The sequence below is a fragment of the Thermosynechococcus sp. PKX95 genome (assembly GCF_031583295.1).
Lineage (GTDB): Bacteria > Cyanobacteriota > Cyanobacteriia > Thermosynechococcales > Thermosynechococcaceae > Thermosynechococcus.
Map to the genome: position 1 here is coordinate 748,821 of NZ_CP134171.1, position 57,671 is coordinate 806,491.

Consider the following 57,671-nt stretch of genomic DNA (forward strand, 5'->3'; position numbering starts at 1 on the left):
GACTTATCGCTGCGCGAATCCCGCAAAAGTTAATAAAGTCATGAATCCCTGACTTTTGCTGCTTTTATTTTCTCTGAAGCGAATCTTAATAGAACCTTAATTTTCCCCTAACTTTCCCCAAAAATTCCCCAATTTTCCCAAGGTTTTCCACAGATTGGGGCAAAGTTTTCCACAGGCCTTGACGGTGTGATCGGATTTCAAGGCATTTCTGGGGATAACTGCTGCTGGAGCCTTGGGGAAAACGCAAGGAGCGTCAAAAGTCCGGAAACGCTGATTCTGTCGTGGATTGCGATCGCCAAGATCGGTGAAAACAAGGATTGACAGACCCTAGGACAACCCAGACAATGGAGTTCCACGGATAGAGATTCACTTGCTCTGAAACCTTGTGAATGTAGGGCTAAATCCCGCTCTGAGTCAGGGGTCTGGGGATTTGGTCAGAACTTTTATGGGAGTTTTCCACAGGTTTACCCAGGGCGAGCTGATGGCGCCTGCAATTTTGTCTTGGTTTTATTGAGGTAACTCACGGTATGAACGCTCAAGCCACGATTAGTATTCTTGCCGAGATTCCAGAGGAGCTACACGAGACCCTGAAATACTACCTCGAGCGGCATCCCGATTGGGATCAGGATCGCGTCTTTGTGGCCGCACTGTCCCTCTTTTTGCTGCAAAATGGAGAATGCGATCGCCGCACAGCACGGGTCTATCTCGACTCGTTGTTCAAGCGATCCTAAACACGTTGGAGGGTAGCAAAACGGGTGAGTGAGGTAGATGTCGCAATTGTAGGTGGTGGCCTCAGTGGCCTGAGTCTGGCTTGGCGGTTGCAGCAAAGCGCCCCCCAGTACAGTGTGGTTGTCCTAGAGGCCAGCGATCGCCTTGGGGGGAATATTACGACACAAGCAGCGGAGGGCTTTGTCTGGGAACTGGGTCCCAATAGCTTTGCACCGACCCCTGCCCTGTTACAACTCATTGCTGAGCTGGGCTTGCAGTCGGAACTCATTCGGGGCGATCGCCACCTACCGCGCTACATCTACTGGCGGGGACACCTCTACCCCCTAGAACCCACCCGTCCCCTTGCCTTGGCTACTTCAAATCTGCTCAGCCCTTGGGGAAAAGTGCGGGCAGCCCTTGGTGCCTTGGGGTTTGTGCCCCCCTATCTGGGCAGTGGCGATGAATCAGTTCATTCATTTTTCCGTCGCCATTTGGGGCAAGAGGTGGCTGAACGGCTGGTGGCGCCCTTTGTCTCTGGGGTTTATGCGGGTGATCCACAACAACTGAGTGCCGCTGCTGCTTTTCGTCGTATTGCCCAACTGGAAAAACTGGGTGGCAGTCTCATTGCCGGTGCCCTGCGCCTACGGCGTCAACAAGCCCCTAAACCGAAGCCGCCTACGGGTGTGCAGATGCGACCGGGGGAACTTGGCTCCTTTAAGGAAGGCTTGGCTGTGCTACCTCGGGCGATCGCCCAACAATTGAAGGCACCGATTCACCTGCAAACCCCGGTTCAGGAAATTACCCCAGAATCCAAGGGTGGCTACCTGCTGCGCAGTGGTGAGCAAACGTGGCACGCCCGCAGTGTGGTCTTGGCAACGCCCGCCTATCAAACTGCAGAGTTGGTAGCGCCTTTTCAGCCAGCGATCGCCCGTGTTTTGGCTACCATCCCCTATCCCACCGTGGCCTGTGTGGTCTTGGCCTACCCCGCTGGACTCGGGCGCAGTGTCCGCCCCGGCTTTGGGGTACTCATTCCTCGCGGTCAGGGCATCCGCACCCTTGGCACCATTTGGTCGTCCTGTCTCTTTCCCCAACGCACTCCCGCCGGTTGGCAAGTCTTTACGAGTTTTATTGGCGGTGCCACGGATCCTGATTTGGCAAGCCTCAGCGAAGAAACCATTGTCCAGCAGGTGCAGCAGGATTTGAGCCGCCTCCTTGATTTACCCGCAGCCAAGGCACGCTTACTCGGTATGAAGGTTTGGCGACGGGCGATTCCCCAATATATTGTCGGCTACCCTGAGCAGTGGCAGCAGGTGACCCATGCCCTCAGTCAAACCCCCGGCCTTTTCCTGTGTAGTAACTATGCTGAGGGTGTCGCCTTGGGCGATCGTGTTGAACATGGCAATCGAACCGCTGCTGCTGTTGCTGCCTACCTTTCAGGAGGCCAGCCCTAGGGATGTCGCTGTCGGACTATATGAATGCGGCTCTTGAGCGGGCTATCTATCACTTCAATGCAGAGGATGGCCTGATTTACGGTGAAATTCCAGACCTTGAGGGGGTCAAGGCCCATGGCAAGACAGTGCTTGAATGCCGCGAGCATCTCTCCGAACTCTTAGAGGATTGGATCTACTTCCATGTCTCGCGGGGCATTGCCGTACCCATGATTAACGGCATTGAAGTTCCCGTACGGGAGATTTTTTGAACCTCACCCTCTTTGGGTACGGCTGATCTATAGAAAAGGACTGTATTCTCAATAGGCCAGCGATCGCTCCCCTGTAACATAAACGAGCAAACATAGCCTAAGATTATCGGTAAGGTTAACGAAGCGATACATCCGCTCTACTAAGGAGGACATAACCCTATGGCACTCGTACCCATGCGCTTGCTGCTCGATCACGCAGCCGAAAATGGTTACGGCATTCCCGCCTTCAACGTCAACAACATGGAGCAAATCCAAGCCATCATGCAGGCGGCCCATGAAACCGACAGTCCCGTGATTTTGCAAGCATCGCGGGGTGCCCGTAAATATGCTGGGGAAAACTTCCTGCGTCACCTGATTTTGGCTGCGGTGGAAACCTACCCCCACATCCCCATTGTGATGCACCAAGACCATGGTAACGAGCCTGCCACCTGCTACTCCGCCATTCGCAACGGCTTTACCAGTGTGATGATGGATGGCTCCCTTGAAGCGGATGCCAAAACTCCCGCCAGCTATGAGTACAACGTGGCCGTCACCAGCGAAGTGGTAAAAGTCGCGCACTCCATTGGTGTTTCCGTGGAAGGGGAACTCGGCTGCCTTGGTTCTTTGGAAACCGGTAAAGGGGAAGCCGAAGATGGTCATGGGTTTGAAGGTGCCCTCGATCACTCAATGCTGCTCACTGACCCCGATCAAGCTGTGGACTTCGTGGAGCGTACCCAAGTGGATGCCCTTGCAGTGGCCATTGGTACCAGCCACGGTGCCTATAAATTTAGCCGCAAACCCACGGGTGAAATCCTCGCCATCAGCCGCGTGGAAGAAATCCACCGTCGTTTGCCCAACACCCACTTGGTGATGCACGGTTCTAGCTCAGTGCCCCAAGAATTAATTGACATCATCAACCAGTACGGTGGCACAATTCCTGAAACCTACGGCGTGCCTGTGGAAGAGATCCAAAAAGGCATCAAAAGCGGTGTCCGCAAAGTGAACATTGACACCGACAACCGCTTGGCCATTACCGCTGCGGTGCGTGAAGCTCTCGCCTTGGCACCCAAGGAATTTGACCCCCGTCACTTCCTCAAGCCCTCCATTAAATACATGCAAAAAGTGTGTGCTGAACGCTATCAGCAATTTGGTACCGCCGGCAATGCCAGCAAAATTAAGCAACTCAGCCTTGATGACTATGCTGCCAAATATGCCAAAGGTGAACTGAAACAAGTGACTCAGAAAACCGTGGTGGTCTAGGCACTCTGCGATCGCTGAGCAACGATAAGTAACGTGATAGAGGGTGGCTACGGTCACCCTTTTTGATTTGAATAAAAAATAATAGCTCTATAGTTTTATTCAGCTTTACTCAACGGGCTTGGAGGGACTCGAACCCCCGACCTGCTGATCCGTAGTCAGCCGCTCTAATCCACTAAGCTACAAGCCCAAGTCAGGAACACTATCCTAGCATGAATTCCCAGAGAGATCAAAGGGGCGACAGGAAATTTGCGCGCGGGTGTGTCATAGTCGGGAGCGGAGACCCTTGACTCAAACGGATAGATGCTGAAGAAACTCCACCGCTGGTTCTTGACCACTCCCCATCTGCCGCGATCGCTTGTGGCTTTTGGTCTGAGTCTGGCTGCCCTTGCCCTCTTGGATAGCAGTGCTAATCTTGTCCTCGCTCATCTAAAAGCAACTGCCCCAAGGTTCTTTGCTGGCTTGGTTGCTGGTACCTTTGATACTGGCTTTGCCCCAGAGGTGTGGCTCTCGGTCATCGGCCTCACCCTCGGTACGTTAATCATTGTGATTTCCATTGCGGCGCAAAATATCCCCAAAATTACTGAACTGTACATGCAGGACTGGACGAGCCTGATCTATGTCTGGTGTCTGGTTTTGGGGGGTGCCCATATCTTCTACATCAAGGTTTTGCAGGACTTGGGACGGCATCCTGTCGGCAGCATCCTGTTGAATTTATACGGCCTCTTGCCCTTGGCAATTTTGACGGCCCTCCCCTACATCTTCTACATTCTCAAGTCCATCCAGCCAGAAAGTGTGGCTCAGCAAATTTACCGCCGCCAGTATCACTACATGAGTCAACTGGGCATTGTTCTCAAGGATGGGGTGTCCTATCAACCGCAGTTTTTGCGCCGTAGTCAGGCTCACCTGATCGCGGGATTGAACCAATTGGATGATTTGCTGGCCTATGTGGCGTTTCGGGGAGCGCAGGCCGAGATTATTGGTGCAGTCAGTGAACTGCTTCAGCACTACATCAGTTGCAAGCCCGACTACCCAGCCTATTTCTTTCGCCTCAGCGGTGCGGTGATGGGGGATATTGCCTTCAAGACGATGTTTGACCAATTTAGCCAGATTGAAGAGAACCATACCTTCTATGAGCAAAAGTGTTTTCGGCTCCTCGGCAATGCCTATGTGCGCTTTTTGGAGGAGGAGCAGTTTCCTCTCGCGTCGCTGTGTGGCTCTGAGATGTGCGCGATCGCCCACCGCATTCTCAGTATGGGGGATGACATTTTGCTGGACCTAATCATTATTCGCTTTAATACAATGATGCGCTTTGCCATTAAACACGGCAGTCGTCACAACGAGGCACGCAATCTCTATAACTTGGCCTTTCACTATCGGCGGTTTATTGAGAGTCTGGTGCATTACCAGCGCCCCCAGCTCACCCAAAAGTGTGTGAATTATCTACGTGCCTACGGGAATGAAGTCTATGAGTTAGCACAGAATAGTCCTGCACTGTATTTCATTGTTGATGTCTTTGCCGCTGAGCTAAAGAAGGTCTTAATCTTGGTGAACGAGCAGCAGTGGGAGGAGCGACTGCAACTGGAACTCTTGGAGGAAATGCTTCGCCTAGATAATCCACCGGAACTGCGTCAACCCCAAAATGGCGATCGCCCCTATGGCAAAAGTACAGGGGTTCGCCTCCTACAAATGGGACTCGCCCTCTTTTACTTGGCACGGCAGCAACCTCAGTTTGCGCAGCGGATTGTTGAGGATATGGTGGAGGATGCAGCGGTTCTCGGCTTGGCGGGGTTTAAGCGTCTCTTTCAGCAAAATTGCGATCGCCTGCGCCAGGCTCAGCCCAAGTTTTGGGAGGACACCGATCGCGGCAATGCCAATTTGTACTACTCAGAACACACCGAGCAACTGCCTGCCCTACAGACCCTTGTGGATCGCGCTTGTCACGCTCTGGAGATGACTCAGTCGTCCTAAAGCATGGTATAGTAATAAGTCTGAGGGCGAGTGGCGAAATGGTAGACGCACTACACTCAAAATGTAGCGGGAATTCCCCATGTCAGTTCGAGTCTGACCTCGCCCATTGATTCAACCCCCGCCAAAGACTTGGATATTGGCAAAGGCACACACCGGTGAAGCGTGACCGACACGAATGGCTTGATTGGGTTCGCCTTTACCACAAAACGGTGTACCAAAAATACCGAAGGTGGAGGCATCTCCCACCGCAATGAGGCTATGCCAAAATTCAGGGGTGGTACCGCGATAGTTGGGATTGCGCAGTGTGCGGGTCAGGCGGCCATTTTCAATGCGCTTGGCATATTCACAGCCAAACTGAAATTTGAGACGGTAGTCATCGATTGACCAAGAGCGATTGGACTCCATGTACACCCCCGACTCAATGTTGCCAATGATCTCGGCAAAGGACTGTGTCCCTGGCTCAATATTCAGGTTCGCCATCCGGTCAATGGGGGGACGATTCCAAGAACAGGCACGGGCATTGGCAACACCAGGGACACCCGCTCGCTGCTGACTTTCAAGGCTGCCCAGACCGCGCAGGAGGCGTCCTTCCTTGATGAGATAGATGCGTTCAGCCGCCACCCCCAAATCATCAAAGGCATAGCTGGCCAGTTCACCGGCAACGGTCGGATCAAACGTGACGTTCAAGAGGGGGGAGCCGTACTGCCGCTGCCCAAAGTCCTCAAGGCGAATAAAGCTGCTGCCGGCATAGTTGCGCTCATCCCCCAAAATGCGGTCTAGCTCTAGGGGATGACCAATGCTCTCGTGGATTTGCAGCATCATTTGATCGGGGGCGAGTACCAGTGTTGTCGTTGTTTCTGGGCACTCTTGGGCACTGAGGAGTTCAACGGCCTGCTCGCCAATGTGGCGGGCGCGATCGCTCAATTGATCAGTCGTCAGCCATTCCAGACCCCCTTGATAACAGCGGGCTAACCAACCATGATCGGTTCGCTGCTGCACTACCCCTGCCCCCTGAGCCGTGGCGCTCATATCGGTGAGCACTTGATAAAATTGCTGTTCAATTTGACTGCCATCACTGGTCAACCACTGAGTGGTGGTCTCTACAGTTTGCACAAAGGCACGGGTTTGCACAATGTCGTCACTAACCTTGAGCCAATGGCAAAGGTCTTGGAGTAAGTGATTCAATTCAGCGGCTGAAAGTTGGTCAAAAGGTTGCCGCTGGGGCGATCGATAGTGTCCCTTGCCCTTGCCCCGTGCCGCTGGCGTAAAGTTAAAGACTCGCCAATGGGCAGCGGTTTTCGCCTGTTGATAGGCCTGCTGAATCGCCCGATGGATAGCACTGGGTTGCAAATTTGGGGTTGCTGTATAGGCAAATTGACCATCGACGAGCACCTCAACCATGACACCCCGCTGGCGCGATCGCTGGTTCACCTCGGGGTAGCCATCCCGAGCACTGCGAGTCGTGACAATCTCCTCAACATAACGCAGCCCAAGCCAATCAAGGGGTAAATTCACCTGATTCAAAAGGGCGGTGAAATTCTTCGGTGTCGTCATGGCAGCGTGCTAATCTGAGGCATGGTAAAGTTTGAATTCTTTTCCATGCTAACGGCTTTTACTGCGGGGCTGGCCCTCATCACGATTTCTGAGCTGGGAGACAAGACCTTCTTTATTGCCATGATTTTGGCGACCCGTCACAGCAAGCGGTGGGTCTTCCTAGGGTCATGGGCGGCTTTAATTGTGATGACACTGCTTTCAGTGGCCGTGGGCAAGGTCTTTCAACTTTTACCGCGAGAGTTCACCTTCTATGCGGCGATTTTGCTCTTCACTGTTTTTGGTCTCAAGATGCTAATTCAAGGCTGGCGAATGGGGGATAGCCCCTGTGAGGATGAGTGTGAAGCGGCAGTGGAAACCGTTGAAAAGGCGGAAGCCAATCTCAGCCGTTGGGGCAGTAACCCTGCTTGGGCGACTTTTGTGGAGGCCTTTAGTCTCACCTTCATTGCTGAATGGGGCGATCGCACCCAAATTGCAACGATTACCCTTGCTGCCGCGAGCCATGCCCTAGGGGTTGCCCTCGGCGCGATTCTTGGTCACGGCATTTGTGTGGCGATCGCGGTTCTAGGCGGCGGCCTGATGGCTGGACGCATCTCCGAACGGACATTGACCTTGGGCGGTGGTGCCCTATTTTTAATCTTCGCGATTGTTACCGCCTTGCAAGGGATGCCAAGGGCTTCTTGAGCCGCTTCTGAATCTAGAACTCCAATTGGTTATAGGAGGCGGCCAGAGGTGGCAAACTCCTGCACCGCAGCGCGCATAAAGTCTTCAAGGGAGCGTACCCCGGCTTGATCCTCGAACACCTTCGGCAGATTGTTTTGGATTTTTTCGCGGATAAATTGGCGATACTCAGCACTTTGACCCAGTTCAATGGCTTTTTGAATATAGGCAGAAACATCTGGTGCAATTAATTCCGGTAGCTCTAGGAGTGTGAGAATACCAGCGGTATGCCGCCCCCGCATAAAGCGTCCTGGTGTGGTCACCGTAGGGACTTGGGCATAGTAGAGGGCTTCAAGGGTAGAATTCCCCCCTGACCATTCAAGGCTGTCTAGGAAAACATCGAGACAATGCAGCATTGAGGTAAAACCATAGAAGTTTAAGGGTCGGCAGAAGAAGCAGTACGCCCTATAGTCAAGGTTTTTGGCAGCAAAAGCTCGTTCTAGACGTCCTTCAAACCGCTGGCGGCTGTTTTTGGTCATAAGGTGGCTTATAAAGACAAATTGGCAATTCCCCACTGCTGCGGCAATTTCGGGATAGATGTCGTCAAACTGGGGGAGATACTTGAAGACACTTTGCAGGCAACCGTAGATAACGGCATCGCTTTTGAGGCCGAATTCCTCCCGCGTAATGGGCGATCGCGGGTCGGGGGGCAGCGGACTAAAGGCAATTCCCAGATTTTTTAGCCTAATCAGTTTTTCTAGGTAATACGTTTCGCCATCAGGTGGTTCCATCAACTCACTACTGAGGAAATAATCAATTGTCGGCAGCCCAGAGGTGTCGGGATGCCCCCAAGACATACATTGAATCGGCGCTAATTTCAGAGCGGCAATCTTGCTCAGTTCCAGATCCATGCCCAGTTCGGGGAAAATCACTAGATGTAATTGATCGGCACGAATCTGCTCAAACCATTCTGCAGGTGATTTGGTGCCCATGACAAAGCGATGGCAGTAGGTTTTTGCTTGCTCCGTACAGCGATCGCCATCATCTCGCACGTAGTAGCCATAAAGCTGAAATTGTGCTTTATCAAGATGTTTAAGCCAGCCGTGGAGCAGCAACTTCCAAACCGTATGCCCACGAAAGTGCCCTGAAACAAACCCAATCCGTAGAGGTTCATTGGCCTTCACTGGTGGCATTGGGGGGCGTTCTTTGGCGGCTGGAATCACACTGGTCATGATTTCGTAGATCATCTGCCCATACTGTTGTTGGACATCGCGGGTTTCTTTCCCTTGATAGGGCAGTAAAAATGTATTCACATTCCCCAGCCACTTCGAGAGATATTGTTTCTTATCTAAAGAGAAACTCTGAAACGTTTGATAGAACTCGGCAACGGATTCTCTGATTTTTTGACGGCAATCCTGTAGCTCTTCTACATCTTTATAAACGTAAATCAAGTACCTCGTACACTTGAGAAAGTCAATGCCAATTTGCCAGTCAGGTCTCAGTTCAATCGCTTTTTCGTAGGCTGCTAGTGCCTGTTGTAAATCACTATCAACACCACTGATCATGCCCAACAGGTACCAACATCTTGCCATGGTAGGATCCATTGCTAAGGCATGGTTGAGGGCTGAGATCACTGCTTGATACTCATTCATCCTCCACTTATCAATCGCCAGTTTTTCCCACCCCTTGGCAAAGGCAAGGTGGCCTTTTTGTTGAGTCGTTCTTGCAATGAACTCTTCGATACACCCCATAACCTGAAACTTAGCAATCCCGACGGTATAAGCGCATGTATTTGAGGATAATCTCCCGTGCCTTCGGGCGTAAATCCCGCTTCAGTTGCGGATTTTCATCCACGCAATTCACCGCTTGCCAGACTTGACACCAACTGACATCAAAGAGGGTTTGTGCTTCCACAAGGCCGCGTACCATCGCGATCGCATAGCTTTCGGGGTCACGTTCCTGTGCCATATTGAGAAAAGACATCCCCCGCTGTGGTTGAAAGTAGTTGTCCATTGCTGTGAGATACCCTAGGGCCATTAACTCATCGGCGGTAAGGCTTTCCAGCGGGATATTTTCAGGGGTCGTACCCTGTCTTAGGGCAAGATAGGCGCGGTAGGCTTGACCATTGGCTTTGCCGTTGAAATCCCAGCCGAGGGCATTGATCAGGGCAGCTTTGTGATCTGTGGAAACCTGCGGCGAAGAGAGCCACTCCGACATTTTCAGATCAAGGCGGCCACTGCGCTGGGCTCGCATCACCATGGGCACATCGGTATAGGCTTCGTAGAAGGGGGTGGAGGTCAAGGGCGAATCTGCTCGCCCACTGTACTGAAGGCAGACCACCGTTGTCAAAGCAAGGGCAGTCGCTAAAAGAGGAGATTTCATGGACTTGGCCTCCAAAGAGTTATTGGGTTTGCAGTTGCGATAGACCCGCCCCCGGATAGTAGGTGCCTAAAATTTGCAGGTAGTTGTAGCCGCGCTTGCCCAGTTCATAGGCACCCGTCTGACTCATTCCACGCCCGCCAAAAACATCGCGCACAATGTCGTCGGTTGCTGCATACATCGAAACCATCACTCGTCCACTTTTGGTGAGGACAATGCCCCGCGTGGCTTGGACTGCCGCTTGAGTGGTGTTCCACTCGGTTTCAATCCCACGATACACCTGCCAACGCTCGTCGTTCCCCAGATCAAAAAAGCGGCTGGCGGGTTGAAACATTTGGGCAAGGGCATAGGAACGGGCAGCGATCGCTTGGGCTTTGAGGGTTTCCATTGGCCAGTCGGGATAGACCTCTGAACCCACCACACTCACGAGGTATTGTTCCAAGTCCACTTGATTGACGGCTGTAACCGTGTTTCCCTGAGCAATGAGGCGCACCACACCGCGATACCATTTACCGGCAACAAACGCAAGTTGATTGCTGGGGCGAATCCAGAGGGAGGGGGCAAGGGGTTGGCCATTCCAGAGCAAAAAGCCATCGCGGGCTGTGACCACGACCCCTTGGGAAGGGGTAAGCTGCGTCATCACTTGCTGTTGATCATTGGTGACAGCGGTAGCTACGGCGGTGCCAACGGTCAGTTGACTTTGATCGCGGGCGATCGCCACCCGCACTTGAGGGGCAGGACCTTGGCTCGGAGGCACGGGTTGCAGGGCAGGAGGGGGCACTGTGGGCAAGATTGCCTTGGCGTGGGTAGAGGCAGCCGCTGGTGGTTGGGGGACTTTGTTGGGGACAGTTGCTAATAGGGGATCGCGGCCATCCAAAATCGGCCGAGGCAGAGGTCGTTCAAGTTGAATTGGGTCAGGTAAAGGAATTGGCTCTGAAAGAGCAATCGGTGTCGGGGATAGGTTCCGCAAAAACCAGAACCCTAGGCCGGCACTGGCGATCGTGGCCATCGTAAAGGAAATGAGCAAGGGTGAGTGTCCTCGCTTTGTCCCTTGGAACAGAACCCAGCCCATTCAGGTGTCATCTCCACTAGCACCTTGCCTATTGTATAGGGGAGTACGGAATTTGCCATGCAACATTTGCTGGTTTAGGGCAGAGAGGAGGCTGCTACCCGTTGTAGCCATTGCTCCACCCTATCCCCATAAACAGCTAAGCTATACTCCTGTTCCGCCTGCTGCCGACAGGCCGCCCGATCAATTTGATCAATCTTGCCAATGGCAGCAATTAAGGCCTCGACAGAATCCGGGGTAATGAGAAACCCGGTTTGACCATCACGGACAATTTCACTCGGCCCACCGCGATCGTAGGCAATGACGGGAACGCCACAGGCAAGGCTTTCGATGACAACGTTGCCAAAAGCTTCGACCCAGCGGGAGGTCAGCAACAAAGCGCGACAGCGCCGCAGCTGTGCTTGCATTTCCCGTGTTGACAAAAAGCCCAGATATTCAATGGGGGCGTTGGGGTAATCTGCTTGAATGCGCTGCCAATAGTCTATATCTTGCAGTTGCCCCATGATTTTCAAAGGGGTACGGGTGACATTGACGGCAGCGACAGCATCTTCGAGTCCCTTTTCAGGAGCAATGCGCCCCAGCCAGCACAGGGCATCCTCTGGCTCTGCACAAAAGTCATAGAGGGACAGATCCAGACCACTGCCCAAACACACGCAGCGATCGCCAAAAGGGAAGGTGGCGGCTTGGGTACGGGTATAGACACTAATGGTTTCCGGATAGTCATCAATGACACGGGCGATCGCCTGATCCATGACATCGGAAACTGAGGCCATGCTCACCAGATGCCCCACAGGACGGCTGAGAAAAGGCGTCAGGTAAAAGGGCAGCCAGTCGTAGGCAAAGTTGACAATGACATCAAATTCCTGTTGAAGCTGCCGCACCCGTGCCCACATATTGGCTAACACACTATTGGGGGGCAGTGTAATCGGTTGATCGCGGGTTTGATGCTGCGCTGGCACTTGAAGGGCACCCGCTACTGGTTCAATGGTTGCCGTTACTGGCAAGTGGGAACCCTCGGGGGCAAGGATGTGAATGGTATGCTGGCGATCGCCCAAGGCCTGAGCCATATTGAGGATCGTCAATTCAACACCGCCCCCTTTTCCTGTACCCAGAGGGCCAACCGAAGTGGAAACAAAAAGCAGCTTCAGAGGTCAACTCCTAGCGCAGAGCCTCAGCACCCGCCACCACTTCGAGAATCTCTTGGGTAATGGCAGCTTGACGCGCTTTGTTGTAGGAGAGGGTGAGGGTTCCAATCAGCGCTTGAGCATTATCGCTCGCGTTATTCATTGCCGTCATCCGCGCTGCCAATTCCGAGGCGGCGGCCTCTTGCAGTGCCCGTAGTAACTGGTTATTCAAGTACAGGGGCAGCAGGGCATCGAGAATTTGCACCGGATCCTGCTCAAAAATCATATCGGAGGGCAAAGCGGGCAAGGTTGAGGTGACTTTCTCGCGGTTAACTTCCAGATGCGAACCCCGCGTCGTCAGCCGAAAAATCTCATCATCGGGCGCCTCTAGCCCTTGGGGATCGAGGGGGAGCAGGGTTTGGACAACGGGCTTTGAACTAATGAGGGAGACAAACTTGGTGTAGATGAGTTCCACCCGATCCACCGTTTCCGAAAGAAAGAGGGAGAGCAGTTCACTGGCAATTTGACCCGCTTCACTGGCGGAGGGGATTTGCTCTAGGCCAGAGTACACGGCATCAATGGGATAATTACGGCGCTGGAAGTATTGGGCTGCCTTGCGACCAACAATCACCAGAATATACTTGACGCCCTCGGCTTCGAGTTCTTGGGTACGCTCCTTGGCACGGCGAATAACGTTGGTATTGTAACCGCCGCACAGCCCGCGATCGCCCGTCACCACCAGCAGCGCCACCGTCTTCACAGGACGCTTGGCCAATAGCGGTAAATTGGCATCCTCAAAGCGTAGTCGGGTTTGCAAGCCATAGAGCACCTGAGCTAAGCGATCGGCAAAGGGACGGCTCGCCATGACCTGCTCTTGGGCACGGCGAACTTTTGCTGCCGCCACGAGGCGCATAGCTTCGGTAATTTTGCGGGTATCTTTAATCGTTTTGATGCGATCGCGAATAGCTTTGAGATTGGGCACGGTAATCTAAACTCCTAAGCAAAGCGTCCCTGCCCTAAGATTTTAGCCCAGAGGGGGATCGCCTAAGCAGTCTTTTCACTTGACCCACCCCTACCAACCAGCGTTGTAATCACAGGAACTGCCAAAGCGGCGACAGGGGGAATGATGCGGCCAATGGGCTGCGGCAGATTTAAGCTGACGCTCAAAGCAGAAACCACCGTTGCCGCAATGCCACTGATCCAAAGCACGGTGTCACGCCGCCACCGTTGTCGCTTCAGGCGGTGATTTTCCTGGGCAGCAAGGGTGAGTTCAGTGGGGACAACGGTTGAGGATTGGTTGCGCAGCACCTCTAAATCGTGCTGCAGACCGAGCAGTTCATTTTGCGCTTGGGCAAGTTCCTCTTGCAGGCGATCGCGCTCCCTTTCCACTTGGGTGAGTTGCCGCGTTATCTCCGCCAGTTGTTGGGCAAGGCCGGCGTCTGGGGGATTACCGAGAAGGGCGGTATCCTCCAAAGAAGCGGGGGGTGAAGCAGCCAATACCGCCTGAAGTTGCTGTTCGAGAGCTGTTTTTTCTGTTTGCAGCGAGGCAAGTTGATCTTGAAGTTCTTGAATTTGTGAGACTTGGAATTGCAGGGTTGCCACTTGACTTTGCAGTTCCTGAATCTGGGAGGCTTGCAGTTGCAGTGTCACCAGTTGCTGCTGAAGTTCGTCTTGCTGAATGAGCGCCTGTGCCAGTTCCTGTTCAAGATTTTGCCGCAGGCCGCTCAAGGTGGCATTTTCTTCTTGGAGGCGGACAAGGTCTTGGCTCAGTTGATCTCGCTGCTGTTGAACGTTTTCCAGTTCTGCGGTGAGCTGCCTAATTTGCTCCTGTAGGGCTTGGTTTTGGGCGATCGCCCGCTGTTCTGCAGTCAGGGTGAGTGACTCCAATTCAGCCGTCAGGGAGTTGAGATCAATATCCTGTGCAGGAGGCTCGTCCAACTCACCCAAATCAGTAATGATGTTTTCTAGGAGATCGTCGGGTTGGTTGCTAGGGGGTTCTGGACTGGCCATGATCCTGATACCTGCGCGCGTGCTAAGAATTGCTCCAATTATAGCGATCGCCGTCCCTATCCTCTAGGCTAGAAGGCGTTCTTCAGTTCTCGAATGAAACTCCATGCTCAAACGCGAACTAGGACTGTGGGGCGCCATTTTAACGGGTCTAGGCTCAATGATTGGTACGGGGCTGTTTGTCAGTTTAGGCATTGCCACCGACCTCGCTGGCCCTTGGGTGTTGATAGCCTTGATCCTTGCCGCGGCGATCGCGCTGTGTAATGGCCTCAGTAGTGCCCAATTGGCGGCCTCCCATCCTGTGAGTGGGGGCACCTACGAGTATGGGTATCGCTATCTTTCTCCCCCTTTGGGCTTTACAGCGGGGTGGATGTTTTTACTGGCCAAATCGGCTTCTGCAGCCACTGCTGCCCTTGGCTGTATGGCTTATCTCTTCCAATGGCTCGGCCTAGAGGACAATAGCGGGCGCTGGCAAATCATGGCTGCTCTGGGGCTACTGGCGGTCTTGACCTGTGTGGTGCTTTTGGGCATCCGGCGATCGGCGCAAGTGAATCTGGGGATTCTCCTAGTCACGTTCACCAGTTTGTTGCTCTTTGTCGGCATTGGCCACGTCCAACAACAGGGAGGGCTACTTTGGTCGGCAGCATCGCAACCACTCTCGCTCAAGAATCTTCTCCAAGCAACGGCACTGCTCTTTGTCGCCTATGCCGGCTATGCCCGTATTGCTGTGCTGGCGGAGGAGGTCAAGACTCCTCGGCGAACCATTCCACGAGCCATTGCCCTAGCCATTGGTATTGTTGTCCTGCTCTACTTCAGTGTTGTCTTGATTGTTCTGGGGAGTCATGGCTCTGGAAAGTTGACTACGGCTGCCTCTTTAGAGATTGTCGCCAGTGAATTGGGTGTCTCTTGGCTGCCGCCTCTGATTACGCTGGGGGCGATCGCGGCCATGGTCGGGATTCTGCTCAATCTGTTGCTCGGCCTCTCCCGTGTGGTGTTGGCAATGGCGCGGCGGCGAGATTTACCGGCAATTTTGGCTCAGATTCCAGCCCAAGGAAAACAACCTGTTGCTGCCGTTCTTGCGGTGAGTGGGGGGATTGCCCTCTTGATCCTGATTGGCAATGTAAAAACTACGTGGTCTTTTAGTGCCTTTAGCGTGCTGATTTACTACGCCATTACCAACCTTGCCACACTGCAACTGAAGGAGCCACAATTTCCCCGCTGGCTTGCGGTTGCAGGTTTAATCGGTTGTCTAGGGCTGGCTTTTTGGGTCGAAGTCCAAGTGTGGCTGTCGGGGTGTGGTCTCATTCTTCTTGGACTTGCTTGGCACTACTGGGTGCGGAGGGCAAAGGCCGTTTGAAAGTCTTGCCGGGTCATCGGTTGCGTCACCTCTAGCCCCTCACCCCCTAGGACGCGCAGGGGTTCACCCCCAATGGAAATCCAAACTGGCGCATTGGGATCATTCACTGTTGCTGTGTACAGTACCTGTCCTAGACGTGCTTGCATTGAAGCACTTCCCCCCCCTTTGGTAAAGTCTGGAGAGAGATCCACATGGATGCCATCGGCTTTGACTTCTACACGATTGACACGGGTATTTTCCGGAATGCTGGTGGTGACATCTTGATTGGCAGGACCCGCCAAAAGTCGCTCCAGACGAGATTGAATAAAGAGTTCTGGCCGCGTTGCCGGGGTATTGATCCGTACCGTAGAGGGCACTAAAACGAGGCTATCCCCTTCATTCTTGACCCAAAAAATTTGAGTTTCCTGCTGCTGGGCAACTTCCGCCGGATTAGGAACCGGATCTCCCTGCCGGGGGGGACTCAAGGTTAGCCATGCTGCTGTACCAGCCGAGGCAAGGCCAATAACCGCCAGCACAATCAAGGCGGGGCGGGAGCGGGTGACTTTTGCTACCATCACGATCTCTCCTTGGCGGGATGCACCTGCCTCTACCTTAGACGCTATGATTCAAGGGTAAAGTTCCAGTGCCTGTGGCCTTAGGGGCAGTTGCCCACTGCTTAAACTAGAGGATAGTTCTCCCCTTAGATCAAGTTTAAGTCATGGTGCAAACGACCCCCCGTGCAGAAGAACTAGCCACTGCCCTCCTTGATGCGGTTAGGATTGCTCCCCAAGATTGGCATCGCCTCAAGGGAAATCGCCGTGCCCGCGCCCTCGAACAGGCGGCTGCTGCTCTGGTCTATCTCCTCAAGGAAAATGATGCTGAGGCACTGGCGCATCTCCAACAGGCAGTGGGTTGGCTCGATCGCTCCATTAGTGCGCCGCCTTGCCCTACGCACCACCATTAGCGGTGCCAGCGTCGCCACCGAGAAACCACCAGATCGCTTGTGACATGAAGCAGTGCCGATAGCTCTAGGCCAAGGGCGATCGCAACTCCCCAGCGCCAGTCAATTCCCTGCCAACGATGTAGCCATTCCTGCACAAGGGAAAGGTGGCCTGTGAATGCGGCGACCCCGGCCACCAGACCCAATCCTAACCCCAACCAAAAGCTGAGATAGAGCAACCGAATCAGCGTGCCCACCACTGGGCCATGGGTCCAAAAGGAGCGATGGTGAAAGGCTTTTTGGTAGGGTAGCCATATTGCCCGCAGCCAGCCCCAACGGTAGTAGGGTAAAGAGGGGGTATCGAGGTCTGGACTGAGGAGAAAGCCGCCAATACCAAAGCTACTGCTGGCAATTGCCCCCCAGATCCAGTCACGGGTGAGGGCACTGGCGGTGAAGCCCACAAGGGGCATGCCGATCCAAGTCAGGCGATCGTGGGTACGGCCACTGGGCATTGAGGATTCCGCAGATATTTCCTAGGGCAAAGCTACGGCAAAACGGGCTAGATCATGCAATCGGCGAACTTATTGAGTGCGGTGGGCGTCTAAGTGAGCTTGAAGCAACTCGGCTGAAATTTGAATCTGATGAAGGGCGATCGCGCAAAACTAAATCGCAGGGTGTGCCAGTTCACATACCTGTCCCCGATCAAGTATGCTGAGCACGTTTGAGCGAGCGGCTTGGCTAGCCAACTTGGCAGGGTATTGTGCATCGCTGGTGGAGGAAGCGTGAATGGATCAACCGTGGCGTTCTTGGCAATTTCGAGCTGTAGTGAGTTTGCTATGGGCACCTGCCGCTGCACTGGTCATGGCTCAGCCTGCTTCAGCCAGCCGTCTACAATTGTGGCGACTTAACCCTGCCACCAATCAACTGGAAATTCGCACGGAGCGTGCTGTTCAGCCCCGTGCTGAGTTGGTCTATAACCCGACCCGCCTTGTCATTGACTTGCCGGGTGTCGTTCTCGGTAGCCCCCAGATCAGTCAAAACTACAGTGGTGCCATTCGCCAAGTGCGGGTTGCTCAGTTTGACCCCCAAACGACGCGGATTGTGGTGGAATATGCGGACGGTTTTACAATTGATCCGCAGCAGGTGCGCTTTCGGGGAGTCACGGCTAATAACTGGTTGGTGCAACTGCCCACCCCCCAGCAGCAAACAGTTTCGCTACCGCCGCCACCCCCACCGTCTCCTCCTTCTGCTCCTCCCGTAACGCCCACAGGGCCGCTGCAAGTGCGAAGTTGGCGAGCAGATGCCACAGGTTTTCTAGTGCTAGCCGATCGCCCCTTACCCGAAGGCAGTTACACCCTGCGCCGCCCCCGTCGGGATCGCATTGAAATTCTCCTCAGCAATAGTGAATTGATTCGCAACTTTAGTCCTCGGCGCTTGGAACTGCGCCGCTTTGGTCGGGATCGTGTCCGGGCAGAGGTACGGACTCAGAGCAATCGCCAAGTCCAAATTACCCTCGACATTGACCCTCAAGATGCCGATTGGCAAGTGACGCCCCGTTATGATGGCTTTTTGATTGTGCCTTCAACCACGGCCATTACACCCCCACCTCCGCCACCGTCCCAACGCCCTAGTGTGATTCCTGCGGCCAGTGCGCAAACTCCTGTCACAACGATTCAGCGCGTTGACTTGGGGGGACGAGAGTTGCTGATTCAGGGCGATCGCACCGTTTTCTATAACGTGGGCTGGGAAGGCAATCGCTATCGCATTCGCCTACGGCAAGCACAGTTGGACAGTAATCTGCGCGAACCCCGCCTAGTTACCGGTAGTCCCCTCAGCAATATTGAATTTCGCCAAGAGGATAACCAAACCGTCTCGATTCTGCTCACCCCAGCGCCCAACTTTCGCATCCTTGGCCCTCGTCCCCTGTCAGCTGAAGCGTTTGTGGTGCAAATTCAGGGAGCAAATGACCCTCCGAGCAGTACGCCCACCCCAATTGATATTCCCCCCACAGCAACCCCTCAGCCCCCCAATCAGCCCGTCCCCCGCGGCCGGTTTGTGGTGGTCATTGATCCCGGACATGGCGGACGCGATCCCGGTGCCATTGGTATTGGCGGCATTCGTGAAAAGGATATTGTTCTCGATATCAGCCTGCAAGTTTCCCAATTTTTGCAGCAGCAGGGGGTACAGGTGATTCTGACCCGCACCACAGACATTGACTTAGACTTGGCTCCTCGGGTCGCCATTGCGGAACGGGCACGGGCAAATGCCTTTGTGAGTATTCACGCCAATGCTATTAGTCTGGCTCGCCCCGATGTCAATGGTTTAGAAACCTACTTTGCCCCCGGACGCTCCAGTCGTTTGGCATCTGCCATTCACAATAGTATTCTCAATTCCTTGAACATTCGCGATCGCGGGGTGAGGGCGGCACGATTCTATGTGATTCGCAATACGTCAATGGATTCTGCCCTTGTCGAGACAGGGTTTGTCACGGGCGCAGAGGATGCCGCAAACTTCAAGAATCCTGCGTGGCGGACGCAGATGGCACGGGCGATCGCCCAAGGCATTTTGAACTTTTTGCATGGAAGATGATGGAGCTGACGGGAGTCGAACCCGTGTCCGCCCTAGCTATTCATCGACTGCTCCTTCACAGGTTTAGCCTTTCTGACCCTCAGGCGGGAACTGTTCCTTATCCCGAACAGTAGGATGCTCTGGTAGAGTCTTTGCTAAACAGCCCACCAGAGAGAACTGCCTAGCGCATCCGTTGGGGTTAACCCGCTGCCCTTAACGGAGTCGGACAACGAGTGCTCGAACCTGTATAGAGGTCTTAGGCTACCGCAGCAGCTTTACGAGCGAAAGGAACGATGTTGTTCGCAGTTACTTTTGGTTTGGACTCTGGATTAACGAGAGATAGCCCACTCTCGACCTGCATCACAGCCCAACTTTCACTAGGACGTCGAAGCCGTTTCAGCCCCTTGAATAGAGCTACTCCTAAGCTAGCGCATTTTTTTGGAGTTGACAACGGCTAATTATTCGAGCGATCGCCGGCCAATGGTTCGCGGTTTAGGACGGGGTGCCGGGCCTGCCATCGCCACCATGCGATCCAACTGTTTGTGTTGGGCAAAATACTTTTGCCACAGGTCAGGAGCATCCAGCGTGTCACCCCCATGAGTTGTTAAGCGTTGCCGCACCCGACAGAGGACAGGCGTATTCACACAGGCACCCGCAATAATCACTTGCCCCTTACTCAGGGCAGGCAGTTCTTTGAGCAAATCTCGGCCAGCGGCCTCCACCCCATGCTTGAGGCTCTCTTGATCGACAGGGTTGACAATCCGCAGCATAAACTGGCTCATACACTGGGAGAGCACATCGCTATCCAGTTTGCCGGGACGCTGAGTAATCAGTCCTACCCCAAGGCCAAATTTACGACCCTCACTGAGGATTGTCCGCAGCACCTGCTTACATTGGGAAGGTTCATGGGCAGGGGCAAAGCGGTGTGCCTCCTCAATTAAGATAAACACCGGGTAGGGGAGGTACTGCTCATCCCCCTCAAAGACGCGGTCTTTTTGGGTATTCATGCGGGCATGGTTGGTTTGGCGCAAAATTGCCGTGGCAATCACCTGCTGCTCCTCAAGGGGAATCTCATTCATTTGCAGGATGGTGACTTGGCCGGGGGCAAACAACTCGCAAGGGGGCAAATGCTCATTGGCATGGAAATAGTCAGAGCGCTGCATTTTTTCTAGCTTCCAAGCCAAGGCATCGGCAGAGGAGCCCTGCTTGACATTGCCCTCTTCATCCTCAACGCGATCCACAGCATAGACTTCGGTAATTAAGTCCCGCGTACTCCAATGGCCATTGGGATAGAGGCGGCGTACTGCATCGTGGGCTTTTTTGAGAATGGCCTGCTGGCGATCGCTCATCGGGGGGAGCAGCGTCAGAATATCGTGAAACTCTAGGGAAGAAACACGAATTTTGACCTCTTGGGGCGTAATAATTTTCACCTGAGGTTGATAGCCATCCGCCCCTTGAAAAGCGGGGTGTCCCCTCAGCTGCGCCAGCGTGTGGTATTCACCATGGGGGTCGAGGATCAGCACTGCGGCGCGATTTTTCGGTAAAAGCAATTCCTCCACCAAAACCCCTGCGGTATAGGATTTCCCGGAACCTGTCCCGGCAAGGATGGCCACATGCGTACTCACCAGTTCCTTGACATCGAGGGCAATGGGCACAGCACCCTCCTGCCGCAACAACAGTGAACCGATATGGGCAGCCCCCACCTCCTCTGGCTTTTTCTTATTGAGGACATGCCGCAACAGCGCGTCGTCAGCCAAATAGACCTTGGCACCCGGCAGGGGAAGCCGCCGCAAATTATTAAAGCCAAAGACCTCATGAAATTCCCCCATCACTTCTACGGTTATTTCGTAGAGTTCCGCCGGTTCACAGGTAAAACCAATCAGGGCAGCCACCGCACCGGGATTCAGTTCGTGATCAGCAAACATCCGATCCGGTAGATGCTCAATCAGACGGCAGCCAGTAATCTTGCCCAAGACTTGGTGAACCGCAGCAGCATGGGAGTTTGAGGCCACACTTGGGGAATGGCTCAACTCATAATAGACAAATTCACCAATGCGCACTGGCTGGGCATCGGCAGTAATAAAAACATACTCGCTACCGCTATCACCGGGGCCTTTGACAATGCCGACAATGTGGCGAGAAGAAGGGTGGCTACTGTTCATCGCACAGGACGGGTAACCCAAAGAGAGTAAAGAGAGCTAATGTCGTTAACCTCAATCCTACGCGATTTTCCAATTGAGAGCCTGACGGCGCCTACTCTTCTAGAACGGGCGGCGGCTCACTGGGGGCAGGAATTAAAAAGGCAACAATGGCACCCAAGGCAAAACCAGCAACATTGCGCAAGACCGGTAGCCATTCTTGGGTGCGCACCACCACTGGCCCTAAACCAAAGGCAAAGAAAAGCATGCCCCACAGCGGTGAAAAAAGAAGAATCCACGTCCAAGCCACTTTTTGATCCGCACGGCGGGGACGCGCCACAAAGCCCAAAATGATGCCGCCAAAGATGGAGGTGGCAAGGGTGAGCAGCCATTGCTCTTGGGGTAATCCCGGTACGGCACGGCACCCCCCTTGGGAGAGGCAGGTTTCAATGGCATGAAGCGATTGCAGGATGGCCTGATCTTCGCCGTTGTCTCGGACAAAGTATTGATTGCCAAAGCGGGTTTGCAATTCAACCCAAAAGGTGCGCTGGAGGACGCGGTAGGCGGTGTCGCCAACATTGAAGTTCAAAAGATTGCCACCGCGCGTATCGGCCACCAGCAGAATACTGCGATCGTCTAAGTCCCAAAAATCCCGCACTGCGAGGCCGGGGGTGCGATCGTACTGGGTGAGAACCCGCAATTTCCAGCCGGTCTGGGCTTCAAACTCTGCCAGTTCGCTGTCAAGCCGTTCCTTTTGAACGGGTGTCAGAATCTGCGCTAAGTCAACGACATTGGTTGGCTCCGCGGGCAACAACTCTGGATTGTTGAAGCTGTGGGCAGGGGCGATCGCCCCCAACCAGCAGAGGCTAACCAGCACCATCCCTAAACCAACTTGGTAAAACAAGCGCCGCAATTGCTGAAGCATCGTAATAAAAATTTACAAATAGGGCATCTTTTTTAATTATCTTAAGGGTATGCTGCGAAACATTGCAATCAGCGCTGCCGTCTTCTCAGACAATATGCAGCTTTTGTTAAACTCACCCTATCCTGAGAATCCCATTGCTATACTGCAAGTCTAAATACCTAAACCTTATATCCCTGTTTCATCAGCCACTCCTCACCTACGATGCCCTACTCTTCTCAGCTACTGCACTATCTCGAACAGGAACTGGCACTGCCACCAGAGAGCATTGCAATGGCGGTGCGGCAATGGCAACAGCAACGGGGATCGTTGCCGATTATTCTTTGGCAGTATGGATTGATTACCTTGGAGCAGTTGGATCGGATTTTTGAGTGGCTGGATCAAACGCGGGGCGATCGCCTGCCAAAGGCTCCGTAAGTGGCAAACTAAGTGTTCGACAACAATCCTCGGTGCCGTAGGAGAGGCTCAGTGATCGGTTCACGGCCGCGGAAGGCTTTGAAGATCTCCATCGGGGGTTGGCTGCCGCCAAGGGCAAGCACGGTTTCGCGATAGCGTCGTCCCATTTCAGCAATGGCTTGCTCGTTGTCTAGGCCTGCTTCCTCAAAGGCAGCAAAGGCATCGGCACTGAGAACTTCTGCCCACAAATAGCTGTAGTAACCCGCTGCGTAGCCACCGGCAAAAATGTGGCTAAAGCTACAGAGAAAGGCATCTTCTGGCAGGGGGGGCAAGATTGTTGTGGTCTGCGCTAGGCGATCGCGCACTTGTTGGGGGGTTTCTCCTTGCCCCGATTGATAGCGATGGTGCAGTTCTAAATCTAACAAACTAAAGTGCAACTGCCGCAATAGAGCACTGCCTGCGCGATAGGTGCGGGCGGCAACCAGTTTTTCATAGTAGTGTTCTGGCAGCGGTTCCCCCGTTTCATAGTGGCGTGCCATGCCAAAGAGTGTCGGCCGATGGTAGCACCAATTTTCCATAAATTGACTGGGAAGTTCGACGGCATCCCACTCCACATTGTTGATGCCCGCTGCCCCCATTTCATCCACCCGCGTCAGCATGTGGTGCAAACCATGCCCAAACTCATGGAAGAGGGTTTCCACTTCGCTAAAGGTCATCAGGCTGGGCTTACCATCCACTGGGGGGGTTTGATTGCACACCAAGTAGGCCACGGGTAAGCGGGTGCGCCATTCCCCCTGAATGCGATATTTGGCACGGCCAAGGCAATCGTCCATCCATGCCCCACCGCGTTTTTCGGCAGGACGGCTGTAGGGGTCAAGATAAAAGTGGGCGATCGTCAGATGATTTTCATCGAGGATGGCAAAAAAGCGCACATCAGGATGCCAAACGGGTACTTGACCATCCGCAGGCACCACCGTCACCCCAAACAGTCGCTTCACTAGCCCAAATAAGCCCTCCAGCACTTGGGGCAAAGGAAAATAGGGACGCAGTTCCTCATCGTTGAAGTCAAAGCGGGCTTCCCGCTGCCGTTCAGCCCAATAGGGAATATCCCAGTGCTGCAGATCGGTGGCTTCAGGTGCCCCTTGGGCAGCAGCAAAGGCTTTCAGTTCTTCCAGTTCTTGCGCCGCCGCACGATAGCTGACTTGCCGCAGTTCCTCGAGGAGCTTTTCCACACTGGCCACACTATCGGCCATTTTGCTGGCAAGGCTGAGTTCAGCATAGGTGTTGAATCCCAAAAGCTGTGCCTCTTCGATCCGCAGGGCAAGGATGCGCTCAAGAATGGGACGGTTATCCCACTCCCCACTGCTGGCACGGGAAATGTAGGCGCGATAGACCTGCTCCCGCAAATCCCGCCGTTGGCTGTGCTGCATAAAGGGACCAAAGCTGGGGAAGTCGAGGGTAATGTGCCATGGCCCTGTTTCGGGGGTGGCGGTCTCAATGCCATCTTGGCGAGCGGTTTGGGCAGCCAGCGCCAGCAAGCTGGGGGGAAGTCCAGCCACTTCATCGGGTTGGGTGAGCTTGAGGCGAAAGGCCTTGGTGGCATCCAAAAGATTGTTGGAAAACTGGGTAGATAGCTCCGCCAATTCCAGTTGAATGGTGTTGAAGCGCTCTTTGGCGGCTCCTGTCAAACTGACGCCACTGTGTTCGGCGTTACGAATGGCGGCCTCAACAATGCGTTTGCGCGCAGGGGGATAGCTCTGAAAGTCTGGACTGGCAGCCAGTGCCTTAAAGCCTTCATAGAGGGGGCGCGATTGACCCAAACGGGTGTAAAACTCCACTACTTGGGGTTGAACGGCTTCGTAGGCTTGACGCAATTCGGGACTATTTTTGACGCCGGTGAGATGACTGACAATCCCCCATGTCCAACCGAGGCGATCGCTCAAACGTTCGAGGGGTTCCACTAGCCCTTCCCACGTGGGCGTGAAGGATTGCTCGAGGGTCTCTAATTCTTGGGTGAGTTCCTGCAAGAGTTGGCGCACGGCTGGCTCAACATGGCTCACCTCAATCTGATCAAAGGGGGGAAAACCATCGCCCCGCAAGAGGGGATTATCGGTGTGAGGGGAAGTCGCAATAACCATCGGTATCCTACTAACTGCGATTCGATTGCTGACGCGCTTGGGCGATCGCCTGCTTTAACTGTGCTAAGGCCAATTCTAACCGCGCTTCGGGGGCAACAGGAATCAACCCCTGAGCCGTCATCTCATGGATCTCAAAATGCAGGTGCGGACCAGTGGAGTTGCCCGTACTACCCACGAGGCCAATGACATCCCCCTGCTTCACCCATTGACCGGGATTGACAAAGCGCTGTGAGAGGTGGGCATAGAGGGTTTGGTGCTGCTCTGGCGGGTGTTGCAAAATGACGGTGAGGCCATAGCCCCCTAGCCAGTTGGACTCAACCACGCGACCATCAAAAACCGCCAACACGGGTGTGCCTTCAGGGGCGCCCAAATCCGTTCCCGAATGGAAGCGGCGATCGCCAAAAATGGGATGGATGCGCCAGCCAAAAGTTGAGGTAATGGGCACCGGAAACGGCAAGGGAAAGAGCATTTGGCCATTGTTGACCTTTAGCCAACGCAAGGGATTCGGTCCCGGAAAGGGCTGGCGTACATAGGTCGGTGCAGCCGTTTGGGCAGATGGCACAAAATTTCTTGGGTTTGCAGCCACCAAGGGGCGATGAGAAGCTGGAGCAGAAGGTGATGTAGCCGTGGGGGTCACTAGGGGTTGTGGAGCACCTTGGGCTTGGCAAATGTTGGGGGGAACGCCCTCGCTAACGATCGCTTGACAGCCTGTGGAGCGCTCTTGGATCACCACGGGGATGGAGCGGGCGGGCTTAAGGTTTTCGAGGGGTTCACTGCTAGGGGGCGGATCCACGGGTTCTGTGGAAAAAACAAGAGGCTCACTGTCCACCGGTTGAACAGGATTGACAAGGATCGGTGCAGCCGCTTCTGGTTCAGCAGGAATCGTTTCAGCAACACTCTGGCGAGTCCCCAAGGCGGTTGTCAAGAGACCTATTGTCAGCCCAAGGGCAAGGACGCGCTGCTCGATCATGGTTCACCCCATCACACGCATTCCTTCAAATTCTAGGCGCAACCTTGGGGAATGACAATCTGCTTGGCCGCAAGGGGCTAGCGATCGCGAATTTTCATATAGGTCTGAATCACTTTGAGCACCATCGGACCTGCCACAGACCCACCCCCACCACCAGAGTTTTCGGCAAAGGCAACGACCACAATTTCCGGTTTGTCTGCAGGGGCATAGGCACCAAACCAAGTGTGGTTAGGGCGAGGTGGGTCTTCCCCGGTACCACTTTTGCCGGCGATCGCCACCTCAGGAACATTTAGGGCAGCCCCTGTACCACTGGTCACCACCTGCCGTAACCCTTGGCGCAGCACTTGAATGGTAGAGGGCTTTAGGTTCAATGATTGCCGCCAGCGATGGGGATTGTCGGAAGCAATCAGGTGTGGCCGCACTTTATAGCCCCCATTGGCAGGCACTGCAAACATGACCGCGGCTTGAAGCGGACTCACCTGCAAGGCCCCTTGACCAATGGCGGTAATCAAGGAATCGCCGTCGTACCACCCCTCGCCAAAGGTTTCTTGCTTCCACTGGGGGGTTGGCACAAATCCGGGAGCTTCACCGGGTAAGTCAATGCCGGTTTTAGACCCCATTCCAAAGCGATGCGCCCAATGAATCAGGGTTTCAGGTCCAATGCGGCGCGCCACTTGACCAAAAAAGGTGTTACTACTCCATGCCATGGCACCGGCAAAGCCCAGAGGGCCAAAGCCCGCCCGGTTCCAATCGTGGAAGGCAAAGCCCCCTGTGTAGAGGGCAGGATAGGTCATCAGTACGGTATCGGGGCTAAACTTCCCTGACTCCAAGCCGGCCACCGTTGTCACGATTTTGAAGGTACTCGCGGGAGGAAACCCCTGAAGGGCACGGTTGACAAAGGGAAACTGCCGCCGTTGCAGCTCCTCCCACTGGGCTTGGGTCATGCGGCGGGCAAACCAATTGGGATCAAAGGCAGGGTAACTGGCCAGAGCCAGAATCGCTCCATCACGGGGATCCATGGCCACGATCGCCCCCGGCCGACTCCCTAGGGCTGCTTCCGCCGCTTTTTGCAAGTCCAAATCCACTGACAGCGTGATGTCATTCCCCGGTCGAGCCACCTTTTGGCCTAGAATGCGGATCACTTTGCCTTGACCATCCACCTCCACCTGCTGACCACCCCATGTCCCCCGCAATACGTTTTCGTAGGTGGCTTCGACACCCATTTTGCCCATGACATCGCCAAGGCGGTAGCCCTGATCTCGACGAGCCGCTAGTTCCTCCTCATTCAGTTCGCCGATGTAGCCAATGATGTGAGCCGCCGTTTCGCCATGGGGGTAAAAGCGCAGGGCTTCGCGGTCAATTTCCACCCCTGTCAAGAAATTGCGGTGTTCTTCAAGGGCAATGATTTGGGCTTGGCTAATCCCTTGGGCAATGCGAATCAACGAAGGAGAATTCACCCCTGCTTGCTTGACTCGCGCTTCGATCTCACTGGCAGGGATATTGAGCACCCGCGAGAGAATGTTCACCGTCTGCGGCCATTCGGGCTTTTTCGCCGCAAGGGGCCAGAGAAATACCGAGTAGGAGAACTTATTTCCCGCGAGGATCCGCCCTTTGCGATCCAAAATCTTCCCTCGCTCCGGCGGTTTGGGAATCAGGCGAATACGGTTTTCATCGGCCATCTGGCGGTTGCGATCGCCCTCGACAATTTGCAGGTAGGCCAAGCGACTCCCAATACCCCCCAGCAAAAATACGGTCATGATCGAGAGCAATACCAAGACCCGCCCCTGTTTGCCAACCACACGATCGTAGGCTTGGTAGGTGAGGGGACGAGGGGGGCGCGTTTTTAGCATTGCCATAAGTTGCGAGGAGTTGATGAGTGATCTATGCTAATTGCCACTGTATTGCCACTCTATCAGATGCGCTAAGACCAGAGGTCAAGAATTCCGATACCCTAGAAGAAGTCTCTGTACTGCCGCTTCATGAAGCGATCGCGCTGCCGTCCCCAAGTCCAAGCCCCCAGTCAAAATCTCGACTCGTTCCTCGATGTCCTCACCAATACCGTGGGGGTGATGATCTTTGTCTGCCTCTTTGCCAGCTTGACAGCAGCGGTGTCTCCTGCTCTTGTGCGCACGCCCATTGCCCGCGAAACCCGCAAGCAGGTGTATTTCTTTGAGTGTCGTGAAAATCGTGCCCTGCCCCTTGAGGAGGATCAAGCCAGTGAGGCCATCGATCGCCACCTGCGGCGCATTACAGAAAATCCCTTTGCAGATCCCCGCCAAATTCAGCAACAACTAGAGTCCTTTCGCCACCGTACCCGCTACTACGATGTGCGCCTGAGTCTGGTGCACAGCCAAGGGCAACCAATTTTGCAAACCCTTTTTGAACCCCGCGATCGCAGCGGTGGCGAATCCTTTAGCACGCTGGAAAAACCCGCGTCCAACTTTCGGCGTACCATTGATCGCCTCTCCCCCAGCCGCTATTCCCTTGTCTTTTTTGTGCGTCCCGATAGCTTTGATTGTTTCCGGGCAGCCCGTGCAGTGGCTTGGCGCAGTGGCTTTGATGTCGGTTGGGAACCGATGGCGGAGGGTCGCGCCATTATCTTTGTCAGTGGCGGGGGTCGCCGTGTCACTGTGCAGTAGTCCCAAGGAGGCTAAATGCTTGCCAAACGAATTTTGCCCTGTCTGGATGTGAAGGCGGGTCGCGTCGTCAAGGGCGTGAACTTTGTCAACCTGCGCGATGCCGGCGATCCGGTCGAACTGGCGCAAGCCTACAATGCAGCGGGTGCGGATGAGCTGGTGTTTCTCGATATTACGGCCACCCATGAAGAGCGGAACATTATTATTGATGTCGTCTATCGCACCGCGGATCAGGTGTTCATTCCCCTGACGGTGGGGGGCGGGATTCAGTCCCTGACGATGATCAAAGATCTATTGCGCGCCGGGGCAGATAAAGTCAGCCTGAATTCGGCGGCAGTGCGGCAACCCGATCTCGTGAATCAGGCCAGCGATCGCTTTGGTGCCCAATGTATTGTTGTCGCCATTGATGCGCGGCGCGAACCCCATTGGGATCCTAAAAACCCCCGTTGGCAAGTCTATGTGCGCGGCGGACGGGAAGCTACGGGGCTAGATGCGATTGAATGGGCGGTGGAAATGGCTAAACGGGGTGCGGGCGAACTGCTGGTGACCAGTATGGATGCCGATGGGACACAGGCGGGCTACGACCTCGAATTGACGCGGGCGATCGCTGAGCGGGTGGAGATTCCTGTGATTGCCTCTGGGGGGGCGGGTACCTGTGAGCATATTCGCGCGGCTCTTGTGGAAGGGAAAGCAGAGGCGGCACTGTTGGCTTCGCTCCTACACTATGGCCAACTGACGATCGCCCAGATCAAGGACTATCTCCATCAGCACCAAGTGCCCGTGCGCCAAGAAGAACCCCTCCCTTGCCGATAAGCGAAGAGAGGGGCAGAGCATCAACCTAGAGGATCAAGCTAAAATGGCCAAGTCCAGTGGCTAAACTCCGGCTTGTCCACACCGTACTCGTAGGCGTAGTTGCGGGCTTCAATTTGCATGTTGCGGAATTTCTCCTTGGCATGGGCACCCGCCACTTGAAGACCGGGGAGGCGATCAATGGCATCAATGGCAAGACTAAAGCGATCAATCTCATTATTGATGGCCAACTCAAGGGGGGTGTTGATGTTGCCCTTTTCTTTGTAGCCGCGCACGTGCAAGTTACGGTGATTGTGACGGCGGTACGTGAGACGGTGGATCAACCACGGATAACCATGGAAGTTAAAGATAATCGGGCGATCGAGGGTAAAGAGACTATCAAAGTCGCGATCGCTCAGGCCGTGGGGGTGTTCGGTTTCCGGTTGCAGCTTAAAGAGATCCACCACATTGATATAGCGAATCTTCAGCTCTGGAAACTCCTGCCGCAGGAGGGCGATCGCCGCCAACGCCTCTTGGGTGGGAATGTCCCCGGCACTGGCCATCACCAGATCGGGTTCACAGCCTTGATCATTGCTGGCCCAATCCCAAATGCCTAGCCCCTTCGTGCAGTGGATAATCGCCTGATCCATCGTCAGGTACTGCAAGTGCAACTGCTTGTCGGAGACAATCACATTCACATAGTTTTTGCTCCGCAGGCAGTGATCCGCCACCGACAGCAGTGAGTTGACATCAGGCGGTAAGTAAATGCGCGTAACCTTTGCACTCTTGTTGCAGACAATATCCAAAAATCCCGGATCCTGGTGGGTGAAGCCATTGTGATCCTGCCGCCACACCGTGGACGTAATCAGCAAGTTCAACGAGGCCACATCCGCCCGCCACGAGAGTTCATTGCAGATGCTCAACCATTTGGCATGTTGGTTAAACATCGAGTCAATGACATGGACAAAGGACTCGTAGGTGGAGAAGAACCCATGGCGACCCGTCAGCAGATAGCCCTCCAGCATCCCCTCCATGGTGTGCTCGCTGAGCATTTCAATGACGCGACCATTAGGGGACAATTCACCGCCATCGGCGTCCTCCTCAAAGTATTCCGCAATCCAGAATTTCTTGCTGACCTCGTAAATGGCATTGAGCTTATTCGAGGTATTTTCATCGGGACCAAAGACACGGAAATTGGTCATGTTATTGCGCATCACATCCCGCAGGAAGACTCCAAGGGGACGGGTATTTTCCACCTCAATTTGGGCGGGTTTCTCAAACGTAATGCCGTACTGCCGAAAGTCGGGCATTTTCAAATCCTTGCGCAATAGCCCACCATTGGCGTGGGGATTCATGCCCATACGGTAGTTGCCGGTTGGCGCCAAGGCTTTGAGTTCAGGACGAAATGTGCCATTCTCATCAAAGAGTTCTTCGGGACGGTAGCTGCGCAGCCAATTTTCAAGGAGCTTAAGGTTTTCAGGGTTAGTGTGGACATCGGCCATGGGCACTTGGTGTGCTCGCCAGAAGCCTTCCACTTTGTGGCCATTCACTTCCGCGGGGCCTGTCCAACCTTTGGGGGTACGCAGCACAATCATCGGCCAACGGGGTAAGGTGGTAACGCCCTCTTGCCGAGCCGCCCGTTGAATCTCCTTAATTTTAGTCACGCAGTAATCGAGGGTGGCGGCCATTGCTTGGTGCATTGAGGGGCGATCGGAACCTTCCACAAAGCAGGGTTCATACCCTAAACCGCGGAAGTAGCTTTCCAAATCTTGATGGGGAATGCGTGCCAGAATCGTCGGGTTGTTAATCTTGTAGCCATTCAAGTTGAGAATCGGCAAGACTGCCCCATCGCGCGCCGGGTTGAGGAATTTATTGATGTGCCATGAGGTGGCCAAAGGCCCCGTTTCTGCTTCCCCATCGCCAACCACTGCCGCCACAATTAAATCAGGATTGTCAAAGGCAGCACCACAGGCATGGGAGAGGACATAGCCCAATTCTCCCCCTTCGTGTATCGAGCCGGGCGTTTCTGGGGTGCAGTGGCTGCCAATGCCACCGGGGAAGGAGAACTGCTTGAAGAATTTTTTGAGGCCGTGGGCATCCTCACTAATGTTGTGGTAAATCTCGGTGTAACTGCCTTCAAGGTAAACAGGTGCCAAAACCCCCGGTGCCCCATGACCGGGACCCGCTAGGAAAATCACCTCCTGTTGGTACTTTTTAATAATGCGATTGAGGTGAAGGTAGCAAAAGGACAGACCCGGACTCGATCCCCAGTGACCAAGGAGGCGTTTTTTGATGTGTTCAGGCTTGAGGGGTTCCTTGAGTAGGGGGTTATCGAGCAAATAGATCATGCCCACGGCCAGATAGTTACAGGCACGGAAGAAGGCATCCATGGCCTCAACTTCACTATCACTCAAGGGCTGTCCTTGAATCGTGGCGCGAGCAGAACCAAAAGCATGAATATCAGCGGTGAGTTCGGTGGGACGGGGAGGAGAGCTAACCATACAGTATCCTCGTCAAGTCAGCATGAGTATCAAGAAAATCAACCGAGATCATATAGATCAAAGTGCTAACGGCGTTGATCAAGAATCCACGAATTGCCTACTTACTAATCGAGACACATCCTAAACTATCGTCTTTAGCCTACAGCCCCATCCTAGGATGCTGAAACGGCTAGGCTCGCAAATGCGCTAGATTTTTTAACGTTGATTCAATTCAGTAAACTTCCCAATGCCTGAGCAATTTATGCGGCAACTTCTGGGGGCAGGGGGAGGCGAAAGAGCTGACAGGCGTTGAGGGTGGTTTGCTGTTCTAATTCCAAGAGGTCACATTGTCGCAGACGGGCGACGGCTTCAGCCACAAAGCGCACATAGCTGGGTTCATTGCGTTTTTCGCCGCGTTTGGGCACAGGGGCAAGGAAGGGGCAATCCGTTTCCACCAGTAGGCGATCGCTGGGAACCATTTGTGCCGAGGCATGGATTTGTTTGGCGTTCTTAAACGTGACGGTGCCGCTAAAGCTGATAAAAAGACCCAGATCGAGAAACCACTCCGTTTCTTCGGGGGTACCGCCCCAGCAGTGCATCACTCCTTGCACCGACCCGCGATCGCGCACAAACTGTTGAAGTAGATCCCGCGCGGCAGCGGCTGCCTCCCGACAGTGGATAATCACTGGCAGATTCAAGCTGTGGGCAACCTCCAACTGTGCCCAAAAGGCCGCTTCCTGTTCTTCGCGATTCGTGGCTTTGTAAAAATCTAAACCTGTTTCGCCAATGGCCACCACCTTGGGTTCACTGGCGGCAAGGCGGGCAATTTTTTCCTTGAGATCCGGCTGCCACTGCTCTGTATCTAGGGGATGGAGACCCACTGCCATAAAGAGTTCGGGAAAGTGCGCGGCAAGGCTCTGAATGGTGGGAAATTCACTGGGTTCAACGCAGGAGTGAACCAGCCGCACCACTCCCGCCGATCGCCAGCGTTCAGCCACTGAGTCCAGATCGGATGCGTACTCTGGAAAGTTGAGATGGACGTGGGTATCCACCAACATGGGGATTAGGCAGCCGGTTGCAGCGTTTTGTTGAGGATACGGGTCAGCCGCGCTTTACGACGGGCACCGGTGTTGCGATGGAGCACACCGCGCTTAACCGCTTTGTCAATTTTGCTAAAGGCCAAGTTGAGTCGCTGCTGGACTTCCGCCAGTTTTTCCGGAGTGGGATCGGCAGCATACTGACTAATAGCCGTCAAGTAGTTTTTAATCAGCGTCCGCACTGCCGAGCGATAGGCTTTGTTGCGAAGACGGTTGCGCTCAGCAATTTGGGCACGTTTAGCGGCAGATTTGATGTTAGCCACAGGTCACCTGATGATCAATCACACGTTAAGAACAAATAACCATTATAACCGTTGACTGAGCGATCGCAAGATCTTGGCTGCCAGCATTGCCGCCCCAAAGCCATTGTCAATATTGACGACACCAATGCCGGGGGCACAGGAGTTGAGCATTGTCAGTAGCGCTGCCAAACCGCCAAAATTCGCGCCATAGCCAATACTGGTGGGTACAGCAATCACGGGTACCGAGACTAGCCCCGCCACCACACTGGGCAGTGCCCCCTCCATGCCCGCAACCACAATGAGCAGGGCCATCTCCTCTAGGCGATCGCGCACACTCAACAGCCGATGAATTCCCGCCACCCCCACATCCCAAAATCGCTCAACCCCAAATCCTGACAGTTGCAACGTCACTGCTGCCTCTTCGGCCACGGGTAGATCCGCTGTGCCGGCACAGACCAAGCCCACCGGCAGGGGAAACTGCGGCGGCAAAATGGGGGCTGTACTGCAAATCCGTGCCTTTTCAAAATAGTGCAGTCCACCAACGCGCGATCGCACTGCCTCAAAGACTTCTGGGGAAATCCGTGTCGCCATCACACAGGGATAGTGGGGACGCATCCGCTCCAGAATCTCGACAATCTGCTGCGGGGTTTTGCCGGGTCCCCAAATCACCTCTGGAAAGCCGGTGCGCTGCTGCCGCTGGTGATCAATGCGTGCAAAATCGCCAATGGGTTCGTAGGACAGATGTTGCAGTTGGCGATAGGCGGTCTCTACGCTCAGTTGCCCTTGGGCGACTGCCGCCAAAATCTGCCGCAGTGAATCGGGCATTTAGCCTCCAATTCCCAAGCGACCCGCTAGCCCCGGCGCCATCGGGATCAAGGTAGCGGCCATCAGGAACAATAGCAGCAGACCAAGACCAGCACGGGTATCATCGGGTTCGGTGATCTCATCGAGACTGGGCTGATCCATATCCCGCTGCAACAGCAGAATCACCAACGCCCAATACAAGGCCAAGGGGTTGACGATCGCCACCAAGCCCAAGACCACAAGGGTAATAATCGTCAGTCGTTTGGCGGTTTTGGTACCGTAAATGGCTTGAATAATCCGCCCCCCATCCAGTTGTCCTGCGGGCATCAAGTTCAAGGCCGTCATGATCAAGCCCAGCCAGCCCAAAATCACAAAGGGATGCACCACCACCACTTCACTTTGCAACTGCTGCCCCAAAAAGAGCTTGGCGATCGTCCCCACCAAAATCGAGCCTTGGAAAAAGAGGGTCGGCACCTCTAACCCCTGACTCGTGGGCGAGAGAACAAGGCCAATGGCCAACAGCAGCAGCGAAACACTACCAGCCGCGATCGCCCCTGCTGCACCAATGTCAAAGAGTTGACTGCGATTGGCAAGGAAGGATTCAATGCGGGTCATGGCTCCAAAAGTCCCCAACTGCCACGCGGGTAAAAAGATGGGCGGCCCCAAGCGTGCCCGATAGCGTTTGGCCATTAGCCAGTGACCCCCTTCCCGTATAGCGGCAATGCCAAAGAGACCCAAGGCAAAGGGGAGCGATCGCTGGAAGAGGCCAGTGGTTGGATTTCCCAGTAAGCTAAACCCCTGCAGGATGGCACTGGTCTCGAGACAGGTTCCAAGGGTGGCCACCGCCAAGAAAACCGCTGCCAGCTTCTGAAGATTGCCCGAGCGAATTGGTTCGGTCGTCATTGGTAAAATCACGACCATCGGCTTGCCCTCCCCATTGGCCACCATAAAAAGGCGATAGCGATCGGGCAAGGCGGCCTGTAGGCGTTCAGTGAGTTGCTGATGCACCACTTTGGCCTCTCCCCGCAGATTCCCCGGGCAGATCACGCCCCCTTTGTAGGGAATGTAGTCGGTGGCGAAGTAGGTATCCACGCTAAAGATACTTTGAATGGCTTGTAGGTCTTCGGCGGGAAGGCTGGGTCGTGCAGTAGGCTGGGCTGGGGTCGTCTGCTCTGTGGTGGCTTGCTCTAGTTCCGAACGGCCAGAGGGAGCAGAGGGTAGGGGCAATTCGGCGGTGGCCGCCAGCGATCGCAACCAACGGCCAAGGGCAACATAGGCCACAATCGAGAACACCAGCCCAAAGAGCACGGCAGCAAAGTTAATCACAATCCCAAAGCTGAGGCTGCCAAAAACCACTAGCCAAGGGAGCATCAGGACAAGGGTTTGCAGCCAAGCCACAATCCCCAGCTTGCCGTAGGGCAGGTTGCGGTACAGTCCCCACGCCAGTAGGGCGATCGCCCCCGCCAATAGGCCTACCGTAATAATCATGCGTTACCTCCCGCGTTTGCAAACGTTAGCGCGTGGCCATAGTGGTCAGTTGGGTCAGAACTTGACTGGCACGCTCTGTAAATTGCTGCATACCATTGGCATCAAAGCCCCGCTGTGACAATAGAGCCAAATCGTAGATATACTGACACAGCTTTTCGACCAATGCACCCGTTTCTGAGGTGCCGCTGGTTTGAATAATCGTGCCTTGGTTGAGGCTGAGGAGATTTTGCACCAAGGGATGGGCGGTATTGACAACCAAGATATGCTCCTCTGGCAACTGCGCATTGGGTTGCTGCTGCATCATCGCCATCATCTCCTGCATCCGCCGACTGGTTTCGGGCAACAGGATCATTGCCGGGGGGGCATCGGCCTTGAGGGCCTCGGTGCGAATGGTCAGTTTCGGCTTTTTCAGCACAGATTCAAAGAGCGCCTTGATCTGCTCACTGCGGGTTTTGTTGGTAGCTGGGTCAATGATTTCGCTCTCTTTGCTCTTGTCAATCAGGGTTTCATCCAGTTCAGCGTCCACCCGCAGAAACTTGACATCGCGGTAATTTTGCTCCAGCCACGGCACAAAGTGGGTATCAATGAAACTGTCCATAAACAGAACTTCAATCCCTTGGCTTTTAAGCAGTTGCACGTAGGTGGCTTGGTTCACCTCATCGGTGCAGTAATAGACGCGCTTGCCTTGGCGCTCTTGGTTGCGCTCGAGGTACTCCTTGAGGGTGGTGTAGGTTTTGCCATCCACTTGGATGCCCCCCTCACTGGCCCAGACATCCTCGCTCTCTTTGGAGATGAGTTCGGCCGTGGTGCGGTAGATGAGAATATCTTCCACCTGCTTTTTGAACTTCTCATCGTTGATGGAACCGAATTTGACAAAGGTGCCCAAGTCTTGCCACGAGCGTACGTAGGCCGCCGGGTCTTCGCGGTATAGCTCCTTCAGGCGATCGCCCACCTTTTTGGCAATGTAGTCGGCAATTTTGCGCACCGTGCGATCGTTTTGCAGGAAACTGCGGGACACATTCAGGGGAATGTCGCTGCTGTCAATGACCCCCCGCAAAGGCAGCAAAAAGCGCGGGATCACCTCTTCGCAGTTATCGCTGACAAAGACTTGGTTGCAGTAGAGCTTAATTTGCCCTTTGGTGACATCAATATCGGGGCGCAGTTTGGGAAAGTAGAGAATGCCATTGACCACAAAGGGATAGTCGGTATTGAGGTGAACCCAAAGCAGCGGGTCTTCTTGAAAGGGATAGAGATAGCGGTAAAACTCGAGATAGTCTTCTTTGCTGAGGCTATTGGGAGAACTCTTCCAAGGGGCAATTTGTTTATTAATTTGCTCACCCTCTAGCTTAATTGGCACCGGCAAAAAGTCACAGTATTTGCGCACCAATTCACGAATGCGGCCGGGTTCTAGGTACTCCAACTCACCCTCTTGCAGGGTTAGGGTGACGGTTGTCCCAACACTGGTGCGCTGACCATCGGAGAGGGTAAATTCAGTGGAACCATCACAGGTCCAATGCACGGGGACGGCACCTTCGCGGTAGGAGAGGGTATCAATTTCCACCCGTTCTGAGACCATGAAGGCGGAGTAAAAGCCAAGGCCAAAGTGACCAATGATTGCGTCTTCCCCTTCCCCTTTGTACTTTTGAACGAATTCTTCGGCACTGGAAAAGGCCACTTGGGTAATGTATTTTTTGACTTCCTCGGCGGTCATGCCAATGCCGTTGTCGGCGATCGCCAGCTTTTTGTTTTCTTTGTCAATCGTGATCGTCACTTCCGGGTGATCCACATCGCCGCTATATTCCCCAGAACGTGCCACCATCCGCAGTTTTTGGATTGCATCTACCGCATTGGAGACCAGTTCCCGCAGGAAAATCTCATGATCGGAGTAGAGCCACTTTTTAATGATTGGAAAAATGTTCTCAGTATGGATTGAAATGGTTCCCTGTTCCAACATGATGCTTCCCGTGAGTGTATTCTTGGTCAGACAACCTCTAGTGTATCGGTAGGGGTTGCGCTTCCTGTTGGCGGAAAACCGATCTCTCCATCGCCTCCCAAAGAGTGACAATGACGGTATTGGCCATCAGAAATCCTTCTGGCTGGGTCAAGTGCAGGCGATCGCCCGTCAAAGAAAGCGTCTCTGGAGACATGTTTGCCGCTGCTGCTTGTAGGGCTTCAACCCACGACATCGGAAATTCATCCGCTAGAGCAGCTAAAGAGAGGCCATCCCTGAGGCGCAAGCCCAGCATGAGGGTTTCCAGCCAGCGATCCCACCGGGCATCTGGACTGACTTGATTGAGGCTCTCGGGTAAACTTTGCAGCCATTGATAGTATTCACGGCGGGTACGCGGACGGCTGAGGCGACGATGCCCGAGATAACTGGTGGCGCCCATGCCAAAGCCATAGTAGGGTTGATTGCGCCAATACACTTGATTGTGACGACAGGCAAACCCCGGTCGGGCATAATTGGAAATTTCATAGTGCTCATACCCTGCTGCTGTTAGCCTCTTGTGGGTAAGGCAGTAGGCGGCAGCGGCTTGCTCTTGAGTGGGTAGGGGGTCTGCTTCGGGTTGATAGCGTTTGCTAAAGACGGTTTTGGGTTCAATGATCAGGTCGTAGATGGATAGATGGGCAGGGTTGAGGGCGATCGCTTGCTCGAGGGAGAACTGCCAATCTGCTAAGGATTGTTGCGGCAAGCCTGAAATGAGATCCATGCTCCAGTTTGCTACCCCCGCCCTATGAAGCATCGCAACTGCCTGCTCAACATCGGCCACATCGTGACTACGGCCACATACCCGCAATAGCTCATCGTCAAAGGCCTGTACACCCAAGCTGACGCGATTCACCCCTACTTTGAGATAGCCCTGCAATTGTTTTAAGTCAAAGGTTCCCGGATCCATTTCCATAGAAATTTCTGCCCCTTGGGCAATGCCTATTTGGCGATCAAGGGCTTCCAGCAGTTGGCCAATGTATTGAGGCGGGACTAGAGACGGTGTTCCCCCCCCAAAAAAAATCGTTTGGAGTGGTGGCGGCTCAGCAGGGGTGTGGGCAATTTCTTGACAGAGTGCAGCCACATACTCTTGGATAAGTGACTCTGCCAGCGTCGGAGAATCTCCCACTACCGTAATCGGAAAGTCACAGTAGAAGCAGCGGCGCCGACAAAAGGGCAGATGAATGTATGCGGCTCTAGTCATTGTTTTCTTAACTGGTTTGTGATGAAATCTGGTCAGGCAGCCGACCTTTGGCAACCAATAACTCCCATGCCCGCAAAACAGCGACCAAATCAGAGGCAAGGCGGTATTCATTGGCTTCAGCAAAGCGCACCGTTGCGGTGGGGGTCGAGACGAGATGAATAGGCACCGGTCGCTCTAGGGGTGTGGGTACAAAATCAAAGCCATTGAAGCGCTCAAAGCGGCGATCGCTCAACAATTGATTAAATTGACTGACTTGAGCAGGTGTCACTGTGCGTAGGGTGCGGCTGAGGGTTTCCCCGCGAGCATTGGTGGTTTGCTGCACAATCCGACCATCGTTATAGAGCAGTGTCGTTGTCGTTACGGGTGGACGGCTCCCAGAGGCATCACTTTGCCGAATCACGCGAAAACTCACGTCCTCAGGAAGGGGGGGTGGTAACTCCTCTAGACTCAGGCGTTGGGGGCGCTGAATCAGGGTACCCATCATCCGACTGCCAGCGGCATCCCAAAGAATCAGGGAACCACTTTGATTGGTGCGATAGACCCACTGTTGGGGATAGGGAGCATTGGGATTCGTCAGGGTAATTTCCCAACCGGGGGTTAAACGCTCAGCACAATCAACCCGCAACCCCCCCAAGCCCAAACAGCCATCAGACCAAACTTTGGGCTGAACTTGGACCACGCTAATTTGCTCTGGTTCCTCACCAAACTGCTCGGCAGCGATCGCGATCGCCCGCGTAATGATCTCTGGAGCTGGTGTTGCTGCTTGCACCACAAGAGGCACTGCCACTGCCAAGAGGGATGTCCAACCATTCATTAACAAAGTCTCTACCCTTTGACCATCATCATAAAAAAAGACCGCCCCCGATGAAGAGGCGGTTCCTTTAACTAAACGCTAGTTAGCGTTGCTCTAGGAATTAGCCGTTGATGCTAGGAGCAATCATGGCCACAGGAGCAGACTCAGCGCTGGCCAAGTCGAGGGGGAAGTTGTGAGCATTGCGCTCGTGCATCACTTCCATACCCAAGTTGGCACGGTTGATGATGTCAGCCCAAGTGTTGATCACGTTGCCTTGAGCATCCACAACGGAGTGGTTGAAGTTGAAACCGTTGAGGTTGAAGGCCATCGTGCTGATACCCAGAGCGGTGAACCAGATACCGATCACCGGCCAAGCGGCGAGGAAGAAGTGCAGCGCACGGCTGTTGTTGAAGCTGGCGTATTGGAAGATCAAGCGACCAAAGTAACCGTGGGCAGCCACAATGTTGTAGGTTTCTTCCTCTTGACCGAATTTGTAACCGTAGTTTTGAGACTCGGTTTCGGTGGTTTCACGGATCAAGCTGGAGGTCACCAGAGAACCGTGCATGGCGGAGAACAGAGCACCACCAAAGACACCAGCCACACCCAGTTGGTGGAAGGGGTGCATCAGGATGTTGTGCTCCGCTTGGAACACCAGCATGAAGTTAAAGGTACCAGAAATACCGAGGGGCATACCATCGGAGAAGCTGCCTTGACCAATGGGGTAGATCAAGAACACAGCGGTAGCGGCAGCCACAGGAGCGGAGTAGGCCACGCAGATCCAAGGACGCATACCGAGGCGGTAGCTGAGTTCCCACTCACGACCCATGTAGCAGAAGACACCGATCAAGAAGTGGAAGATGATCAGTTGGTAAGGGCCACCGTTGTAGAGCCACTCATCAAGGGAAGCAGCTTCCCAAATGGGGTAGAAGTGCAAGCCAATGGCGTTGCTGGAGGGGACAACCGCACCAGTGATGATGTTGTTGCCATAGATCAAGGAGCCAGCGACAGGCTCACGGATGCCATCGATGTCCACAGGGGGAGCAGCGATGAAAGCAATCACGAAGCAGATGGTAGCAGCGAGCAGAGTGGGGATCATCAACACACCGAACCAGCCCACATAGAGGCGGTTGTTGGTGCTGGTAACCCAGCTACAAAATTGCTCCCACAGGTTCAGTTGCTCGCGACGTTGTAAAACAGTCGTCATAGTGATAAGTCCTGTTGAACAAGATGAATGAATGTTACAAACCGTTTACACTCCCAAATCGAGTCCCTGAGAGACCTTAGGAGCACCCGCTGGTGTTGTGCAACGGAATGTAACCTTATATTAACCAATCTCTCAGGAAAATGTAAAGGGTTGTGTCTAAATTTTATATTCTGTTAATAATTTCTCAGGGATCAGGGGTGTCCTCGCGCGATCGCCAGTGAAAAGTTAGCGGCGCCGCCACCAGACAAAAACGGCTGAGCCAAACCCGACAAGGGGCAACAGAAAGACACTGATAATCTCTAGCCAACGACTGGTGGTGACATTGAGTTGCAGGCGGCGATTGGTGGTTTCGCGCGGACGAATCGAGAGTGCCTTTTGGTCGCGATCGCCCAACCAGAGCACGGAATTGACAAAGAGATCACTATTAATCCCTTGGTAGGCAATCACACCATCGGTGGCGAATTCCGAATCCCCAAAGACCACCAAGCGGGCTTCCTTCGGTGGGTTATCACTCAACTGACGGGTAATCGCTACACCAATCGGCAGCGGCCCTTTGGTATCTACACCTTCAGTGAATTCAAGGTTGCCCGACTGCCAGTCGGTTTCCGCCCAAGTTTGCGGGCCCGAGAGGGCAATTTCCACAATGTCATCATCCTTCACAGGATCAATGCGAATGGCTTGCGCGCGGGGAAAGACACTCGGACCTTGGGCAAAGCGTTGAGTAATCGGGTGATTGCCATAGGTGGTGACAATAATCGTATCGGGACCGAGTCCCACCTGTTGACCCACACCAGAGCCGTCAATCACCCAGCGATTATCGAGGGTGAGTCCCCAGTTTTTCAGTAAATCATCCAGACCGGCGTTGACATCGACATCGAGCATTAGCAAAAGGCTACCACCCCGATTCAGGTACGCCTTGAGCAGATCCTGCTCCAGACGCAAAAAGGGTTGCCGCGGTCCAGCGACCACAATGACATTCGCATCCTCAGGAATTTTGCCCTTCTCCAGCAAATTCAGGGGCAGGAGTTCCACATCTCGCTGTTCGAGGAGTTTAGCCACTTCACTGAGACTGGCGGAGCCACCTGTGAGGGGAAGTTCATTGTGCCCCGTAGTGAAATAGGCACGGATCGTGCGATCGCTCGTCACCCGAATCAGGGCAGGGGTGAGGTTACTTTCGGAAAGGTCTTCATCAATGCGCTGCGTTTTCTCGCCCGCCACAACAATCACTTGCCCCACTTGAGTCACGTTGTACTTTTTAGCAAGGGCGGGTTGCTCTTGGGGGTCAATGAACTCAAATGAAAACTGGTTGTTGGCCTGACGGCGGTACTGTTCCAGCAACAGGCGATCGCGACTGGCAGCATTGGCATCAAACACCAATACCCGCACCGGCTGATCCAAAGTTTGCAGAACATCACGGGTTTCTGCCGCTAGGGTAAAGGCACGGTTTTCGGTGAGATCGATTTCAACACTGTAGCGATCGGCCAAAAAATTGACGATGCCCAATAGAGCAATCACCGCAATCACAGTCAGGAGGGCATTCGTACTGGTTTGGGTAGAACGCCGCCCCCAAAACCCTGTGGAGACGCGACTTTGCTGGATCAGCCACAGCAGTAGGGCAATCCCCCCCAAAGCTAAAAGGCTCAAGGGTAACCAATTCCAGCGATTGGTGACGATGCCAGCACTCAAGCCAGCAATGATCAAAAGTGGCGCCGCCCACAGCAATACCGTGGTCAATCGTTCGGGTGAGCCTAGGGCAAAGCGTTTCATGACCGGTACCCCCTAATTGCGCTGGTAACGAAAGGCATCAATGGACTGTGCCGTGAGGAAAATGCCGAGGAAAATATAACTACCAAAGACAACAAGACTACTGCTGCGGAAAATTCCCCGTGTCAGGTTGGTAAAGTGCTCTAGGGGTGAGACGTAGGTGAGGATATCACTGAGATTCCCGCCAGTATTTTTAGCCAAGACATCCAGCACCCAAAGAATCAGCAACACCGCAAATCCCAAAATGGCCGCCAAGATCGTGCTATCCGTCAACGATGAGAGAAACATCCCCAAGGAGAGAATGGCTGCTGCTAAAAGAATCAATCCGCCATTGCCCGCCAGAATTAGCCAAGGGGAGAGGGGGGGCGTACTCTGCTGGAGCGCCACAAACTGATAGACAATCACGGGCAGCAACAGCGTGGTATAAAACGTGAGCACTGCCAAGAGTTTACCCGTTGCCACACACCAGTTCGTAATCGGTGAGGTGGCTAAAAGTTCGAGGGTGCCGCGTTTGCGTTCTTCGGTGTACAGTCCCATCGAGAGCATGGGCAAAATGACTTGGGAAATGGAGCCGAGGAGTCCAAGGAAACTTTCGAGGATGAGCTTGGGAACGTCAATGGCTTGGCTCGGCGCCCCAAACTGTTGTTGCAGCAAATCCTGCTGAGCCACTTGGCTAATAATTGTCGTCATCACAACGAGGAAAAACAGGCCGCTGAGCAGCCAGAACACCCCGGCAATCACATAGTAGAAGGGGGCACTAAAGTAACTCTGGAGTTCGCGGCGATAGATGGCAAGAATGTTAGCAAGGAGGACACGCAGCCCGTGGAGGGAAACGCTAAGCACGGGCTTCTTCGGTGGTATCGCTGGGTTCTGCGGTGGGTTCATCGGTCGTTAGCTTCAAGAACACCTCCTCTAGGTTGGCACGGGAGCGGCGCATTTCAAAGAGTTGCACCCCATTTTGGACAAGGAGACTGGCGAGATCGGCACCGATTTCTGAAGGACTACTGACCTGAAGTTGCTGTCGCCCTTGGGGAGTGCTATTGCCCCATGTGATCTGTTGCAGAGCAGGCAACTGTTGGAGGAGGGATTCAATAGCGGCGCGATCGCCCACGAGTTCGAGGTCATAGGTGTAGCTACTGCTGAGGCGTTGCAGCAGTTCATCCAGTTGGCCAATGCCCGCCACTTCGCCTTTATTGATAATCACGGCGCGATCGCAGGTCATGCTCACTTCCGCCAAAATATGGGTAGAAAGGATCACTGTATGCTGTCCCGCCAAGTTTTTAATCAGGTTGCGCACCTCAATAATTTGCCGCGGATCGAGACCCACCGTGGGTTCATCCAGAATGATGGCTGGCGGATCATGAACGATCGCTTGGGCAATGCCGACCCGCTGCCGATAACCCTTCGAGAGTTTGCGAATAATGGTGCGTTGCCGATCCCAGAGGCCGCAGCTTTTGAGGGCATATTCCACCCGCTGGGGGCGATCGCCCGCACTGACGCCCTTGATGCGAGCCACAAAGTGCAAATAGCCCGCCACCGTCATTTCCGTATAGAGGGGGGGATTTTCTGGCAGATAGCCAATGCGCTGCCGCACCGCCATCGGATTCGTGTGGACTTCATAGCCTGCAATAGATGCTGTGCCACTCGTTGCCGGTAGATACCCCGCCAAAATCCGCATTGTGGTGGTTTTGCCTGCGCCATTGGGGCCAAGGAGACCGAGAATCTCACCACTGGCCGCTGAAAAGCTGACATCCCGCAGCGCGACGGTTGTACCGTAAACCTTGGTCAGGTGTTCGACCTGAATCATGGCGTTTCCTCAACTCGTTCTACGGGAAACATTGACACACAATATAGCCGTTTTCCTCATCAAATACTGAGGACTTGGATAGTGGTATTTTGGGGCAGATTGGCTGCCGATAGACTGAGGGAGGCACCCCCACTGCGGCGAACCGGGGTTCCCTCCATAACTTTCAAAAAGTCCTCTAGCCCCGTCAGATCACAATTATTGGGGTCAGCCGCTGCCGTGCGATAGTGGGAAGGAATGACCAAACGGGGTTGCAAAACTTCAATGGCTGCCTTGGCCTCCTCAGCCCTATAGGCTTTGTCACTTCCTCCCACTGGCACAATCATCACATCAGGCCGTCCCATGAGAATGCGTTGTTCAATCGTGATCGGCATGGCAATGCCGCCCATATGCAAAAGATTGATGCCCCCCTGCTGCCAGCGCCAAACCACGTTGACGCCAAAGCGCAAGCCACCGACGCGATCATGACTGGTGCGGATGCCCTGAATACTCAAACCATTGACTTTATAGGAACCGGGTTGAAAAAGCAGTTTAGGCCGACCGGGTAAGCCTTCGATGTAACCCTCGTCCAGGAGGCGACTGCTAATCATGACAATATCCGCAGTGACACGGGGAGGCCGCAATCCTTTGGTGCAACCAATGGGACGGAAGGGATTCACCAGTACCCGCTGACCACTGCCGGTGAAGAGAAAGCAGGTGTGGCCAAACCATTGCAGAGAGAGACCCCCCCCTTGGGCATGGGCTGCCCAGTGTCCACTCAGGCTGGCGATCGCCCCAATTTGTGCCCAACGCAAGAACTGCCGCCGTTCCATTTTCTCTCCCCACACTCCTATTTCCAGCTCAGTGTACCGAAAAGTGGCTGGCTCACAATGATGGACTGGACAGCCGTCGCAAAAAGTTCCGTAGCAGGTCTTTGCCGCAGGTGGTGAGAATGCTCTCCGGATGGAATTGCACCCCTTCCAGCGTCGGATAGTGGCGGTGGCGCACCCCCATAATCAGGCCATCCTCTGTCCAAGCCGTAATTTCCAATAGATCAGGGCAACTGTCACGATCAATAACAAGGCTGTGGTAGCGGGTTGCGGTAAAGGGTTGGGGCAAATTTTGGAACACCCCCACACCACTGTGGTAAATTTCTGACGTTTTGCCGTGCATGAGGGTTGGTGCGAGCGTCACCGTGCCGCCAAAAACTTCACCAATCGCTTGATGTCCCAAGCAAACCCCCAAGATGGGTAGTGTGCCAGCATAGGTGCGGATCAGGGCTTTAGAAATTCCAGCGTCCGCAGGGCGACCCGGACCAGGAGAAATCACAATACCCGCAGGGGCGAGGGCAGCGATCTCATCGAGGGTGATCTTGTCGTTGCGAAAGACCCGCAGATCCGCAGCAATTGGGAACTCCTGCGCTAGCTCTCCTAGGTACTGCACAAGGTTGTAGGTGAAGCTGTCGTAGTTATCAATAACGATAAGCAAGGGGGCAACGTCCTCTATCGTTTTTATTCTTTATGATCCTACTACCCAGAGGTTTTCTGAATGGTACGGCTCTCCTGTCGCGGACACGCTTTTGAACCTGTGGCAGCGGTGATCTTTGATAAAGATGGCACATTAGCAGATGTTGCTGAGTACTTGAAAGAGCTGGCGATCGCCCGCGCTGCGGCAGTTGCTGATCATTTCCCCAATCTCAAGCAATTGTTGCTCCAAGCCTTTGGTGTGAGGGGGGAGCACTTGGATGCCGGGGGATTGCAAGCTGTAGGAACACGGCAGGAGAATCTGATTGCCGCAGCAGCCCTTGTTGCCAGCCAAGGGGTTTCATGGATTGCCGCCCTAGAGCTGGTGAGCACCGCCTTTGAAGCAGCAGAGCTAAAATTTACAACCAAAGCAGCGTTAACCCCTCCCCTGCCGAGGGTGATTGAATTGGTACAACAGTTGCATGGAATGAACTGTGCCTTGGCGATTATTTCTGGCGATCGCAGGTCGGAAATCGAGGCTTTTTTAGACACCTATCACCTGAAGCCCTTTTTCCAATGCTGGCAGGGGGGAGATGAGCCACCCACGAAGCCCGATCCGCAGGTACTCCTGAGGGTGTGCGATCGCCTTGGGGTGCGACCCGATCAAACCGTGGTTATTGGCGATGCCGATAGTGATGGCCTCATGGCACAGCGGGGGGGTGCAGCGGGCAGCATTGGTGTTACGTGGGGTTGGCATCGGCCACCAGTGCTCAATTACTGTGATTGCATCCTTGCCTCACCCTTGGAGATGCAGATTAGTGCTGACTGAGAACTAATTAGACTCAGTGGTGATTGAGGGTTACTCGCAATGAGTCAAGCATAATTAAGGCGGTAGTGCAGATAAACCTCATTGCCCACAGGCAAGACATTCAGGAGCGTCAACCTCCCTGAGAAGGCAATCTCCTCTGGATAGAGGCTAGGCGCTACCGACCCTAGGAGGAGGGGGCAGAGGGTCAACCACAATTCGTCAATGGCAGCCATCTGCAACAGGGAGGCGAAAAGCTGTCCTCCTCCCAACACGGCCAAGGTTTGTACACCAGCCCCTTGAATGTGCCTAAACGCCTGTGGCCAGTCAATCTCCGCCACTCCAGCAGACCAACAGTGATCAAAGGCAGTGGATCCTTGCCAGCGGCTGGCGCCTTTCTCGGTGGTCAGTAAGGCACGGCGAATCGGCTGGCGAAAGAAGGGAAGATTGAAGTCTAATTCACCACGGGCAGAGCAGACAATTTGCAGCGGTTGGGGCGATCGCCCTTGGTGCTCACGCTCAGCAATCAGATGGGGAGACTGAAGGCGCATCGCTGTCCCCCCCAAACGCAATGTTGTCGCCCCAAAGAGTACCGCATCCACCTGTGCCACCTGCTGCTCAAGGTGCTGAAAGTCATAGGCCGAGGCAATGCGCTGACCCAAAGCATCGGCACGAGCAAGGCGGCCATCTAAACTACTGGCCAAAACTGCAATGGTGTAGGGGCGATAACTATTGGGTTGACTCAATGGAGCATCACTTTTTCCGTTGCTGCAGCGGACTCATCATACCACTGTAGCCAAGGCTGGGGGTTGCCATCATGGACAAAAACATGATCTGCCCTTTCTTGCACTTGCAGCTTACAACAGGGAATCGTATCGGCAAGAAGGGCACTAGCCATGGTGCCGCTGTGAACCTCCAATTGTCCCGCTGGCGGTGATTCAAAGAAAAGCCGTTGTCCTGGAAAAACGACTCGCTCAAAATACCAATTGGGAATATTGGTAATGCGCACCACCTGAATTTTGCTGGTGGCGTTGACATAACAGCAGAGGATGCGATCGCAACTATCGCTAGGGACGGGATCAAAGATTTGCGGCATAGGAAGTAATGGTTTCTTATAGGGACGTGTCTTTACCCTTGTTAGCCTAACATTGCCAATTCGATCCAGTTGTAAACTCAACTACAGGATGGACAGTTCATCCTTTCCTTGAGTTCCCGTGATCCCCTGTTGGAAAGGCGCAAATGTGTTACAACCTAAACAGCGATAGAGATTTATTAAGAATTTAGCGTTTCCATAGATCTTGGACTAGCCTATGTCCCCGCGTGTCCTTTACGTCCGTCTCCCCTGCAATCCGATTTTTCCCATTGGCGTGGTTTATCTGGCTGACTACATCCACAAGCAACTGCCAAGCATCGAGCAGCGGATTTTTGATCTGGGGACGGTACCGCCCTTGGATTTTCGTCGTGCCCTTGCCCAAGTGATTGATGACTTTGAACCCACGCATCTGGTTTTTTCTTGGCGGGATATTCAAATCTATGCCCCTGTGGGGGGACGGGGCGGCAATCCACTGCAACATGCCTTTGAGGTCTATTACGCCCGCAATCCCTTGGTGAAGCTGCGGGGGGCGATCGGGGGTCTGCGGGTGATGAGTGCCTACTATGGTGAACTCTGGCGAAACCTCAATTTAATCCGTTTGGGACTCCACCATGCCAAGCGTCACCATCCGCAAGTCACGACCATCGTCGGTGGCGGTGCGGTCAGTGTCTTTTATGAACAATTGGGTTCTCAACTGCCCAAAGGCACCATTGTTTCCGTTGGTGAAGGGGAAACGCTGCTGCACAAAGTCCTAACGAACCAGCCAATTGCCGGGGAGCGTTGCTACATTGCGGGTGTGGAAAAGCCCCGCGATCGCCTGATCCACGAATGGCCAACCCCCATCGAAAAAACCGCCTGCAACTACGACTATATCGAGACGATTTGGCCAGAATTTGAATACTACCTTCAGGGGGGTGACTTTTATATTGGCGTGCAAACCAAGCGCGGCTGTCCCCACAACTGCTGCTACTGCGTCTATACCGTGGTTGAAGGCAAACAGGTGCGCATCAACCCTGCTGAAGAAGTCGTCGCCGAAATGCGCCAGCTCTACAATCGCGGTGTGCGCAACTTTTGGTTTACCGATGCCCAGTTTATCCCCGCTCGCAAATTTATCCCCGACGCGATCGCCCTGCTGCAGGAAATCCTGAAAGCAGGCATGAATGATATTCACTGGGCAGCCTACATTCGTGCTGACAACCTCACCCCCGAACTGTGTGACCTGATGGTGCAAACGGGGATGAATTACTTTGAAATCGGCATTACCAGTGGCTCCCAAGAATTGGTGCGAAAAATGCGCATGGGCTATAACCTGCGCACCGTGCTGCAAAACTGCCGCGATTTGAAAGCCGCCGGCTTCAACGCCCTCGTCTCTGTGAACTACTCCTTCAATGTCATTGATGAGCGACCCGAAACCATCGCCCAGACCATTGCCTACCACCGTGAACTAGAAGGCATCTTTGGCGCTGACAAGGTGGAGCCAGCCATTTTCTTTATTGGTCTGCAACCCCACACCCATCTTGAGGCATATGCCCTTGAACACGGCATTTTGCGCCCCGGCTACAACCCTATGAGCCTGATGCCTTGGACGGCCAAGAAACTCCTCTGGAACCCAGAACCCATGGGATCCGTCTTTGGCGAAGTGTGCCTAGCGGCTTGGCGACTCAATCCCAATGACTTTGGCCGCACGGTCATGGATCTACTGGAGGAGCGATTTGGCCGTGCCCCTCTCGAGGCGGCATTGTCAGCACCCCTTGCGGAGACTCGTCTTGTGCATCGTTAAAAAAAACGCAATAAAATGACCATTCCCCCTTAGAATGTTTCCTAGATCATTTCTGGCAATGAGTTAGTAAACAGAGGAAGGGATCAGGTGGTTAGAGTCGCTATCAATGGTTTTGGGCGCATCGGTCGGAACTTCATGCGTTGCTGGTTACAGCGGAAAGCCAATAGCAAGCTAGAGATTGTAGGCATCAACGATACCTCCGATCCCCGCACCAATGCCCATTTGCTGAAGTATGACTCGATGCTAGGCATTTTCCAAGATGCCGAAATCAGTGCTGACGACGACTGCATCTATGCTGGTGGCCATGCGGTCAAATGTGTCTCTGATCGCAACCCCGAAAATCTGCCTTGGAGTTCGTGGGGAATTGATCTCGTTATTGAAGCCACCGGGGTTTTTACCAGCCGTGAAGGTGCCAGCAAGCACCTGAGTGCCGGTGCGAAAAAAGTCTTGATTACAGCACCCGGTAAAGGCAATATTCCGACATACGTGGTGGGAGTGAATCACCACACCTACAATCCCAGTGAAGATATCGTCAGCAATGCCAGTTGCACCACCAACTGCTTAGCCCCCATTGTCAAAGTGCTCCATGAAACCTTTGGCATTCAGCAGGGGATGATGACGACGACCCACAGCTACACGGGGGATCAACGCTTACTCGATGCCAGTCACCGCGATCTGCGGCGGGCACGGGCAGCAGCGATGAACATTGTGCCCACCTCTACGGGGGCTGCTAAGGCAGTCGGATTGGTGATTCCCGAGTTGCAAGGTAAGCTGAACGGGATTGCCCTGCGGGTACCCACCCCCAATGTCTCTGTGGTTGATTTTGTTGCTCAAGTGGAAAAACCCACCATTGCTGAGCAGGTGAACCAAGTGATCAAGGAAGCCTCGGAAACCACAATGAAGGGGATTATCCACTACAGTGAATTGGAGCTGGTGTCTTCGGACTATCGGGGTCACAACGCCTCCTCGATTTTGGATGCGTCCCTCACGATGGTGATGGGGGGCAATCTAGTGAAAGTGGTGGCTTGGTACGATAACGAGTGGGGCTATAGCCAGCGGGTTCTGGACTTGGCAGAGCACATGGCCGCTCACTGGGCTTAGTCGTTTCATTTTAAGGATTGGTTCGCAACTCACGATGCAAGATAAATCGATGTTAATGATTCCGGGGCCTACGCCGGTACCGGAGTCGGTTCTTCTGTCCCTCAGCAAACATCCCATTGGCCATCGCAGCGGTGACTTTAGCGAGATCATGGCGGCGGTGACGTCAGGGTTGAAATGGCTGCATCAAACCACGAATGATGTGCTGATTTTGGCGGCCAGTGGCACAGGGGCAATGGAGGCCGGGATCATTAACTTTCTCAGCGCGGGCGATCGCGTGCTCGTAGGCTGTAATGGTAAGTTTGGCGATCGCTGGGCAGAGGTGTGCGATGCCTATGGCCTGAAAACGGAGCGCATTACGGCACCTTGGGGACAACCCCTCAACCCCGATGACTTCAAAACCGCCCTCGAGGCAGACACGGCCAAAACCATCAAAGCGGTGATCATTACCCACAGTGAGACCTCAACGGGCGTGATCAACGACTTAGAGGCAATCAACCGCCACGTCAAAGCCCACGGCCAAGCCCTGATCATTGTGGATGCCGTGACCAGTCTGGGCGCTGTGAGTGTGCCCATTGACGAGTGGGGGTTAGATGTTGTCGGTTCTGGTTCCCAGAAGGGGTATATGATCCCGCCGGGCTTGGCGTTTGTCAGCGTCAGTGCCAAGGCTTGGGAAGCCTACAAGACAGCCACGTTGCCGAAGTTCTATCTTGACTTGGGGAAATACCGCAAGGACGCTGCCAAGAACACAACCCCCTTTACGCCACCGGTGAATCTCTTCTTTGCCCTGAAGACCGCACTGGAGATGATGCAAGCGGAGGGCTTAGAGAATATCTTTGCCCGCCACCAGCGCTTGATGCAGGCCACCCGCGCCGCCATGAAGGCACTCAACTTGCCCCTTTATGCGGCGGATCACTGTGCCAGTCCCGCGATTACGGCGGTGGCACCCCAAGGAGTGGAGGCCGAAAAGATTCGCAGCCTAATGAAAAAACGCTTTGACATTGCCCTAGCGGGTGGTCAAGATCACCTCAAGGGGCAAATTTTCCGAGTGGGTCACTTGGGTTTTGTCAGCGATCGCGATATTTTGGCAGCCATCAGTGCGCTTGAAGCTGTGCTTGGCGAATTGGGGTATAGCAACTTTAGCCCCGGCGCTGGGGTAGCGGCTGCCAGTCGTGTATTGACCACGGCCTAAGTGATGGAGCCTTGGTTGCAGCCACCAGCAGTCCAGCAGGCACGACGTATTTGCGCCAGTTTTCAGCACTGGACGGGGCGATCGCTCCTAGCTGCTCCGGCTGGGGATGACTTGAGCCTAGCACAGCAGTTGTTTCACTGGTCACAGCCCGTTCTCTCCCATGGGTGTGAGGCCGATCCCATCCTCAACTATGGCAACCAAGCCGCTCTCACCCTGTGGGAACTCTCTTGGCCGGAATTGGTGCAGCTTCCTTCGCGGCTGACGGCAGAACCCATGGCTCAAACTGAACGAGCAACCCTCCTTGCCCAAGCAGCCCGCCAAGGCTATGCCAACAACTACAGTGGTGTTCGTATTTCTCGTTCTGGGCGGCGGTTTCGCATTGAAAATGCTTGGATTTGGACTGTTTTGGATGAAGCGGGCAATCCAGTTGGCCAAGCAGCAACGTTTAATCAATGGCAGTTCCTGTAGCATTGATCTAACCTCTTGCGTATAAGTGACTGTACAAGGTTGTCCATGAAAGAACTCCTTGCCCATTGGTTGCATCAGGTTCAAGCCTTCCGCTATCACCGCCGTACGCCAGAAAGCCTCAATCAATTGATTCGGATACTGTATGCTGAATCCCATTTGAATGTTCCCTATGTGGTCTTGATTGTTACTTCCTGCGCGATCGCCACATTTGGTTTGCTCGCCAACAGTGCCGCTGTGATTATTGGGGCGATGGTGATTGCACCGCTGATGCTGCCGATTCGCGGATTGGCCTTAGCCGCTCTCATTGGCGACTTCAAGATGTTTCGTGAGGCAGCGATTGCCTTGATTGTCGGCACCCTCATGGCCATTGGCATGTCTTGGACAATTGGTGTCATGGTGGGTCTTGAGGTCTATGGCAGTGAGATCATGGCTCGCTCCCAACCCAATCTGCTGGACTTGGGTATTGCGGTGGCTGCAGGTGCCGTGAGTGCCTATGCGGTGGCGGAACCCCGTGTTTCAAACACCTTGGCGGGGACAGCGATCGCCGTTGCGCTCATGCCGCCCGTTTGCACCGTTGGCCTTGGGATAGCGCAGTTGAATACGAGTCTGAGTGTGGGGGCAACGCTGCTATATTTCACAAACCTGCTAGGAATTACGCTGGCCTGCATGGTAGTTTTTGTCATTGTTGGCTATATCCCTTTGCATCAAGGGCGCCGTCCCCTCACCATTGCCGCTGCCCTCACCGCTCTGTTGGTGATTCCCCTCGCCATTAGCTTCAGTCGGCTCATTGAACAAGCACGGTTGCAACAGCAAGTACGAGAGGCACTGACTCGAGGAACGCTGACATTTCAACGCCTCGATCTGTTAGGTATGGAAACGAATTGGGTCAGTAACCCACCCGTGATTCGGGTGAATGTGCGTGCCCGCGAGCCGGTCACCCCAAAACAGGTGGCACTCATGGAAGAGTTTATCCAACAGCGGATGAATCGCCCTTTTCGTTTAGTCCTACAGGTGTCTAGCATTGAAGAGATCACCTCAGAGGAGCCGTTGCCCTAGTTTTTTGAGCGTTAAGCCAAAATGTTAGACTATTGAGACTGCAGCTGATCTTTGGTTGCATCTGTCCTTTGTCAACGCTTCCCATTGACGCATGAGTGACTTTCTCCCCTACGCCTATCTCAACGGTCAGTTTGTGCCCTTTGCAGAGGCCAAAATTTCCGTGGCCACCCATGCCCTTCACTACGGAACAGCGGCACTAGGAGGCTTGCGCGGTCTCCCTAATCCGGCCAACGCTAGGGAAATTCTCCTCTTTCGTCTGGAGGATCACTGTCGTCGCCTGAGTCGCAGTGCCCACTATCTCGGCTATGAATTGCCCACCAGCGAGATTAAGTCGAAAATTGTTGCATGGGTGCAAAAAAACCAACCTAGCGTGCCCTTCTATATTCGCCCTTTGGTCTATACCTCTGGGCTGGGCATTGCACCACGGCTCCATGACATTGAGAAGGATTTTCTTATTTACGGCATGCCCCTTGGCGATTACCTGTCAGCTGCAGGCGTTACCTGTCGCATTAGTTCATGGCAGCGGCAGTGCGATCGCTCGTTTCCCCTACGGGGCAAGTTGACCACTTCCTATATTGTCTCGGCACTGGCAAAAACAGAGGCTGTTTCCTCCGGCTTTGATGAGGCGATTCTCCTCAATGACCAAGGGAAAGTCTGCGAAGCGTCGGGAATGAATCTCTTCTTGGTGCGGGATGGGCAATTGATTACGCCGAGCGTGGATCAAGACATTCTTGAGGGCATTACCCGCCGCAGTGTCATTGAGCTAGCACAGGCGGCTGGTGTCAAGGTGATTGAGCGGCCTGTGGATCGTACGGAACTTTTGATTGCCGATGAGGTCTTTTTAACGGGTACGGCTGCGCGAATTGTGCCCGTCAGTCGCATTGAGACCTACACGCTGCCCAGCGATCGCCCCCTGACACGCCAACTGCAAAAACAACTACAGGCGATCGTTGAAGGACGGGAGCCACAGTATCGCCACTGGGTTGATGTTATTCCCCTCTAGCGGCTGTGATCCGTTCAGGTGAGGTACTTACATAGACTTAATTCGGTTCCTTTGGGGTTCCAATAGACCTCATCAAAGATGGCATAGATCAAAAACAATCCCCGACCACATTCACAGTCGGCGGCTGGCAACAACTCATCAGCGGTCTCAGAAACATTACTCGGCGGTGAGAAACCGTCCCCCTGATCCGTAATCACCCACCAGCATTGATCAGGGAAGAAGGTATAACGCACAAAAACCAGCTTTTCGGGATTGAGTTGATTGCCGTGGCGAGCCGCATTGACGAGGGCTTCTTGGAGGCCTAGCCTAATTTCATCTTTGTACTGGGGGGGAAGATCACTGAGTAGAATGTCTAGGATGGGTTGGAGAAAAAGCGTTGAGGGAAATGCTAGGGTTTGCCATTGAGGCGCAACGTACATCAACGTCATAGACGGCACAACCCGCGAAGCATAACTGGGCAGCGGGATACAGATCCGAGACCGGTGAGAGTCATTGGCGGATAACCGAACCCCTCCTTCTTTAGCTTAGCAAGGGAGTTGTTGCTCACACAACCGCTACCTGTCCTGCCCATGGTTTGGTCAACTAATGCAGGCGATCGCCAAAATAGCGGCGGTAAAGATCACAGCGCACCTTAGCTAAATTTCCCTCTAGGGTAATCAGTCCCAAACTGTGGAGCTTAAAGCCAACGGTGCTATCAACCATATTGCCGTTGTCCGCTTGCAGAATCTCCTTAAAGGCAGGCACTAGGTCTGCCTGCTGCTGGAGATGCCACCACTGTCGCCGCAGGTGATCCCGATACAACCCCGTTTCTGAGGCCGCATTGGCTATTAACGCCTGCCATGTCAGGTCTTGGCGGGCGAGGTGATAGAGGCTCAGACGAATCAGATAGGGATGACCTCCCACCAAGTGCTGCAGGTCTTGAAGCTGCTCCTCTGACAGACTCAGGCCATGGAGGCGACACAACTCAGCAATTTGTTCTTGGTTAAATTCCGGCAGATCAATGGCTAAGCCAACGTTAAAGGGGGACTGATTAATGTCTAGGGGAATATAGACCTCCGTACCATGAACCACAATTAGACGGAGATTGCGCCAAATATCGCGGTTTTTGCCCTCTTCATGCCATGCCCGCAACAAGCCAAAGAAGTCACTGGCCACTTCCGGATACTCAAACACCCGATCCACTTCATCAAGACCCAAGACAAGGGGACGACCCTCAAACTGTGTCCCCGCTTTTTGGCAATTGGGTAAGAGATACTCCTCAAAATAGGTAGTGCAGTTGTATTTACTGCCAAAAATGTCATCCCAATACTCATTGAGGCGGTTTTCTAGCCCTAATCGCCGCCCGACACTGGCACAGAGCCAGCGCAGGAGTTTTTCTAAATCACTGAAGACTTGGGCATCTGCCAGTTGGAAACTGAGGGGAACAGTGCCATAACCCTCTTGGGTGGCGCGGTACAGCAGCCGTGCCATGAGTGAGGTTTTGCCCATTTGGCGGGGGGCTTTGATGCGAATCAGGGAGCCGGGTTGCAAGAGGGTTTCACGACAGCGTTGCTCGATGGGGGGGCGCTCAATATAAAATGCCGAGGCCACTTCCACCTGCCCTTCTGGGAGTTCTGGCTCAGCCACGGGAACAGGCGCACCATCACCCACCAATGTGCCAATTTGCGCAGATTCAGCAATGGTTTCTTGGACGGCATCGCTACTGGTGGCTACAGGGGCAGTGGTCGCATTCACCAAGTCGAGAATCTCTTGCAGCAGGGTGTCGGTGTCCGCTGGCGATCGCCAGAAGCGCTGTTGTAGGCGATGCAGGTAGCCCCGCAACTCATAGTTCAAGGGCATATCAAGGGGGAAATTGACCCGCACAGGCAAGATAAAGGGACGGCGATCGCCCCGTTGGGCTTGCAACTGTTTGACCGTGCGGACTTCCTCAAGCACCATTTCACTTTGCGCCGCCGTTTGTGAGAGCAACAGAACAAAGAAATCACACCGCTTTAGCTCCTGATCAATCCGCTGTGCCCATGCCTCCCCAAGGCGGATACTTTGGCTGGCCATAAAGGGTTGGTGACCCGCTTTTTGCAACACCTCTTGGAGGGCACTGGCCAACTGCAAATCGGTGCCGTCACTGGAGTGACTGATAAAAACATGGCGACCTTGGTTGGAAAGGGCGGCGGTGGCTGCCGCTGGAGAGGACACTGGTTTCGGTTCGGTGGCTTGCGGCGGCAGCGTGGAAACAGCGGGTAGTGAACGGGGCGGCACTGTAGAAGCACCCCCACCTGCCTTTGGCGATCGCGCAGCGCGCCCTTCGGGCGATCGCCAGAGGTCTTGAACAGGAGTTTTGAGAAATTTGCCAAGGCGAAACCAAAAGGATTTGGGCACCTCCACCTGTTGCAGGCTGGCAAGGGCATCGGTAGCCGTGGCAAAGCGCTCGTAGGGAGAAGGGTGAATTAGTTTATTGACAAACTGCACTAGGCGATCGCTGACTGGTTCAGCAGCTTGCCAACACCAACAGCCGTAGGGGTCTTGGGTGAGTTGCAGAGGACTCAACCCCGTCAATGCCTGTACCGCCACCATCCCCAAGGCATAGAGATCGCTGGCCGGACGCGGACGCCCTTGGGCTTGCTCTGGAGCCATATACCCCGGTGTGCCAATGGCAATTGTCTGTGGATTGGTCTCTCCCACCAAGGTACCGCCGCCAATGGAGACCCCCATCTCCTTCACTGCCCCAAAATCAATGAGCACTAAGCGGTGATCCGATTGGCGACGAATGAGATTATCGGGTTTAATATCGCGGTGGATAACACCACATTGATGCACAAAGGCCAAAACCCGCAGGGCATCTTGGAGCAACGCCATCACCCGTGCCTCTGACCACGCACAGCCCGGCAACAATTCGTGCCGTAGGACTTGACCCTCAATGAAGTCTTGGACAAGGTAAAATTCGTTGTCTTCCTCAAAGTAGGCAAGGAGGCGGGGGATTTGCTCGTGACTGCCCAGCCGCTCTAGAATTTGTGCCTCCCGCTGAAAGAGCGATCGCGCCAAAGGGAGAAAGGCCGCATCCGTACGAGCGGGGCGCAGGTACTTAACCACACACTTGGCACGAATGGGACGGTGAATATCCTCAGCGAGAAACGTTTGGCCAAAGTTCCCAGCCCCTAAAACTCGAATCAATTTGTAGCGCCCGCCAAGGGTTTTCCCAATCATGGTAATTACGTTTTACTGGTTTCTGCGGTTGTTGATATATTTTGGCATAGTCTTTCCCGCCCCCTGCCGAAGGCTCACTAGCTGGCGAACGCCACTGGTTCTAAAAGCAACCCTGCTGCCAAGCAGAGGTCTGGGGAAATGGGTATTTGCATTTTGCACCTGCTGCTGAAATCAGGGAGAGAGGAAGCTTACAGTCTGAGGGGAATGATTTGACCAAAGAGGCCGAGGCTCCAGACGGTGTCAATGGGCAACTCTGTCACAAAGAGGGTGGCAACGCCAAGGTTATAGGATTGGGTGTTGTAGGCGATGTAGCGTTCAATGTCTTCTGCTGGGCGGGATTCCAGTTGATCGCAGACTTCTAAAGCCACCATGGCGATCGCGCTATCGCGATTGATGATCTCTGGACACACTTGAGTCAAAAGGAAGGTA

At 54.0% G+C, this 57,671-nt stretch carries 52 protein-coding genes, 2 tRNA genes and 1 other RNA gene (1 of these 55 only partly in view); 20 read left to right on the forward strand and 35 right to left on the reverse strand.

The genetic code is table 11. The features are described 5' to 3' along the window. Positions 1–527 precede the first annotated feature (527 nt). From RHH81_RS03405 to fba, 4 genes are all read left to right on the forward strand, one after another. Entirely contained in the window at positions 528–731 is a 204-nt protein-coding gene (locus tag RHH81_RS03405; protein WP_011056228.1) for a DUF2811 domain-containing protein, read from the forward strand. 24 nt (positions 732–755) lie between these two features. After that, on the forward strand, positions 756–2,159 hold the full coding sequence (hemG, locus tag RHH81_RS03410; RefSeq protein WP_302676816.1) for a protoporphyrinogen oxidase: 1,404 nt from the start codon (positions 756–758) through the stop codon (positions 2,157–2,159). 2 nt (positions 2,160–2,161) lie between these two features. After that, positions 2,162–2,407 carry a type II toxin-antitoxin system HicB family antitoxin gene (locus RHH81_RS03415; RefSeq protein WP_206201077.1) on the forward strand — a complete coding sequence of 82 codons (246 nt, stop codon included), beginning with the start codon at positions 2,162–2,164 and terminating at the stop codon, positions 2,405–2,407. A gap of 159 nt (positions 2,408–2,566) precedes the next feature. Then, complete coding sequence (gene fba / locus RHH81_RS03420) at positions 2,567–3,646, forward strand: class II fructose-bisphosphate aldolase (RefSeq protein ID WP_181495590.1); 1,080 nt, start codon at positions 2,567–2,569, stop codon at positions 3,644–3,646. A 113-nt stretch (positions 3,647–3,759) separates the two neighbouring features. On the opposite strand, the gene RHH81_RS03425 is transcribed toward fba, so the two are convergent. Beyond that, a tRNA-Arg gene (locus tag RHH81_RS03425) sits at positions 3,760–3,833 on the reverse strand. Positions 3,834–3,946: 113 nt separating this feature from the next. On the opposite strand from RHH81_RS03425, the gene RHH81_RS03430 reads away from it, so the two are divergent. Further along, positions 3,947–5,614: a hypothetical protein gene (locus RHH81_RS03430; RefSeq protein ID WP_310743387.1), complete on the forward strand. Its 1,668-nt coding sequence runs from the start codon at positions 3,947–3,949 to the stop codon at positions 5,612–5,614. A gap of 24 nt (positions 5,615–5,638) precedes the next feature. Next, positions 5,639–5,720: transfer RNA gene (locus RHH81_RS03435), tRNA-Leu, on the forward strand. Positions 5,721–5,725: 5 nt separating this feature from the next. Here the strand turns inward: RHH81_RS03435 and RHH81_RS03440 are convergent. After that, positions 5,726–7,168, reverse strand: a complete 1,443-nt coding sequence (locus RHH81_RS03440) for a TldD/PmbA family protein (protein ID WP_206201078.1) — start codon at positions 7,166–7,168, stop codon at positions 5,726–5,728. A gap of 45 nt (positions 7,169–7,213) precedes the next feature. On the opposite strand from RHH81_RS03440, the gene RHH81_RS03445 reads away from it, so the two are divergent. Further along, complete coding sequence (locus RHH81_RS03445; protein ID WP_206201079.1) at positions 7,214–7,849, forward strand: TMEM165/GDT1 family protein; 636 nt, start codon at positions 7,214–7,216, stop codon at positions 7,847–7,849. Between the two features lie 29 nt (positions 7,850–7,878). Here RHH81_RS03445 and RHH81_RS03450 read toward each other — a convergent pair whose 3' ends face one another. The 6 genes from RHH81_RS03450 to RHH81_RS03475 form a co-directional block, all read right to left on the reverse strand. Further along, positions 7,879–9,477, reverse strand: a complete 1,599-nt coding sequence (locus tag RHH81_RS03450) for a hypothetical protein (protein WP_310744312.1) — start codon at positions 9,475–9,477, stop codon at positions 7,879–7,881. A gap of 109 nt (positions 9,478–9,586) precedes the next feature. Further along, positions 9,587–10,207 carry a hypothetical protein gene (locus RHH81_RS03455; RefSeq protein ID WP_310743389.1) on the reverse strand — a complete coding sequence of 207 codons (621 nt, stop codon included), beginning with the start codon at positions 10,205–10,207 and terminating at the stop codon, positions 9,587–9,589. Positions 10,208–10,226: 19 nt separating this feature from the next. Then, positions 10,227–11,276: a SpoIID/LytB domain-containing protein gene (locus tag RHH81_RS03460; RefSeq protein WP_206201082.1), complete on the reverse strand. Its 1,050-nt coding sequence runs from the start codon at positions 11,274–11,276 to the stop codon at positions 10,227–10,229. Between the two features lie 74 nt (positions 11,277–11,350). After that, positions 11,351–12,340: a glycosyltransferase family 4 protein gene (locus RHH81_RS03465; RefSeq protein ID WP_315863402.1), complete on the reverse strand. Its 990-nt coding sequence runs from the start codon at positions 12,338–12,340 to the stop codon at positions 11,351–11,353. Between the two features lie 91 nt (positions 12,341–12,431). Continuing rightward, positions 12,432–13,379, reverse strand: coding sequence for a F0F1 ATP synthase subunit gamma (locus tag RHH81_RS03470; protein ID WP_149820854.1), 948 nt, complete (start codon positions 13,377–13,379; stop codon positions 12,432–12,434). A gap of 62 nt (positions 13,380–13,441) precedes the next feature. Continuing rightward, on the reverse strand, positions 13,442–14,407 hold the full coding sequence (locus tag RHH81_RS03475; RefSeq protein ID WP_310743391.1) for a hypothetical protein: 966 nt from the start codon (positions 14,405–14,407) through the stop codon (positions 13,442–13,444). A gap of 103 nt (positions 14,408–14,510) precedes the next feature. Here RHH81_RS03475 and RHH81_RS03480 point away from each other — a divergent pair, with 103 nt between their 5' ends. Further along, entirely contained in the window at positions 14,511–15,761 is a 1,251-nt protein-coding gene (locus tag RHH81_RS03480) for an APC family permease (protein ID WP_206201084.1), read from the forward strand. Here the strand turns inward: RHH81_RS03480 and RHH81_RS03485 are convergent. Then, positions 15,731–16,315: a GerMN domain-containing protein gene (locus RHH81_RS03485; RefSeq protein WP_206201085.1), complete on the reverse strand. Its 585-nt coding sequence runs from the start codon at positions 16,313–16,315 to the stop codon at positions 15,731–15,733. The genes RHH81_RS03480 and RHH81_RS03485 overlap by 31 nt on opposite strands. A gap of 143 nt (positions 16,316–16,458) precedes the next feature. On the opposite strand from RHH81_RS03485, the gene RHH81_RS03490 reads away from it, so the two are divergent. Then, positions 16,459–16,704, forward strand: coding sequence for a DUF6439 family protein (locus RHH81_RS03490; RefSeq protein WP_149820848.1), 246 nt, complete (start codon positions 16,459–16,461; stop codon positions 16,702–16,704). Here RHH81_RS03490 and RHH81_RS03495 read toward each other — a convergent pair. Further along, on the reverse strand, positions 16,701–17,192 hold the full coding sequence (locus RHH81_RS03495) for a metal-binding protein (protein WP_206201086.1): 492 nt from the start codon (positions 17,190–17,192) through the stop codon (positions 16,701–16,703). The two genes, RHH81_RS03490 and RHH81_RS03495, sit on opposite strands and share 4 nt — an antisense overlap. A 274-nt stretch (positions 17,193–17,466) precedes the next feature. Between RHH81_RS03495 and RHH81_RS03500 the strand changes: the two genes are divergently transcribed. Further along, entirely contained in the window at positions 17,467–19,269 is a 1,803-nt protein-coding gene (locus tag RHH81_RS03500) for an N-acetylmuramoyl-L-alanine amidase (protein ID WP_206201087.1), read from the forward strand. On the opposite strand, the gene ssrA is transcribed toward RHH81_RS03500, so the two are convergent. From ssrA to RHH81_RS03515, 3 genes are all read right to left on the reverse strand, one after another. Continuing rightward, positions 19,267–19,652: a transfer-messenger RNA gene (ssrA, locus tag RHH81_RS03505) on the reverse strand. The two genes, RHH81_RS03500 and ssrA, sit on opposite strands and share 3 nt — an antisense overlap. A gap of 54 nt (positions 19,653–19,706) precedes the next feature. Further along, positions 19,707–21,410: a helicase HerA domain-containing protein gene (locus RHH81_RS03510; RefSeq protein WP_310743392.1), complete on the reverse strand. Its 1,704-nt coding sequence runs from the start codon at positions 21,408–21,410 to the stop codon at positions 19,707–19,709. Between the two features lie 91 nt (positions 21,411–21,501). Further along, on the reverse strand, positions 21,502–22,311 hold the full coding sequence (locus tag RHH81_RS03515; protein ID WP_310743393.1) for a TPM domain-containing protein: 810 nt from the start codon (positions 22,309–22,311) through the stop codon (positions 21,502–21,504). 201 nt (positions 22,312–22,512) lie between these two features. On the opposite strand from RHH81_RS03515, the gene RHH81_RS03520 reads away from it, so the two are divergent. After that, positions 22,513–22,725, forward strand: a complete 213-nt coding sequence (locus RHH81_RS03520) for a DUF2949 domain-containing protein (RefSeq protein WP_206201090.1) — start codon at positions 22,513–22,515, stop codon at positions 22,723–22,725. Positions 22,726–22,733: 8 nt separating this feature from the next. On the opposite strand, the gene RHH81_RS03525 is transcribed toward RHH81_RS03520, so the two are convergent. The 3 genes from RHH81_RS03525 to mrdA all read right to left on the reverse strand — a co-directional run bounded on the left by RHH81_RS03525 (position 22,734) and on the right by mrdA (position 27,668). Continuing rightward, on the reverse strand, positions 22,734–24,842 hold the full coding sequence (locus tag RHH81_RS03525; RefSeq protein ID WP_310743394.1) for a M3 family metallopeptidase: 2,109 nt from the start codon (positions 24,840–24,842) through the stop codon (positions 22,734–22,736). A 10-nt stretch (positions 24,843–24,852) separates the two neighbouring features. Further along, the gene (locus RHH81_RS03530; protein WP_310743395.1) at positions 24,853–25,812 is read right to left on the reverse strand and encodes a M23 family metallopeptidase; all 960 of its coding nucleotides are present in this window, start codon (positions 25,810–25,812) and stop codon (positions 24,853–24,855) included. Positions 25,813–25,889: 77 nt separating this feature from the next. Further along, positions 25,890–27,668: a penicillin-binding protein 2 gene (mrdA, locus tag RHH81_RS03535; protein WP_206201093.1), complete on the reverse strand. Its 1,779-nt coding sequence runs from the start codon at positions 27,666–27,668 to the stop codon at positions 25,890–25,892. A 123-nt stretch (positions 27,669–27,791) separates the two neighbouring features. Here mrdA and RHH81_RS03540 point away from each other — a divergent pair, with 123 nt between their 5' ends. Continuing rightward, positions 27,792–28,451 (forward strand): hypothetical protein, encoded by a 660-nt coding sequence (locus tag RHH81_RS03540; protein ID WP_206201094.1) that lies wholly within the window; start codon positions 27,792–27,794, stop codon positions 28,449–28,451. Positions 28,452–28,466: 15 nt separating this feature from the next. Beyond that, the gene (gene hisF, locus RHH81_RS03545; RefSeq protein ID WP_149820833.1) at positions 28,467–29,261 is read left to right on the forward strand and encodes an imidazole glycerol phosphate synthase subunit HisF; all 795 of its coding nucleotides are present in this window, start codon (positions 28,467–28,469) and stop codon (positions 29,259–29,261) included. Between the two features lie 38 nt (positions 29,262–29,299). On the opposite strand, the gene RHH81_RS03550 is transcribed toward hisF, so the two are convergent. The 14 genes from RHH81_RS03550 to RHH81_RS03615 all read right to left on the reverse strand — a co-directional run bounded on the left by RHH81_RS03550 (position 29,300) and on the right by RHH81_RS03615 (position 45,571). Continuing rightward, complete coding sequence (locus tag RHH81_RS03550; protein ID WP_206201095.1) at positions 29,300–31,738, reverse strand: phosphoketolase; 2,439 nt, start codon at positions 31,736–31,738, stop codon at positions 29,300–29,302. Positions 31,739–31,977: 239 nt separating this feature from the next. Continuing rightward, on the reverse strand, positions 31,978–32,775 hold the full coding sequence (locus RHH81_RS03555; RefSeq protein WP_310743396.1) for a TatD family hydrolase: 798 nt from the start codon (positions 32,773–32,775) through the stop codon (positions 31,978–31,980). 5 nt (positions 32,776–32,780) lie between these two features. Next, positions 32,781–33,077, reverse strand: coding sequence for a 30S ribosomal protein S20 (gene rpsT / locus RHH81_RS03560; protein WP_149820827.1), 297 nt, complete (start codon positions 33,075–33,077; stop codon positions 32,781–32,783). Positions 33,078–33,119: 42 nt separating this feature from the next. Then, positions 33,120–33,881, reverse strand: coding sequence for a nickel pincer cofactor biosynthesis protein LarB (gene larB / locus RHH81_RS03565; RefSeq protein ID WP_206201097.1), 762 nt, complete (start codon positions 33,879–33,881; stop codon positions 33,120–33,122). Continuing rightward, positions 33,882–35,348, reverse strand: a complete 1,467-nt coding sequence (locus RHH81_RS03570; RefSeq protein ID WP_206201098.1) for a site-2 protease family protein — start codon at positions 35,346–35,348, stop codon at positions 33,882–33,884. Positions 35,349–35,373: 25 nt separating this feature from the next. Then, entirely contained in the window at positions 35,374–37,302 is a 1,929-nt protein-coding gene (gene htpG, locus RHH81_RS03575) for a molecular chaperone HtpG (RefSeq protein WP_302678867.1), read from the reverse strand. A 37-nt stretch (positions 37,303–37,339) separates the two neighbouring features. Then, a complete protein-coding gene (gene hemW / locus RHH81_RS03580) occupies positions 37,340–38,539 on the reverse strand; it encodes a radical SAM family heme chaperone HemW (protein ID WP_310743397.1) in 1,200 nt (399 codons plus the stop codon). Positions 38,540–38,546: 7 nt separating this feature from the next. Then, positions 38,547–39,353 carry a hypothetical protein gene (locus tag RHH81_RS03585; RefSeq protein WP_310743398.1) on the reverse strand — a complete coding sequence of 269 codons (807 nt, stop codon included), beginning with the start codon at positions 39,351–39,353 and terminating at the stop codon, positions 38,547–38,549. Positions 39,354–39,453: 100 nt separating this feature from the next. Then, a complete protein-coding gene (gene psbA / locus RHH81_RS03590; RefSeq protein WP_181495653.1) occupies positions 39,454–40,536 on the reverse strand; it encodes a photosystem II q(b) protein in 1,083 nt (360 codons plus the stop codon). A 225-nt stretch (positions 40,537–40,761) separates the two neighbouring features. Further along, complete coding sequence (locus tag RHH81_RS03595) at positions 40,762–42,303, reverse strand: Gldg family protein (RefSeq protein ID WP_310743399.1); 1,542 nt, start codon at positions 42,301–42,303, stop codon at positions 40,762–40,764. A gap of 12 nt (positions 42,304–42,315) precedes the next feature. Continuing rightward, positions 42,316–43,119 (reverse strand): ABC transporter permease, encoded by an 804-nt coding sequence (locus tag RHH81_RS03600; RefSeq protein ID WP_190278347.1) that lies wholly within the window; start codon positions 43,117–43,119, stop codon positions 42,316–42,318. A gap of 16 nt (positions 43,120–43,135) precedes the next feature. After that, positions 43,136–44,107 carry an ABC transporter ATP-binding protein gene (locus RHH81_RS03605; RefSeq protein WP_302678871.1) on the reverse strand — a complete coding sequence of 324 codons (972 nt, stop codon included), beginning with the start codon at positions 44,105–44,107 and terminating at the stop codon, positions 43,136–43,138. 59 nt (positions 44,108–44,166) lie between these two features. Further along, on the reverse strand, positions 44,167–44,916 hold the full coding sequence (locus RHH81_RS03610; RefSeq protein ID WP_302678872.1) for an MBL fold metallo-hydrolase: 750 nt from the start codon (positions 44,914–44,916) through the stop codon (positions 44,167–44,169). Between the two features lie 52 nt (positions 44,917–44,968). Continuing rightward, on the reverse strand, positions 44,969–45,571 hold the full coding sequence (locus RHH81_RS03615) for an aminodeoxychorismate/anthranilate synthase component II (RefSeq protein WP_310743400.1): 603 nt from the start codon (positions 45,569–45,571) through the stop codon (positions 44,969–44,971). A gap of 60 nt (positions 45,572–45,631) precedes the next feature. Here RHH81_RS03615 and RHH81_RS03620 point away from each other — a divergent pair, with 60 nt between their 5' ends. Beyond that, on the forward strand, positions 45,632–46,375 hold the full coding sequence (locus RHH81_RS03620) for an HAD family hydrolase (protein ID WP_206201106.1): 744 nt from the start codon (positions 45,632–45,634) through the stop codon (positions 46,373–46,375). A gap of 44 nt (positions 46,376–46,419) precedes the next feature. Here RHH81_RS03620 and RHH81_RS03625 read toward each other — a convergent pair whose 3' ends face one another. Both RHH81_RS03625 and RHH81_RS03630 read right to left on the reverse strand, forming a co-directional pair. Beyond that, complete coding sequence (locus tag RHH81_RS03625; RefSeq protein WP_225901643.1) at positions 46,420–47,097, reverse strand: RibD family protein; 678 nt, start codon at positions 47,095–47,097, stop codon at positions 46,420–46,422. After that, positions 47,094–47,447: a DUF1830 domain-containing protein gene (locus tag RHH81_RS03630; RefSeq protein WP_206201107.1), complete on the reverse strand. Its 354-nt coding sequence runs from the start codon at positions 47,445–47,447 to the stop codon at positions 47,094–47,096. The genes RHH81_RS03625 and RHH81_RS03630 overlap by 4 nt, the downstream gene beginning before the upstream one ends. A gap of 214 nt (positions 47,448–47,661) precedes the next feature. Between RHH81_RS03630 and RHH81_RS03635 the strand changes: the two genes are divergently transcribed. From RHH81_RS03635 to RHH81_RS03660, 6 genes are all read left to right on the forward strand, one after another. Then, positions 47,662–49,224, forward strand: coding sequence for a photosystem II high light acclimation radical SAM protein (locus tag RHH81_RS03635; RefSeq protein WP_310743401.1), 1,563 nt, complete (start codon positions 47,662–47,664; stop codon positions 49,222–49,224). A gap of 87 nt (positions 49,225–49,311) precedes the next feature. Beyond that, positions 49,312–50,325: a type I glyceraldehyde-3-phosphate dehydrogenase gene (locus tag RHH81_RS03640; RefSeq protein ID WP_206201109.1), complete on the forward strand. Its 1,014-nt coding sequence runs from the start codon at positions 49,312–49,314 to the stop codon at positions 50,323–50,325. 34 nt (positions 50,326–50,359) lie between these two features. Next, complete coding sequence (locus tag RHH81_RS03645) at positions 50,360–51,514, forward strand: alanine--glyoxylate aminotransferase family protein (protein WP_206201110.1); 1,155 nt, start codon at positions 50,360–50,362, stop codon at positions 51,512–51,514. A 3-nt stretch (positions 51,515–51,517) separates the two neighbouring features. Next, the gene (locus tag RHH81_RS03650; RefSeq protein ID WP_206201600.1) at positions 51,518–51,982 is read left to right on the forward strand and encodes an MEKHLA domain-containing protein; all 465 of its coding nucleotides are present in this window, start codon (positions 51,518–51,520) and stop codon (positions 51,980–51,982) included. A 45-nt stretch (positions 51,983–52,027) separates the two neighbouring features. Next, positions 52,028–53,038, forward strand: coding sequence for a DUF389 domain-containing protein (locus RHH81_RS03655; protein ID WP_206201111.1), 1,011 nt, complete (start codon positions 52,028–52,030; stop codon positions 53,036–53,038). 91 nt (positions 53,039–53,129) lie between these two features. Then, complete coding sequence (locus tag RHH81_RS03660; protein ID WP_206201112.1) at positions 53,130–54,041, forward strand: branched-chain amino acid transaminase; 912 nt, start codon at positions 53,130–53,132, stop codon at positions 54,039–54,041. 14 nt (positions 54,042–54,055) lie between these two features. On the opposite strand, the gene RHH81_RS03665 is transcribed toward RHH81_RS03660, so the two are convergent. The 3 genes from RHH81_RS03665 to RHH81_RS03675 all read right to left on the reverse strand — a co-directional run. Then, positions 54,056–54,460 (reverse strand): ATP-binding protein, encoded by a 405-nt coding sequence (locus tag RHH81_RS03665; protein WP_255521495.1) that lies wholly within the window; start codon positions 54,458–54,460, stop codon positions 54,056–54,058. A 163-nt stretch (positions 54,461–54,623) separates the two neighbouring features. After that, on the reverse strand, positions 54,624–57,242 hold the full coding sequence (locus tag RHH81_RS03670; protein ID WP_310743402.1) for an AAA-like domain-containing protein: 2,619 nt from the start codon (positions 57,240–57,242) through the stop codon (positions 54,624–54,626). A gap of 188 nt (positions 57,243–57,430) precedes the next feature. Further along, positions 57,431–57,671, reverse strand: partial view of a DUF4359 domain-containing protein gene (locus tag RHH81_RS03675; protein WP_302676776.1) — the 3' portion only. Its footprint extends 143 nt past the window's final position; the window shows 241 of its 384 coding nt (coding positions 144–384); its start codon lies off the right edge, out of view; the stop codon is at positions 57,431–57,433.

Bases quoted from the DNA above. Each gene is read 5' to 3' on its own strand.
- RHH81_RS03405 (WP_011056228.1), top strand. From the start codon at position 528: ATGAACGCTCAAGCCACGATTAGTATTCTTGCCGAGATTCCAGAGGAG.
- RHH81_RS03415 (WP_206201077.1), top strand. From the start codon at position 2,162: ATGTCGCTGTCGGACTATATGAATGCGGCTCTTGAGCGGGCTATCTAT.
- fba (WP_181495590.1), top strand. From the start codon at position 2,567: ATGGCACTCGTACCCATGCGCTTGCTGCTCGATCACGCAGCCGAAAAT.
- RHH81_RS03430 (WP_310743387.1), top strand. From the start codon at position 3,947: ATGCTGAAGAAACTCCACCGCTGGTTCTTGACCACTCCCCATCTGCCG.
- RHH81_RS03440 (WP_206201078.1), bottom strand. From the start codon at position 7,168: ATGACGACACCGAAGAATTTCACCGCCCTTTTGAATCAGGTGAATTTA.
- RHH81_RS03445 (WP_206201079.1), top strand. From the start codon at position 7,214: ATGCTAACGGCTTTTACTGCGGGGCTGGCCCTCATCACGATTTCTGAG.
- RHH81_RS03450 (WP_310744312.1), bottom strand. From the start codon at position 9,477: ATGAATGAGTATCAAGCAGTGATCTCAGCCCTCAACCATGCCTTAGCA.
- RHH81_RS03455 (WP_310743389.1), bottom strand. From the start codon at position 10,207: ATGAAATCTCCTCTTTTAGCGACTGCCCTTGCTTTGACAACGGTGGTC.
- RHH81_RS03460 (WP_206201082.1), bottom strand. From the start codon at position 11,276: ATGGGCTGGGTTCTGTTCCAAGGGACAAAGCGAGGACACTCACCCTTG.
- RHH81_RS03465 (WP_315863402.1), bottom strand. From the start codon at position 12,340: ATGGCTCAGGCCTTGGGCGATCGCCAGCATACCATTCACATCCTTGCC.
- RHH81_RS03475 (WP_310743391.1), bottom strand. From the start codon at position 14,407: ATGGCCAGTCCAGAACCCCCTAGCAACCAACCCGACGATCTCCTAGAA.
- RHH81_RS03480 (WP_206201084.1), top strand. From the start codon at position 14,511: ATGCTCAAACGCGAACTAGGACTGTGGGGCGCCATTTTAACGGGTCTA.
- RHH81_RS03485 (WP_206201085.1), bottom strand. From the start codon at position 16,315: ATGGTAGCAAAAGTCACCCGCTCCCGCCCCGCCTTGATTGTGCTGGCG.
- RHH81_RS03490 (WP_149820848.1), top strand. From the start codon at position 16,459: ATGGTGCAAACGACCCCCCGTGCAGAAGAACTAGCCACTGCCCTCCTT.
- RHH81_RS03495 (WP_206201086.1), bottom strand. From the start codon at position 17,192: ATGCCCAGTGGCCGTACCCACGATCGCCTGACTTGGATCGGCATGCCC.
- RHH81_RS03500 (WP_206201087.1), top strand. From the start codon at position 17,467: ATGGATCAACCGTGGCGTTCTTGGCAATTTCGAGCTGTAGTGAGTTTG.
- RHH81_RS03510 (WP_310743392.1), bottom strand. From the start codon at position 21,410: ATGAACAGTAGCCACCCTTCTTCTCGCCACATTGTCGGCATTGTCAAA.
- RHH81_RS03515 (WP_310743393.1), bottom strand. From the start codon at position 22,311: ATGCTTCAGCAATTGCGGCGCTTGTTTTACCAAGTTGGTTTAGGGATG.
- RHH81_RS03520 (WP_206201090.1), top strand. From the start codon at position 22,513: ATGCCCTACTCTTCTCAGCTACTGCACTATCTCGAACAGGAACTGGCA.
- RHH81_RS03525 (WP_310743394.1), bottom strand. From the start codon at position 24,842: ATGGTTATTGCGACTTCCCCTCACACCGATAATCCCCTCTTGCGGGGC.
- RHH81_RS03530 (WP_310743395.1), bottom strand. From the start codon at position 25,812: ATGATCGAGCAGCGCGTCCTTGCCCTTGGGCTGACAATAGGTCTCTTG.
- mrdA (WP_206201093.1), bottom strand. From the start codon at position 27,668: ATGGCAATGCTAAAAACGCGCCCCCCTCGTCCCCTCACCTACCAAGCC.
- RHH81_RS03540 (WP_206201094.1), top strand. From the start codon at position 27,792: ATGAAGCGATCGCGCTGCCGTCCCCAAGTCCAAGCCCCCAGTCAAAAT.
- hisF (WP_149820833.1), top strand. From the start codon at position 28,467: ATGCTTGCCAAACGAATTTTGCCCTGTCTGGATGTGAAGGCGGGTCGC.
- RHH81_RS03550 (WP_206201095.1), bottom strand. From the start codon at position 31,738: ATGGTTAGCTCTCCTCCCCGTCCCACCGAACTCACCGCTGATATTCAT.
- RHH81_RS03555 (WP_310743396.1), bottom strand. From the start codon at position 32,775: ATGTTGGTGGATACCCACGTCCATCTCAACTTTCCAGAGTACGCATCC.
- larB (WP_206201097.1), bottom strand. From the start codon at position 33,881: ATGCCCGATTCACTGCGGCAGATTTTGGCGGCAGTCGCCCAAGGGCAA.
- RHH81_RS03570 (WP_206201098.1), bottom strand. From the start codon at position 35,348: ATGATTATTACGGTAGGCCTATTGGCGGGGGCGATCGCCCTACTGGCG.
- htpG (WP_302678867.1), bottom strand. From the start codon at position 37,302: ATGTTGGAACAGGGAACCATTTCAATCCATACTGAGAACATTTTTCCA.
- hemW (WP_310743397.1), bottom strand. From the start codon at position 38,539: ATGACTAGAGCCGCATACATTCATCTGCCCTTTTGTCGGCGCCGCTGC.
- RHH81_RS03585 (WP_310743398.1), bottom strand. From the start codon at position 39,353: ATGAATGGTTGGACATCCCTCTTGGCAGTGGCAGTGCCTCTTGTGGTG.
- psbA (WP_181495653.1), bottom strand. From the start codon at position 40,536: ATGACGACTGTTTTACAACGTCGCGAGCAACTGAACCTGTGGGAGCAA.
- RHH81_RS03595 (WP_310743399.1), bottom strand. From the start codon at position 42,303: ATGAAACGCTTTGCCCTAGGCTCACCCGAACGATTGACCACGGTATTG.
- RHH81_RS03605 (WP_302678871.1), bottom strand. From the start codon at position 44,107: ATGATTCAGGTCGAACACCTGACCAAGGTTTACGGTACAACCGTCGCG.
- RHH81_RS03610 (WP_302678872.1), bottom strand. From the start codon at position 44,916: ATGGAACGGCGGCAGTTCTTGCGTTGGGCACAAATTGGGGCGATCGCC.
- RHH81_RS03620 (WP_206201106.1), top strand. From the start codon at position 45,632: ATGGTACGGCTCTCCTGTCGCGGACACGCTTTTGAACCTGTGGCAGCG.
- RHH81_RS03630 (WP_206201107.1), bottom strand. From the start codon at position 47,447: ATGCCGCAAATCTTTGATCCCGTCCCTAGCGATAGTTGCGATCGCATC.
- RHH81_RS03635 (WP_310743401.1), top strand. From the start codon at position 47,662: ATGTCCCCGCGTGTCCTTTACGTCCGTCTCCCCTGCAATCCGATTTTT.
- RHH81_RS03645 (WP_206201110.1), top strand. From the start codon at position 50,360: ATGCAAGATAAATCGATGTTAATGATTCCGGGGCCTACGCCGGTACCG.
- RHH81_RS03650 (WP_206201600.1), top strand. From the start codon at position 51,518: ATGGAGCCTTGGTTGCAGCCACCAGCAGTCCAGCAGGCACGACGTATT.
- RHH81_RS03655 (WP_206201111.1), top strand. From the start codon at position 52,028: ATGAAAGAACTCCTTGCCCATTGGTTGCATCAGGTTCAAGCCTTCCGC.
- RHH81_RS03660 (WP_206201112.1), top strand. From the start codon at position 53,130: ATGAGTGACTTTCTCCCCTACGCCTATCTCAACGGTCAGTTTGTGCCC.
- RHH81_RS03665 (WP_255521495.1), bottom strand. From the start codon at position 54,460: ATGTACGTTGCGCCTCAATGGCAAACCCTAGCATTTCCCTCAACGCTT.
- RHH81_RS03670 (WP_310743402.1), bottom strand. From the start codon at position 57,242: ATGATTGGGAAAACCCTTGGCGGGCGCTACAAATTGATTCGAGTTTTA.